The sequence below is a fragment of the Streptosporangium sp. NPDC050148 genome (genome assembly GCF_055586505.1).
In genome coordinates this window covers 171,679-229,349 of record NZ_JBVJIA010000010.1, presented here as the reverse complement: position 1 = coordinate 229,349, position 57,671 = coordinate 171,679, and the positions used below count along the sequence as shown (strand labels likewise).

Here is a 57,671-nt window from a genome sequence, read left to right as displayed (position 1 = left end):
TCACCGCGGCCCGCGACCAGGGCGCGTCCGTGGGGACGGTCATCGAGGCCCGCAGCGCACCGCTCAACGAGGCCGGCGAGATCGTCAACCGCAGCTTCAGCGGCCAGGGCCCCGACGGCGAGCCGGTCCACGTCATCTCCCCGGTGGTCATCCCCAAGAGCACCACCGCCAGGGTGATCGTCCCGCTGGTCGTGCTGGCCGGTCTCGGCGTGGTCGGCCTGGTGGCCACCGGGCTGCCGGAGGGCGCCCGGGTGCTGTTCGGCCCGCACTACTGGGTCGTCCTGGTGCTGGCCGCGGCGTTCCTGTGGTGGCGGCGCAGCGTGGTCATGGTGCCCGAGGGCTGCAAGGCCCTGATCACCAAGTTCGGCAAGCTCGTGCAGATCGCCGATCCGGGCCGGGTGACGCTGTTCAACCCGTGGAAGCGGGTCAGCTACATCGTCAACACCACCCGCGAGTACCCCTTCAACGCGCCCATCAGCGAGGCCCCGACCCAGCAGGGCGTCAAGGCCAGCGTCGACCTGTTCCTGCAGTTCCGCATCGAGGACCCGGCCGAGTTCATCTTCGTGCTCGGCTCGGTCGGCGGCTTCCAGGCCAAGCTGCAGAACGCCATCAGCGAGGTCACCCGCTCGCTGATCTACGCCCAGCGCGCCGAGGAGATCTACGACCTGGTCGGCGAGAGCACCATGAGCATGCTGGACAACCTCAACCAGCAGTTCCTGCCCGCGGTACGGCTCACCGACGTCAACATCACGCACGCCGAGCCGACCAGCCAGGAGTACCGGATGGACCTGGCCGCCCCGGAGATGATCAGGGTCGCCAAGGAGGCGTACACCTACGAGTACGAGCTCCAGCTGCGCAAGGAGCAGAACGAGGGTGACCTGATCAAGGAGCTCGCCGGGCTGCAGGAGCAGCTCTCGGCCATCCACGCCGAGATCGCCGGGCACCAGGCCAGGATCGACACCGCGCTGGAGCGCGCCTCCCACCAGGCCAAGGCCCAGGGCGGTCAGCGGCTGGTGGAGGCCGAGTCCACCGCCAAGGCCAACGCCGCGCTGCTGGAGGCCCAGGCGCTGGACATCCGCGCGCTGAGCGCCGCCCAGGCCCCCGAGATCCTCGGGTACCGCTTCCAGCAGGACCTGCTCGACAAGCTCGAGTCCGTCGCCCCGTACCTGCCCCGCCTGGTCCAGGTCGGCGACACCGCCGACGTCGACCTGCTCGCCCTGGCCGGGCAGCTCGTCGGCGGCCACGAGGCACAGCTGTTCTCCGAGGCGGACATGGCCGCGATCAGGGCCCGTACGGGCGAGATCGGCGGGCGCGTCGAGGAGCGCGGGGCGGAGATCGCCGCCCTGCTCAACGCCCCGGCCGACGTCGTCGTCCCCGTCCCGTCCTCGACGACACCCCAGGCCACGACCCCGGCCACGACCCCGGTCACGGCCGCGGGCGCGACCACCGGCGACGACGCGGCGACCGCCGTACAGGAGGAGGTCCGATGAGCGGCAGGGAGTTCTCCAAGATCAAGGAATCGCTGGCCTCCTGGTCGGAGATCCGCCAGCTGCTGCGCGGCGGCGAGTCGGGGCAGCTCGTGCCGGTGGTCATCCCCAAGGACCGCCGGGGCTTCGCCTGGGTGGGGCTGCTGCTGGCCGCCCTCTACCTGGTCGGCACCGCGGTGTTCGCCGACGGCGCCCTGTCCCTGCTGGCCGCGGCCGCGTCCGTGGTCACCCTGGTCGCGGCGGCCGTCTGGCTCTGGCGCCGGGCCATCATCGAGATCGAGGAGGGCACCACGGGCGTGCGCAGCCGCTGGGGCGCCATCGTGGGCACCCTGCCGCCCGGACGGCACTACCTGTGGCTGCCCTGGGACCGGGTGGACGCGGTGGTCGACACCTCCACCGAGATCCCCTACTCCGCGCCGATCGCGGCCTGCCCGACGGCGGAGAACGTCCCGCTCAAGTCGATCGAGTTCTTCCTGAAGTTCCGCATCGTCGACCCGGTCGCCTTCGTCCGGACCATCGGGGCCGGCAACTTCGACCTCGTGCTCAGCAGCGCCGTGCAGGACGCCATCCGCCAGCGCAGCCGCCAGGTGCACACCGAGCGCGCGTACGACCTGCGCGGGTCCGACGTCGGCGACATGCAGGAGCTGCTCACCCGCCAGCTCGGCCGGTACGGGGTGCGCATCACCGGCGCCAACATCCCCGACGTGCAGCTGCCCGACCAGTACCAGCAGCACCTGGCCACCCGTGAGAAGGTCGCCAAGGAGCTGTCGGCGTTCGAGCGCGAGTGGGAGCTGACCCGCAAGCGCCGGATCGACACCCTGCTGATGGAGATCGAACGCTCCAAGAAGACCCGTGACGCGCGCATCGTCGAGGTGCGGGCCGCCGCCAACACGGCCCGCAAGGACGTCGCCCGCATGCTGGAGGAGCACGAGACCGAGGCGCAGCGGGTGCGCTGGGAGATCGAGGCCAAGGGCCGGGCCGAGCTGACCTCCGCCGAGAACGAGGCCAAGGGGCTGCGCAGGCTGGCCGACTCCTACCGTGACAACCGTGCCGTCCTGCAGTACGAGCTGGCCCGCCGCCGCCTGGACGTGGGCGCCAGGCTCGCCGAGAGCGCCCCGCGGCCGGTCGTCGTACGCACCTCAGGAACCTCCGGCGACACCTCCGCGTTGTCCACACTGCTGCTCGCTCAGCTGCTGCCCCGGCTGAACGACGGCACGAACGGCGTCGGCGGCTTGAACGGCGCCGGCGGGCAGGCCGGACCGCAGAACCAGACCCCCTGACAGACCTCCACCGATTCCCCGCCGCAGAAGGCGGCAGTTCCCCTAGGAGAGATCAATGGTGTTCCGCAAGCTGATGGCCGCGTTCGGGGCCGGTGTCGAGGTCGACACGGTCCTGCAGAACTCGCACGTCCGGCCCGGCGAGGTGCTGCGCGGGCAGGTCAACTTCCGCGGCGGCGGCTCCGACTACAAGGTGGAGGGCATCTTCATCGACTTCACCGCCGTCGTCGAGGTCGAGAGCGGCGACAACGAGTACAAGTCGACCTACAGCTTCCTGCGCCAGCAGATCACCGGCTCCTTCCAGCTGGCCGCGGGCGCCCCGCAGTCGGCCCCCTTCGAGATCCAGGTCCCGTGGGAGACCCCGATCAGCGCCGTCGCCGGCCACCCGCTGCGCGGCATGCAGCTGGGCGTCTCCACCGAGCTGGCCCTGGCCGGCGCGCTCGACAAGGGCGACCTCGACGCGCTGTTCGTCAACCCGCTGCCCGCCCAGGACCACGTGCTCGGCGCGCTGGGCAACATGGGCTTCGGCTTCAAGAAGGCCGACCTGGAGCGCGGCACGCTGCAGGGCTCGCGGATGCCGTTCTTCCAGGAGATCGAGTACTACGCGGGCCCCGAGTACCGCCGCCACTTCAACGAGCTGGAGCTCACCTTCATCGCGGGCCCGCAGGCGATGGACATCATCCTGGAGGCCGACAAGCGCGGCAGCTTCGGCTCCAGCCAGGACACCTACAGCCGTTTCACGGTCCACTACAGCGACCACCCCGGCCAGGTCGAGCAGTCGCTGCGCGGCGCCCTGCACTCCATGGCCCAGAAGCGCGGCTGGTTCTAGACTTGCTCCCGTACGGGTGTGCTCCGCTCTCCGGGGCACACCCGTTCCTCGTTCCGTCGCCTGGGGCCGGCCCGTCACTCCGGCGGGCACTGCTACCGGATGCTGGGCTCGTTCGACGAGGCCGAGGACCTGACGCAGGAGACGTTCCTGCGCGCGTGGAGGGGCCTCGGCGGTTTCGAGGGGCGCTCGACGTTCCGGGCCTGGCTGTACCGGATCGCCACGAACGCCTGCCTGGACGCCCTCGACGGCCGCGCGCACCGGGTGCTCCCGCAGCGTCTGGCCGGGCTGCGGATCGAGGACGACCGGATCGCCGAGGTCACCGCCTTCCACGATCCCGGCCTGTTCCCGGCGTTCGGCCTGCCCATGACGCTGTCCGCGGCACCTTCCGTGAGGCTGGCGACGGCGCGCCGATGAGTTCTCGCGGGAACCACCGTCTCAACGCGGGTCACACGAAATCGACCCCGACGGAGACACCTCATGAGCAGGATGCTGTATTCGGTCACCATGTCGCTGGACGGCTTCATCGCCGGGCCGGGCGGCGACATGTCCTGGCTGACCCCGTACCTCGGGCCCGACCCGGTGGTGGACGGGCTCATCGGTGAGATCGGCGCGCTTCTCGTCGGCAACCGCACCTTCCGCGGTGACAACCCCCACCGGGGCACCGACAGGGAGGAGAAGCCGTTCGGCGGCGACTGGACCGGGCCGCAGTTCGTGCTCACCCACCACATCCCGGACACACCGGTGCCGGGCGTCACCTTCGTCGGTGACCTGGACGGCGGTGTCGCCGCGGCCAAGGCCGCCGCGGGTGAGAAGTACGTCAACATCCTCGGCGCCGACGTCGCCCGGCAGTGCCTGGCGGTGGGTGTCCTCGACGAGATCCTCGTGTTCATCGCGCCCGTGATGCTGGGCGACGGCGTCCGGCTGTTCGACCACCCGGGCGGGACCCACGTCAGGCTGGAGCGCGTCGACGTGGCCCGGTCGCCGCACGCCACGAGCCTCTGGTTCCGCGTCATCGGATGAGCCGTCCCGGCGCGGCGGCGGGTCACCCGGTGACCACCGGTCCGGCCCGTCACCGCGCCGCGGGACGTCCCGGAGGCCAGCCCCTCGGTCCCCCGATCGTTCGAAAGGAGGTCAGAGGTCGAGCTGGTACTGGAACGTCCTGTGGGTGGGCCGGTAGCCGAGCGCGTCGTTGACGGCCCGCATGCGGGTGTTGCTCTCGGCCGTGTCCGCCAGCAGCCCGGTCAGGTCCGGGTGCCGCTCGCGGACCTGCCGGATCATCTCGGCCTTCATCCACCGGGCCAGGCCACGTCCCCGGTGTTCCGGCAGGACGCCCGTGCCGTAGTGCTGGCCGTCGCCCTTGCCGTCACCGGGGACGACCAGCTCGGTGAATCCGGCGATCGAGCCGTCGGACTCGTCGACGGCGGCGACCGTGTACAGCCGTTCGCCACGGTCCTCGACGGCCCTGGCCGCCGCCCTGACCCGCTCGACGTCCCAGACCACGAGGCCGTAGTCGGTGTCGTCCATCGGCATGTCGTCCATGGCCCGGCGGGAGGCGGTGAAGGTGGCGGCGAGCTCGTCCGGCACCGTCCCCTCCCAGGACCGCAGCCGATACCCGGCGACCGGCCGTCCGGCGGCCGTGTCCGCGACGGTGTGGGCCAGGACGAGCCTGACGTAGGTCAGGGTGAGCACCCTGCGGAACCCCCGGTCGGCCAGGAAGTGGTCACCCGGCGTACCGGCCACGGCTTGGGCGAGCACGCAGCGCCGCCCCTCCCCCACGACGCCCGCAACCGCCCGCGCCAGCAGCTCGGAGCCGACACCCCTGCGCCGCTCCGCCGGATGCACGCTCAGCTCCAGCTCGGCCAGGTGGTCCTGCCCCTCGGTGTCGAACAGGCGCAGGAACGCCGACCCGAGGGGGACCCCGTCACCGCCGACGGCCAGCCACACCAGGCGGCGGCTGGACGCGCTCGGGTGGGGATCGGTCAGCGGGACGATCTGAATCGACACGGTCTCTCCATCTCGGGGCCTTCTCGGGTGCCCGGCCGCCCTGATATTCGGGACGGAGGCCGGCCCGGACGCCACCGCTCAGGATGCCTTACGGGCGAGTGTGAGCATATGACCGCTGACGCCCAGCAGGGAGGGGACCGACTCCAGGCGGCGCTGGGCATCGAGCACCAAGGCGCGGCGCTCGGGGTCGTCGAGCCAGTCGTCGATGTCGCGGTACAGCCAGAAGGCTCCCTCCAGGCCGTGGCGGGTGGCGCCGGGAAGCCCGGCGTCGGCGAACTCGGCCGGGACGTCGTCCGGGTCGTGCAGGTAGGCGGTGAAGCCTTCGTACGCGGGGCGCAGGTTCCCGTCCGCCAGGGCCGAGAGCGCCACCTTCCGCATCTCCGGCCGCAGGTACAGCTCCAGGTGGATCATGTCGTGCACGGCCGCGGAGCGGTTGATCGTCGCGGCGGCCACCAGGCCTCCCGGCCGTACCACCCGTACCGCCTCGGCCAGGGCGCGGACCCGGTCGGCGCGGTCGTGCAGGTGGTAGAGCGGGCCCATCAGCAGCACCGCGTCCACGCTCTCGTCGGGCACCGGCAGATGCCTGGCGTCCCCCTGTCGCGCGGTGATCCCGGCCAGCCGCGCCGCCCGCTCCACGTGCAGCGGTATCAGGTCGATCAGCTCGACCTCGTACCCGTCGGCGGCCAGCCACTCGGCGTGCACCCCGGTACCACCGCCCACGTCCAGCACCCTGGCGGGAGCGCCGGGCAGCGCCGCGCGCAGCACCTCCTGCGTCCGCCACAACTCCAGCCGGCCACGTCCGGTGCGGAGCCTGTCGTGTTCCTTGTCCAGCCCGTAGTGGGCCAGGAGTTCCTGTGTCATCTCCATGCTCGATGATGTCTTCGCCCTTGGTGAAGGGGCAAACGAATTACTCCGTCGAGTGAATGGAAGGGACCGTCCGGGCGAGAAAAAGGCAGGAAAAACTCGGGTGAGACATGTGATGCTCAACGCTTTACCACAGCGGGCTCGACCACGGCGGAACGGAGACCGAGCGTGCCGGAAAAGAAGCCGGACGACACCGCGGAGCGACGGCCCTATATCGCGCTTCTCGTCCACAGGGTGGTCGTGGAGGGCGGGTACGCGCCTGCTCGTTACACCGAGGACACCGTCCTCATCCATGAGCGCTCGATCGAGGGTGCGAGCAGGCGGGCGGAGGCGATGGGAAAGGCTGACGAGGTCGCTTACCTGAACGAATTCGGTGAGACCGTGACGTGGACGCTCATGGGGGTCGCGGACGTCCGGGAGGCCCTGTACGACGACCTTGACTCGGACACGAGTCTTTATTCACGAAGCTTCGACGATCTCTCGCGATACGGCGACCTCTTCTCTTTCTCGTCACTTGGCGGTCAGGAAGCCTGAGTCCGGCACCACCGGGCCGGAACCATGCCGATCGTGAGCCTTTCCGGTCGCCTCGCAGGTGCGCCGACGCCTGCCGTACAAGGTGAGCAGAGCGGCGGTCGTCCCGTAAGACGGCGATCCTTTTCCCTTTGCTCGCGCACCGATCACGGCCGCGTCACCCGGCACCAGACGCGATCCGGCCCGCATCGTCCTCATGGCGTTCCCAGAACAGGACAGCCCGGTGGACCAGGGCCTCATGGCGCTTGTGGCCCGAGGTCCCGGCCTACCTGGAGAGCCGACCTCGGACGCGCCGTACGGGTTCCCAGCGAAGCCTCCTGGCCTTTGGCTCGGTCACCAGCGGTCGGCAATTTCCTCCTGCTTCGGAAGTGCACCTGAGCACGAAGCCTTCCTCGGCCTCGGCTGCGCCTTGATCTGCTGGCGCCGCCTCAACCCATCGTGTTAACAGCTCTTAAGGAAGCCAGTCCTGAAGTCCGGCGAGATGCCCGAGTTCCGACTCGATGCGCTGCCTGTCGCTGGAGGTGAGCTCCAGAACGCGCAAATCGGCGCCCCATGGATCGATGGGCTCGCCGAGGACCATGGCCAGGTCGATGAGGTGACACAGAGCGATAGCCCGCTCGACCACCGGGGCGTCCGCACCATGCCTGCGCACCGCAGACTTGAGCGCGCGAAAAGCCTGCAGGTCATCATTCTTGAACTCGCGCAGAATCCGGGCGTTGTCGAGCGCCCTGGCCAGGCCTGTCAGCTTCTTCGAGCCGCCATACTCCAGTTCGGACGGCTCGTCACGCTGGATGAACATGATCGAGTTCCCGGACGGATCGATCAGCGTGAACCGGGACGCACCTGGCCGGTAGCGGGTGATCCGCGGCAGGCCGGAACTCAGCACCTTGCCGTGGACCCGGCGCATCGCCGCGACGAACGCCGCGTGATACGACGCCACGGCGTCGACCATGACCAGGCAACCTCCGGACTCCTCCCGGGCCGGATCCAGCCCTTTGGGCGCCGGGCCGAAGTGCAGTTGGAATCCGCTCCATTGCAGCGCCAGATAGACATAGGGCTTGCTCTGCTTGTAGGTCGCCTCGAACCCCAGTGCCTCATAGAACGCCAAGGTCTCCTCCATCGACGCGCACGGCATCAACGGCACCGTCGTCTCGTTCGGCTGAATCGCGATCTCACTCACGTCATTCCACCTTCCGGATCGTCCGACGATGCTTGCACTCTGCAGCGAACCTCGCATATGGATCGTTCCAGTCCCAGTAAGGAGGTGGGTCACTGTCAATGGGCAGCCGCGACGTCTGTTCGAGTTGCAGGATGCCTGAATGCGATGAGATCACTTCACCGACTACCGAAGTGTATACGGACCACTTTCACCAAGGGCCCTTACCCACATAGGCCTTAAATCCGTCAGCCGCCTCGACCAGGAAACCCACGATGGAAGTGTGCCCTTTCACGGGCAATAAGGATCTTGCGGATCCGATCTCACCTTCGCCCACGTGAACAGCGCAGTTTCCTCACGGCCGTAAAGCCGGATCACTTCGCTTTGCCGATGGCACCGCTCTCGGCGACTCGGCCGGAGCGTACGGCCAGAGTCACTCTCGACCGGTGATCACATACCCGGCCGTTTCGGCGGCCGGGCAGAGGTACGGTTTCTTCACCACGGTCTTCACTCACCCGAAGAGCCGTCCGCATGTAGTACATAAGTAGTACCATGACCATATGGAAGCCACAGCCCGGGAGTTCAACCAGCAGTCCGCTCGCATCCTCGCCGCGGCAGAGCAGGGCGAGACGATCGCGGTCACCAAGAACGGCCGCCATATCGCAACCTTGGTGCCAGCCCACCAGGCCGAGCCGCCGCTCCCGTTTCCCACCGATCCCATGGGGGACGACGATCTTCCCCTGTTCGACGGGCCCACCGATCTGTCGGCGCGGACCGATGAGTTCCTGGCCGGAGGTTTTGGTCGGTGAACGTCCCTGTGGCCATCGCTGACACCTCGGCTCTGCTGGCGACCTTCAACCGCCAGGACGCAGAGCATGACGCATGCGTCAAAGCCCGAGCTCAGGTCGGTCACCTGGTCATATCCCCCCTTGTCCTCGCCGAGCTCGACTATCTGATCACGAGCAGGATCGGCCAGCAGGCCGCCTTCGCGGTCCTCGACCACGTCATGGGCAGGATCGACGTCAAACGGTACGAGGTTCCCGAGGTGTCACCGCATCTGCGCACCGCCGGCGCGCTCATGACCCGCTACCGGACGATGAACATCGGCCTGACCGACGCGATGAACGCGGCTCTGGCGGCCGAGTTCCGTACCGACGCCGTCTTCACGCTGGATCGCGAGCACTTCCGCGCGATCCGCCCGCTTACCGGCCACGAGTGCTTTCGGTTGCTGCCCGACGACATCTGACAGGCCCGAGCGATGCGAACCGCGACCGGCGCCGCCAAGCGCCAAGCGCACGCTCATCGTTCAAGCGGTGAGCACCAGTGCCCCCACCGTCGCGGTCACACAGGTCACCACCAGCACCGCCTCCGTCAGCACGAAGATCAGCATCGGGACCCGCACTCCCCTGCGGCGGCACCACTCGAACCACAGCAGGGTCGCGAGGGAGGCCCACGGGGTGATCACCGGGCCGATGTTGGTGCCGATGAGCAGGGCGAGCAGCAGGTCGCGCTCTCCCGTGGGGATGACGTGCTCCACCACCGTGTAGGCGGGCAGGTTGTTGATCAGGTTGGACAGCACAGCTCCGACGGCTGCCACACGGTAGGCCCCGTCGCCTCCCGATCCTCCGGAGGTCCCGGCGAGGGAGCTCATCACCGAGGCCAGGCCGTACCGGCTCAGGGTGGGCACGACCAGGAACAGGCCGACGACGAAGACGAGCAGTTGCCAGGGGAACAGTGCGAGGGTGAGCTTCGAGCGGTCGCGCCAGGCGAAGGCGGCGAGCATCAGGGCCGCCCCGGCCAGGGCGGCGAGCTGGATCGGCACCTCCAGCAGGATCGCGGCGACGAACAGCACGCACGCTCCGGTCGCGGCCCTGAACAGCAGCGGGTCGGCGACCGCCTCGGCAACCGGCGGTCGGTAGCGGCCGGTTCCGCGCCGGCCCCGGCGCCAGAAGAACACCCACAGCAGGACCGCGGTGACCGTGATGGACACGAGCTGGGGGAACCACAGACGTCCGGCGAACTCGCGGGCGGACATACCGAGCCGGTCCATGGCCAGCAGGTTCGTCAGGTTCGAGACCGGCAGGAGCAGGGCGGCGGTGTTGGCCAGCCAGAGGGTGGTCATGGCCGGTGGCAGCGCGGCGATACCGGTCCGGGCCGCGAGGGCGAGCATGACGGGCGTCAGCAGCACCACCGTGGTGTCCAGGTTCAGGAACATGGTGACCAGCGAGGCGAAGGCGACGCACATCAGGAAGAGCGCCATGTGGTTCCCTCGGCCGAGCACCGCCAGCCGGGTCGCGACCACGTCGAAGACCTGGGCCTCCTTGACGAGCTCCGCCATGACGATCACCGCGGCGAGGAAGATCAGGATCGGCGCGATCCGTTCCATCTGGTCCCATGCCTCGCGGGCGGGGAGCAGGCCGGTGGCGACGAACAGCAGGCCGAGACCCAGGAGGGCGAGGCGGATGAGGTCCAGGGCACTCGGTCTGCGCGGCACATCGGCCAGGATGGCATGGCTGACCTGCCGCGACTCCTTCGGGGAGCGGATGGCGAGCGGCTGAACCGGGGATCCGCCGGCGTGAGCGATCCGGGCCGGGGAGCGAACGATGCGAGGTTCAGACCGGAGGGCGAACGGGTCCGGGATTCGACGTTCGGGTCAGGGAGCCGTCGGCGACGCGGGTGGTTCAGATCAGGAGAGAACGGTACGGGCGGTTCGAAGCACGAAGAGGAGAGGCGGACGGCTCAGGCGGTTCGACCGGAGAACGGACGGTTCAGGCGGTGGCGCGGGCGGTGAGGTCGGACCAGAGGTCGTCCATCCGGGCCTCCAGCTCCTCCAGGGTGCCGTCGTTCCGTACGACGATGTCGGCGATCTTCAGACGTTCCTCGCGGGTCGCCTGGGCGGCGATCCTGGCCTTGGCGTCCTGCTCGGTCATGCCGCGCAACTCGATCAGGCGGGCGAGGCGGACGTCGTCGGGGGTGTCCACGACGACCACGAGCTCGTACATGCCCGCGAGGCCGTTCTCGGCCAGCAGCGGCACGTCGTAGACCACGATGCTTCCGGTGGGGGCCTGTTCCTGGAGCTCGGCGATCCGGGCGCCGACGAGCGGGTGGACGATGGCGTTGAGCGAGGCCAGCTTCTCGGAGTCGGTGAAGACGATCGAGCCGAGCCTCTCCCGGTCGAGGGAGCCGTCCTCGCGGAGGATCCCGGTGCCGAAGACGCCGACGACGCGCGCCAGGCCGGGGGTCCCCGGCTCCACCACCTCGCGGGCGATCTTGTCCGCGTCGATGACCATGGCGCCTCGGGCGGCCAGCCGCTTGGAGACCTCGCTCTTGCCGGACCCGATGCCGCCGGTAAGCCCCACCTTGAACATGATCCGCAGCATACGCGGTAAGGGACACCCCACAGAATCTCCGACCCGGATCTTCCGCGGGATGCGGGTCAGGGCGGCCGTGGGCCACCTGTCGTGGCTCGTCAGGTGACGGGACCGGCAGGGGCGGCCCGAGGGCGGGATTTGGCACGCGGCCGAAGGGGAGTGTGTCACGCGGCCTCACCCATGAGGTCTCGCATGTGCCCTGATGGCCGCTCGTGTCATGACCGGAGCACGCAAGGAGGCCATCGGGAGCAGGAGACGCTCACGGTCCGCCTTCGCGGGACATCAGCTCACAGCGGTCGTCTCTGCACGACATCGGCGATGACGGCGTTCACGTCCCTGTCGGCTTTCTCCGGCTCCGGCGGGACCCTCTCCCGGCCGGCGAACGCGCCTTCGCCGGTACTTCGCCCACCGCGAACCGCTGCCCAGGTTGCGAAGTGGGCATCCGCCCACGATGGTGGGCGCACGCTCATTATGGTGCGGGAGCAACCAGCGCCTCCGCGGGACGAGCTTCGTGAAGTCAGGCAGACGGCGGAGTCGTTCGGGGGCCACGCCGACCGCTACGACCGGGCCCGGCCGAGGCGGCGCAGGTGCTGCGTCCCAGCGGCCTGCCGGCGGTGTCCGCTCACGCCTGCGACCCGCCACCCTTCGTCGCGGAGGCGTTGGCCACGGTCTTCCGGAAGGTGGCGCCCGACTCGCCGCTCAGCCGTAGGCCGGGAGCGGCAGCGTCCCAGCGCCGGATGTCCTGGAGCTCGTCCAAGGCCGTCTCACAACCGGCCCCCGGACAGTGAACCGCTGCCGCCGTACAACGAGATCGCCTGGGCAGGGCCGACCCGTGCGACCCGTGCGAGGTCGCGGCCCCAGGGAAGTCCCTCCGCCGTGGAGTCACCGCTTCACCCCACGGGAAACGTCACCCCGGTGAGCTCCTCGGAGACGGCCCACAGGCGCTGCTGAACGGCCTGGTCGTGGGAGTCAGGGCTGGAGGTGACCAGCTTCGGATATCCCCGGATCTCACCCCGGTTGCCGGGACCGTAGTACTGGCCGCCGATGACGGCCGGATCGGTGGCGGCGCGCAGGGTGGGCAGGGCGCCCATCTCGGCCTTCTGGGTGAGCAGCGGCGCGAGCCAGGTGACGGGCACCCGAAGCGCGGCGGGGGTGTTGCGGGTGAGTTCGGTGTTGGACACGTCGGGATGGGCGGCCACCGCGACCGTGGTGCCGTGCGGCGCTAGCCGGCGCTGCAGTTCGTACGTGAACATCAGGTTGGCGAGTTTGGCCTGGCCGTAGGCGCCGGTGCGGCTGTACGAGCGCTCCCACTGCAGGTCGTCGAAGTGGATGGCGGCCCGGATGCGGTGGCCGGTGCTGCTGACCGTGACGACGCGGGAGCCGGGGACGGGCAGGAGCCGGTCCAGCAGCAGGCCCGTGAGGGCGAAGTGGCCGAGGTGGTTGGTGCCGAACTGCAGCTCGAAGCCGTCGGCGGTGGTCTGCTTCGGGGTGTACATCACACCGGCGTTGTTGATCAGAAGGTCGATGCGCGGGTGGGTGGCGCGCAGATCGGCCGCCGCGGACCGGATCGACTCCAGGGAGGTCAGGTCGAGGGCTTGGACGGTGACGTCGCCGTCGATGCGGGCGGCCGCACGCTTGCCCTTCTCGACGTCGCGGACGGCCAGGACCACCGCCGCCCCGCGCGCGGCGAGCATCCGGGCGGTCTCGAAGCCCAGCCCGGTGTTGGCGCCGGTCACGATCGCCACCCGGCCGTGCTGATCGGGGATGTGCTGCTCGGTCCAGTTGCCACTCATGGCGCACTCCTAAAAAACCATCGGTCTGTTACGAGAGCGAGCTTAAGAGACTGGCGGTCTGATGTCAAAAGACCGACGGTCTTTAAGATACGATGAGGACGTGACATTCCAGCGGGCGCGAAGCGAGGAGCAGCGGGAGATCCGCCGCCGGGCGATCCTGGACACGGCGGCGGCGATGCTCGATGAGATGCCCGTGGCCGAGGTGAGCCTCAACGAGCTCAGCCGGCGGGTGGGCCTGGCCAAGTCGAACGTCCTGCGATATTTCGAGTCGCGCGAAGCGGTGCTGCTCGAACTGCTGGACGACTTTCTGGGAAGCTGGCTCGCCGAGCTGGCGGACGAGCTGGCCGTGGGCATCGAGGGGCACGCGGCGCCGGAAGTGCGAGCGGGCCGGCTGGCCGAGATCCTCAGCCGGTCGCTGGCGGGCCGGGTGGCGCTGTGCGACCTCTTCGGCGCGCAGGGCGGCGTCCTCGAGCACAACGTCTCGGTCGAGGTGGTCAAGCGGCACAAGCGTTCCTCCCTCACCAGGCTCGCGGCCATGACCGAGCTCGTGCGCCGCCACGTGCCCGAGCTCGGCGACGGCGCACAACTGTTCTGCCTGATGAGCCTCGTCTCGGCGGGCGCCCTGTCCTCCTACGTCCCGCCGCCGCCCAGCCTCCTCGCCGCCTATGCGGACGAGCCCGCCCTCGGCGTGCTCCACCTGGAGCTGCGTGACGCTCTGCGGATCTCCTTCACCTCGGCGCTCCTGGGTGTGCTGCCACGCTCCTGAACCTTTCGCCGACGCCTTCGGTGGGGTCCAGTCATCCGGGAGCATGCCCCACGATCCCGGACGACCTCGACCCGGGGAGCACTTGCTCAAAGCCTTTCGGCCACGCGGCGTGACAGCAGGCCTTCTCACGGCTCCCTGCGCATGTGCACCAGCGTCAGGTGATCGCTCATCCGTTCCCTGCCGGTCTCCCGGTAGCCCTGACGGCGGTACAGGCGCAGGTTGGCCTCGGACAGGTGGCCGGTGAACAGGTCGAAGGCGAGGGCCGTGGCGGCCTCGGTGTGCAGGGAGGTCAGCAGGGAGCCCCCGATGCCTGCACCCTGCCGGTCCGGGGCTACCACCAGGCGGCCGACGAGGCAGGTCGTGCCGGACATCCGGCCGCGTACCGCGCCCACGATCCTGCTCCCGTCCCTGGCGACGAGCACGGTGGCCGTCTCGACGGCCTGGCGGATCTGGTCGGCCGACTCCACCAGGGGCGGGATGAACGGGTCACCGTAGAGCTGGGCCTCACCCACGTAGGCGGCGCGCTGCACCGTCAGGATCTCGCCGGCGTCCTCGGGCTTCGCATACTCGATCACGGTCACGGCGTCACCTTAGCCGGGCCGTGGGAGGGAGGGGTGAGCCAGGGCACGGGAACGGCCAGGGGCGGAGAAGCCCACGGGGTTCGGGCCCGGGGTGCAAGCGCGGTGGGACCGGGCCGAGCCGGACCAGGGCCGGGACGCGGAAAGGGCCCCGCCGGAGCGGGGCCCTTCCGTGGAACGTCTACCGCGTGATCAGTTCTGACCGCCCGCGAGCTTCTCGCGCAGAGCCGCGAGAGCCTCGTCGGAGGCCAGGGCGCCACCCGCCGGAGCGGAGGAGCCGCTGCTGGCGGCACCGGTGGAGCCACCACCGGCCGGCGGGGTCTCGCCGGAGTAGGACGTGGGGGCAGCCTCGCCCGCCTCGGCCTCGGCCTTGCGGGCCTCCTCGACCTGCTTCTTGTGCGCCTCGAAGCGGGTCTGGGCCTCGGCGTACTGCCGCTCCCACTCCTCGCGCTGCTTGTCGAAGCCCTCGAGCCACTCGCCGGTCTCGGAGTCGAAACCCTCGGGGTAGATGTAGTTGCCCGAGTCGTCGTAGGTCGCCGCCATGCCGTACAGCGTGGGGTCGAACTCGACGTCGGCGCCCATCGCACCCTCGTTCGCCTGCTTGAGCGACAGCGAGATCCGGCGGCGCTCCAGGTCGATGTCGATGATCTTCACGAAGATCTCGTCACCCACCTGGACGACCTGCTCGGGGATCTCGACGTGGCGCTCGGCCAGCTCGGAGATGTGCACCAGGCCCTCGATGCCCTCCTCGACGCGGACGAACGCACCGAACGGCACCAGCTTGGTGACGCGACCCGGGACGACCTGACCGATCTGGTGGGTACGGGCGAACTGCTGCCAGGGGTCTTCCTGCGTCGCCTTGAGCGACAGGGAGACGCGCTCGCGCTCCATGTCGACGTCGAGCACCTCGACGGTGACCTCCTGGCCGACCTCGACGACCTCGGAGGGGTGGTCGATGTGCTTCCAGGAGAGCTCGGAGACGTGGACCAGACCGTCGACGCCGCCGAGGTCGACGAACGCACCGAAGTTGACGATCGAGGAGACGACGCCCTTGCGGACCTGACCCTTCTGAAGGGTGTTGAGGAACGTCTGGCGAACCTCGGACTGCGTCTGCTCGAGCCAGGCACGGCGGGACAGGACCACGTTGTTGCGGTTCTTGTCCAGCTCGATGATCTTGGCTTCGAGCTCGCGGCCCACGTACGGCTGGAGGTCGCGGACGCGCCGCATCTCGACCAGGGACGCCGGCAGGAAGCCTCGCAGGCCGATGTCGAGGATGAGACCACCCTTGACGACCTCGATGACGGTGCCGGTGACGATGCCGTCCTCGTCCTTGATCTTCTCGATCGTGCCCCAGGCCCGCTCGTACTGAGCGCGCTTCTTGGACAGGATCAGGCGGCCTTCCTTGTCCTCCTTCTGGAGGACCAGGGCCTCGACGTGCTCGCCAACCTCGACGACATCCGCCGGGTCGACATCGTGCTTGATCGAGAGCTCGCGCGAGGGGATGACACCCTCGGTCTTGTAGCCGATGTCGAGCAAAACTTCGTCTCGATCGACCTTGACGACGGTGCCCTCGACGATGTCGCCGTCGTTGAAGTACTTGATGGTCAGGTCGATCGCTGCGAGGAACTCTTCCTCAGAGCCGATGTCGTTGACCGCTACCTGCGGGGTGCTCGAGGTGGCCTCAGTGCTGCTCGTCATGTGTGGAGTTGCTCCGAACGCGGACAGATGTCGATGTGGCGAACGCGCGGCAGGCCTCTTACCGTCAGCCGAAGAATTGACGTCGACATGATCGAGCGCGAGCCCACTCCGTCCGAGACACGCGCGAGCCCACAGCGCAGCGATCAGCATATGAGACCAGACGGGTATGGTCAATCCGACGACACTACGCGACCACCGGTCACGAGGTCGACGATCTCGCTCAGTATGCGTTGATCAATTGCTTCCGATCGCTCCTGATCTTACCCCGAAGCCCGCGTGGGACGGAGATGCGGTCCGGGTCGCCGTCCGCGGTGTAGCGCTCGCGCGGATGCCTGTCCAGCCACTCCAGCCAGTACTGCGAACACCATTTCCGGCATTCGCCCTTTTTACCGTTGCTTTGGATGCGCTGGATGGAGCGGTGATCGTAGCGCCTGACGAACGGCGAGACCGACGGCTCGGCCCCGGCCAGGAAGACCCCCTTGAAGCGGTACGGGACGCCCTGCCACTTCCCGGACTGCACGGTGGCGCGCTTGCGCGGCATCGCCCCGAACGGCAGCGCCATGGTCTCCGACGGGGGCACGCCGAGCCTCTTCAGCATCCGCTCGACCCGGGCGAGCTGCCCGGCGATCTCCTTCTTCCCCAGGCCGGGCAGGTAGGGGTGGCTCCAGGTGTGGTTGGCCACCTCGAAGCCCCGCTCGACGAGCCAGCGCACGGCCCGTTCCTGGTCGCGCCGCTCCTGCAGCCCGAACGGGTACCGGTTGACCCAGAAGGTGGCCACCGGCCGGAAGCCGGGATACTTCCTGGCGACCTGGTAGATGATGCCGACCGCACTGTTCCTCGCGGGCGTGCCGTCCGCCTGGAGCGCGAAGTGGCTGTGGTGGCCGTCGTCGAAGGTGAGCACGACCGGGTGCTTGCCCGCGGGGACGTCCATCCGGCCGGTGGCGAACTCGCGCGCGGTGACCGGCACGTAGCCGTCCCGGGCGAGCCTCTCCAGCTCCTTGCGGACCTGGTCCGGCGTACGGTCGATCGAGGCCAGCCGCCTGTGGGTGATCCGGTGGTACATCAGGATCGGGACCATGCCCGCCTCGTTGGCCTTGACCTGCCGGGCGAACTCCGGCGAGGCGGTGATCGGCGGTGGCAGCTCGGCCGAGGGCAGGCTCGGGTCCGGCGTGGGCGAGGCGGACGGCTGCGGCGGCTGGGACGGCCCGCGGGTGGGGCCGCCGGAGGCGGACGCCCCGGGCCGGGCGGGCGGGGTGGGGAGCGTGAGGAGCACCACCACCGCCATCGTGACGACCAGCACGTTGGCCAGCATGATGATCCGCGTCAGGGGGATTGAACTCAGCACAAAACTCCCGTGCCCGTCGAGCTTATCGGCTGGGCCACCACCCTAGAACAGACTCGGACAGGCCTGGCCAATCACCAGGGGACGGGCCCCCTCGGACGCCGCCGCGGGCACCCTGTGGACGATCACGCGGAGAGCCCGGAAACGGCCCGTGAGCGGACACGCGAACGGCCTCGCGCCACCCGGTGGTCACCCCGTCCAGGAGGCCCTGGAGACCGTCTGAGGGCCGCGGAGACGGCCTCCGGGGACTTGGAAAGACAGCGGTCAGTGCCCCGCGTCCTCCCAGGTGCGCCCGACGCCCACCGAGACGGCCAGCGGGACCCGCAGGGAGTAGGCGGCGTTCATCCGGTCGGTGACCAGCTCGCGCAGGGTCTCCAGCTCGCCGGGGGCCACCTCGAACACGAGCTCGTCGTGGACCTGGAGCAGCATCCGGGAGCCGAGGGCGGCCTCCTTGAGCGCGCCCTGCACACCCAGCATGGCGATCTTGATGATGTCGGCCGCCGACCCCTGGATGGGCGCGTTGAGCGCCATCCGCTCGGCGATCTCGCGGCGCTGGCGGTTGTCGCTGTTGAGGTCGGGCAGGTAGCGGCGCCGGCCCATGATGGTCTCGGTGTAGCCGTCGTTCCTGGCCTGGGCGACGATCGCGTTGAGGAAGTCGCGGACGCCGCCGAACTCCTCGAAGTACTCCTCCTTGAGCGCCCTGGCCTCGGAGACCGGGATGCCGAGCTGTTCCGAGAGCCCGAAGTCGGACAGGCCGTAGGCGAGGCCGTAGTTCATCGCCTTGATCTTGGCCCGCATCTCCCCGGTGACCTTCTCGGGGTCGGTGTCGAAGACCCGGGCCGCGGTGGCCTTGTGGAAGTCGTGGCCGGACTCGAAGGAGGCGATCAGCGCCTCGTCGCCGGACAGGTGGGCCATGATGCGCAGCTCGATCTGGCTGTAGTCGGCGGTCAGCAGGGTCTCGAAGCCCTTGCCGACCGTGAAGCCCTGCCGGATCCTGCGGCCCTCGGCGGTGCGGATCGGGATGTTCTGCAGGTTGGGCTTCTCCGAGCTGAGCCGGCCGGTGACCGCCACGATCTGGTTGAACGTGGTGTGGATGCGGCCGTCGTCGGCGATCTCCTTGATCAGGCCCTCGACCGTGACCTTGAGCTTGGCCTGGTCGCGGTGGCGCAGCATGATCGTCGGCAGCTCGTGCTCGGTCTGGGTGGCCAGCCAGGCCAGCGCGGAGGCGTCGGTGGTGTAGCCGGTCTTGGTCTTCTTGGTCTTGGGCAGGTTGAGCCGCACGAACAGGATGTCCTGGAGCTGCTTGGGCGAGCCCAGGTTGAACTGCTCGCCGCCCATGGAGGCGTGCGCGGCCTCGACGGCCTGCTTGACCGCGGCGCCGAACTCGGCCTCCAGCGCCTCGAGGTGGTCGCGGTCGGCGGCGATGCCGGCCCGCTCCAGCTCGGCCAGGACGGTGACGAGCGGGAGCTCCACGTCGCGCAGCAGGTGGATGGCGCCCAGCGGCTCCAGGAACGCCTCCAGCGCGTCGGCCAGCTCGCCGACCGCCAGCGCCCGCAGGGCCAGCTCCCGGGCGCCGTCGGCGTCGGTGTCGTCGAAGAGGCTGGCCTGGCCGCCGTTGTCGGTCTCGCTGCGCAGCTCGCGCCGAAGGTAGACGCGGACCAGGTCCTCCAGCGGGAACGAGCGCTGCCCCGGCGTGGCCAGGTAGGCCGCCAGGGCGGTGTCGCAGTTGAGGCCGCACAGCTCCATGCCCTGGGCCCACAGGGCGAGCATCGGCCCCTTGGCGTCGTGCACGGCCTTGGGGATCGAGGGGTCGGCCAGCCACTCGCGCAGGGCCGCCTCGTCCGCCTCGGTCAGCGTGGCCGGGTCGACGAACGCCGCCCGCCCGCCGGACGCCTTCTCCGCCCCGTCGCCGGCCGCGTCCCCGGCACGCGTCCCGGCCGCCGCGATGGCGATTCCGTCGACGCGGCCGGTGCCGCTGCCGTAGGCGCCCCTGAAGGCCAGGCCGGCGCGGCCTGCGGGCAGGGCACGCAGCCAGGGGCCGACCTCGTCGGGGCCCAGGGTGACGGCCTCGACCGCGAAGCCGTCCTCGGCCTCGGCCCCGGCGCCGCCCTGGGGCGAGGCGATCGTCTTGAGCACCCGGTCGCGGATCTCGCCGCGGAACTCCAGCGTGTCGAGGATCTTGTCGATCTCCTCGCGGTGCGGCCTGCCGAGCGCCAGGTCGGTGACGTCGCGGTCCACCGGGACGTCGCGGATGAGCTGGGTCAGGCGCCGGTTCATCAGGACCTGGTCGAGGTGGTCGCGGAGCTTGTCGCCGACCTTGCCCTTGACCTCGTCGATCCGGTCGACCAGGGCCTCCAGCGAGCCGAACTCGCGGATCCACTTGGCCGCGGTCTTCTCGCCCACGCCGGGGATGTTCTTGAGGTTGTCGCTGGAGTCGCCACGGATGGCGGCGAAGTCGGGATACTGCGCGGGGGTCAGCTCGTACTTCTCCAGGACCGCCTCGGGGGTGAAGCGGGTCATGTTGCTGATGCCGACGCGGGTCATCAGCACGGTGACGTGCTCGTCCACGAGCTGCAGCGCGTCGCGGTCGCCGGTGACGATCAGCACGCTCATGCCCTGCGCGGAGGCGCGGGTGGCCAGGGTCGCGATCAGGTCGTCGGCCTCGTACCCGGCCAGCGACAGGTGCGGCACGGCCAGCGCGTCGAGCATCTCGTGGATCAGGCTCATCTGGCTGCGGAAGCTGTCGGGGGTCGCGCTCCGGCCGGCCTTGTAGTCGGCGTACTCCTCGTGGCGGAACGTGGGCTCGGAGCGGTCGAAGCAGACCGCCACGTGGGTGGGCCGCTCGTCCCTGAGCACGTTGACCAGCATCGAGGTGAACCCGTAGACGGCGTTGGTCGTCTGGCCCGTGGAGGTGGAGAAGTTCTCCTCGGGGAGGGCGTAGAAAGCCCTGTAGGCCAGTGAATGACCGTCCAGCAGCAGGAGACACGGACGAGTGGGGGTCGCTTCGCTCTTCGGCACAGCGAAAGCCTAGTCTCCTCCTACGACAGAACGCCTGGCCTCGCTCGACAGGAGACGCCCCCTTGACCATGACAGACCCCGACGAGTCCGCGCGGTCCCTCCAGGAACAGGTGGGCGTCATGCACCGGAACACGCTCGTGGACCGGATGGGCATCGAGATCACCGAGGCCTCCCCCGAGCGGGTGGTCGGCACGATGCCCGTCGAGGGCAACATCCAGCCCTACGGCCTGCTGCACGGCGGCGCCTCCTGCGTGCTGGCCGAGACCCTGGGCTCGACCGGCGCGGCGCTGCACGCCGGGCCCGGCCGCATCGCGGTGGGCGTCGAGATCAGCGCCACCCACCACCGTTCGGCCACCTCGGGCCTGGTCACCGGGGTCGCCACCCGGGTGCACGGCGGCCGGACGCTGGCCACGTACGAGATCGAGATCACCGACGACCGGGGCCGCAGGGTGTGCAGCTCGCGCCTGACGTGCATGCTCCGCGACACCTGAGGCGGCCGGCTCCGTCCCGGGCCCCTCTCGAGCCCCGTCCCGGGTCCCGGCCGACGCCTTCCGGTCATGACCCGCAGGTGCCCGGCGGACGTCTGATCACATCTCGTACTCGATCATATTCGGACCGCCTTTTTGCCCTCGTGGAGCAACCGGTCCGCTACGGTGGGTGACGGTGATGTCCGTGGGGGACCGAGTAGAAAACGTACGGGGTCGGGGAAGCTCCGTATGGCGCCAAAGGTCTCCCCCGGGCTCGCCGGGTCCGTGGGGCGGCCGGGATCCATCCGGCCCCTTCCGTCCACCGGTCCGCGCCGGACGGGCGCGGACCGGTGGACGGGCCGGGTCGGACCATGGCCCGGGTGGCCCCTGACGGCCCTCAGGGGCCGGGGGACCGAGATTCCCGGACGGTGCGGCCCGGAGGCTCAGACGTCGGTGTGCGTCGGGTCGAGCACGCGGCGCAGGAAGGTCTGCGTGCGCTCGTTGCGCGGGGCGCCGATCACCTGCTCGGGGGTGCCGTCCTCCACGATCACGCCACCGTCCATGAACACGACCCGGTCGGCCACGTCGCGGGCGAACGCCATCTCGTGGGTGACCACCAGCATGGTCATCCCCTCCTCGGCGAGCTTGCGCATGACCGTGAGCACGTCGCCGACCAGCTCGGGGTCGAGCGCCGAGGTGGGCTCGTCGAAGAGCATCAGCGCCGGGCTCATCGCCAGGGCCCTGGCGATGGCCACCCGCTGCTGCTGCCCGCCGGAGAGCTGGGCCGGGTAGGAGCTCCACTTCTCGCCGATGCCGACCTTCTCCAGGTTCTCCCTGGCGATCCGCTCGGCCTCGGCCGCGCTCCGCTTCAGGACCCGGCGCTGCGCGATCATCACGTTCTGCAGCGCGGTCATGTGCGGGAACAGGTTGAACTGCTGGAAGACCATCCCGACACCGCGCCGGGCCGCGTCGATGTCGACGTCGCGGTGGGTCAGCTCCACGCCGTTGACGACCACCCTGCCCGCGGTGGGCTCCTCCAGCAGGTTCACGCACCGCAGCAGGGTGGACTTGCCCGAGCCCGAGGGGCCGATGACGCAGACCACCTGGCCGGGGTCGACCGCGAAGTCGATGCCCTTGAGGACCTCCAGCTTCCCGAAGCTCTTGTGCAGGTCGCGGATCTCGACCGCGTGGTTCGCCGAGATCGCCGGAGTCACCGGAGTCACTGGAGTCACCGTCCCCTCGCCTGGCGCTTCTCCAGCCGGGACGCGAGGTACCCGAGCGGGATGGTGACCAGGAGATACGTCACTCCCACGACCAGGATGGGCGTGGCGTTGGCAAAGGTGGAGGCCGTGTCGTTGCCGAACTTCGTCAGCTCGACGTACTCGCCGGAGACCCCCAGGAACAGCACCAGCGAGGAGTCCTTGAGCAGGGACACGAACTGGTTGGTCGTCGGCGGGATGACGATGCGCACGGCCTGCGGGATGACGATGCTGATCATGGCCCGGCTGTAGGACATGCCCAGCGAGCGGGCCGCCTCCATCTGCCCCTTGGGCACCGCCTGGAGCCCGGCGCGCAGCGTCTCGGCCATGTAGGCGGAGCCGACGATGGTCAGGCCCAGGATGCCCTGGCCGTAGGTACCGCCGGGCACCTCGAAGCCGGACAGCGCCAGCGGCAGGAACAGGATGAGCAGGAAGATCAGCAGGGCGGGCAGCCCTCGGAAGATCTCGATGTAGGTGACCGCGATCCACCGGTAGGGCCGCACCGACGACATCCGCATCAGCGCGAACAGCAGGCCGAGCAGGAAGGCGAAGAAGAAGCCACCGACCGAGTAGATGATCGTGTTCTTCAGCGCGACCGTGAACAGGTCCGGCAGCGTCTCGGCGGCGACGTCGAGCTTGGTGAAGTTCTCACCGAGCTTGGCCCACTCGATGCGCAGGACGAGAAAGACGGCCACCGCCACCAGCACCACGTACTGGAAGGCCCGGCTGATCTGCTGCCTCTTGCGAGGGCTGAGCCCGCTCCGGGTGGGGGCGCCACCGCCGGGAGCGGGCTCCGTCGTCGTTGACTGGTCGGTCATCGATTAACCGAGCTCGCCGGGCTTCTTACCGAACCACTTGACGAAGATCTGCTCGTAGGTGCCGTCGGACTTGGCGGCGGCGATGGAGTCGTTGATCGCCTTGAGCAGGACCGGGTCGGCGCCCTTCTTGAGGCCGATGCCGTACTGCTCACCGGTGTCAAGGCTGGCGATCAGCTCGAACTTCTCGGCGATCTCGGGCTTCTTCAGCCAGGTCAGGACGACCGGGAGGTCCTGGACGATCACGTCGACCTGGCCGGACTGCAGGCCGAGCAGCTCCTTGGGAGAGTCGGCGAACTCCTTGGGGTTGAGGCCCTTCTCCTTGACGTAGTCCAGGCCGGTGGTGGAGGCCTGGGCGCCGAGCTTGAGGCCCTTGGCCTTGACCTCGTCCAGGGTCTTCACGCCGGCGCCCTTCTTGGCCAGCAGGGCCTGCGTGGCGTCGAAGTAGGGCTCGGAGAAATCGATGTTGGCCTTGCGCTCGTCGGTGATCGTCATACCGGCGGCGGCCACGTCGCACTTGCCGGCGGCCATCGCCGCGCCGCTCTTGATGATGGCGAAGTCGATGTCGACGATCTCCTGCGTCAGGCCGAGCTTCTTGGCCGCCAGGTCGACGATGTCGACGTCGAAACCGACGACCTTGTTCCCCTCCTTGAACTGGAAGGGCTCGTAGGGCAGGTTGGTGCAGGTGGTCAGCTTGCCGGGAGTGATCACCTTCGCGCCGGAGGCGGCCGCCGGGGCGCTGGCCGAGGCACCGCCGCCCGGGCTCGCGGTGGTGGTCTCGCCACTCCCGCAGGCCGACAGGCCGAGCGCACCGGCGACGACCATGGCGCCTACCGAGAGTGCGCGTCGGGATACAAAACTCAGGCCCACGAAGGCCTCCTTACGGTCAATGTCACGTCTTGTATGGATACCTCAGTGCAGGTGATGCTGCATCACCTGCATAACCATGCAGATCACCACTACGACACAATTCGGACAACAACTGCAGTCGGAGCCCCCGGATTCAATACCCTGCCCCCTCGGCACCCCGACGGCGGGGCATCTGCCGGATCGTCGATGCCACGCGGGCGAGCCGTTGAACTTCGGGACTCATCTCGGTTACGTTGCCCGGTGTGCGCAACCCCCTAATCGCGTTGACCGGTGCGGTTCTCGCCGCCGCCGTGGTGGCCGGCTGCACCGGGACGGATCCGGGGAAATCCGCGGTCCCCAGGGCCGTCCCCTCCCCCACCCCGACCTACGAGCTCCCGCCCCGGCCGGTACGGCCCGGTGAGATCCCGGTCAGGGCCGCCCCGGTGACCGACGGCGAGACCCGGTTCCAGGTGATCGGCCTGCAGAAGGGCCTCGACGGCTTCTTCGGCAGCCACGCCGAGTGGCGGGCCAAGGGCCAGTACGTGGTCGTACGGGTCGTGGTGGAGAACCTCGCCCGCACCACCGCGCACTTCGACGCCAGGCTGCAGAGGCTCGTCGCCGCCGACGGCACCTCCCACGCGCCGAACAAGTTCGCGCAGGCCATCAAGCGCCAGCCCGAAACGCTCTCGCTCGGCGCCCAGGTCAGGGTGGAGATGGATCTCTGGTACGACATCCCCGAGGAGGCGAAGGTCTCGGCGATCCGGCTGTTCGGCGACCCGCCGCTGGGGGTGACCGGCGGCACCGACGGGGCGCAGGTGGCGTTGCCCTGAGCCCCCGTCCCGCCGGGCCGATCTCCGCCCCCGCCCGGAAACCGGACCCGGGCCCGGGCCCGCCGTGGGACGGGCCCGGCAGGGCGGGCCGCCGGACGGCGGGCCCGCCCCCGTCACACCGAGGGGGCCGTGGCGCGGATCAGCTCCGCTCCCCCGGGACGTCCCGCTCACCCGGAGCGGGCGCGGGAGCCGGGGCGGGAGCCGGTGTGGCACCCGTCCCGCCGGTGGGAGCGGCCGTGGGAGCGGCCGTCTCCCCGGCGGGGTCGGCCGACACGCCGCCGCCCAGGTAGGCGGCCTGCACGGCGGGGTCGTTGAGCAGCACGTCCGCGTCCGCGCTCTTGACCACCGAGCCCGTCTCCAGGACGTAGGCGCGGTGGGCCAGCTTCAGCGCCTGCTGGGCGTTCTGCTCCACCAGCAGCACCGTGGTGCCACGGCGGTTGATCTCCTCGATGATCGAGAAGATCTGCTGGACCATCAGCGGGGCCAGGCCCATCGACGGCTCGTCCAGCAGCAGCACCTTGGGCTTGGCCATCAGCGCGCGGCCGATGGCGAGCATCTGCTGCTCGCCTCCGGACATCGTGCCGCCCATCTGCGTCCTGCGCTCCGCCAGGCGGGGGAAGAGCTCGAACACCTCGGCCAGGTCCGCCGACAGGTCGCCCGAGCGCGTGTAGGCGCCCATGAGCAGGTTGTCGTACACCGTCATGCCGGGGAACACGCCCCGGCCCTCGGGCGCCTGCCCCAGACCCGCGATGACCCGCTTGTGGCCGGGCATCTTGCTGATGTCCTTGCCGTCGAAGATGACGCTTCCCGAGGTGAGACCGCGCAGGCCCGAGATCGTCTTCAGGGTCGTGGTCTTGCCGGCCCCGTTCGCCCCGATGAGCGTGACGATCTCGCCCTCGTTCACCTCGACCGAGATGCCCTTGAGCGCCTCGATCTTGCCGTAGTGGACATGGATGTCCTTGACCTCAAGAAGCATCGGCGGGAGCTCCCAAATACGCCTCGACGACCCGGGGGTCGGTCCGCACCTCGTCCGGCAGGCCATCGGCGATCTTCTGGCCGAAGTCCAGCACCGCGATGCGGTCGCTGATGCCCATGATGAGGCTCATGTCGTGCTCGATGATCAGAATCGTCCGGCCGGCGTCGCGGATGTCCCGGATCAGCTGCTGCAGGGCCACCTTCTCCGCCGGGTTCATACCGGCGGCGGGCTCGTCCAGCAGCAGCAGCTTCGGGTTCGTCGCCAGCGCCCTGGCGATCTCCAGACGGCGCTGGTCACCGTAGGGCAGGTTCTTGGCGTGCTCGTCCGCGCGGTGCGAGATGCCCACGAAGTCGAGCAGTTCCATCGCCAGCCTGTGCCCGTCCCGCTCGGCCTTGCGGTGCCAGGGAAGCCCCAGCGCCACGCTGACCATGCCGGCCCTGTGGTGCGCGTCCGCGCCCACCATGACGTTCTCGATGGCCGTCATGTTGTGGAACAGCCGGATGTTCTGGAACGTCCGGGCGATGCCGCGCTTTGTGATCTTGAAGCGCTTGACGCCGCTGATCCGCTCACCCAGGAAGCGGACCTCGCCCTCGGTCGGCTGGTAGACGCCGGTCACCACGTTGAAGACCGTGGTCTTGCCCGCGCCGTTCGGGCCGATCAGGGCGAAGATCTCGCCTTCCTTGATGGTCAGGTTCACGTCGCGCAGCGCCGTGACGCCGCCGAACCGCATGACGAGGCTCTTCAGCTCCAGCATGTCGCGGCCGGGACGCACCGGCGACGGGGACGATTCCGTCCCGGTCGGCTCTGCGGTCGTACCGCCGGGGTTGACGTCGGCGCTCATTTGGAAGCCACCTCCTCACCGTGCGACTCGGGCCCGGGAACCTCGGCTCCGAGCGTACCCATCCCGCCCGTCCCCTCTTTCAGCTCCGCCTTGCGCTGGCGCGACGGGAGCAGACCCTCCGGACGGAAGATCATCAGGGCCACCAGCACCGCACCGAAGATCAGCATGCGGTACTCCTGCAGACCTCGGAAGCGCTCGGGCAGCCAGGCCACCACGAACGCGCCCAGCATGACACCGGGCAGGTTCCCGGCGCCGCCCATGACCACCGCGGCCAGGATCGTCGCCGAGAGCAGGAACTGGAAGTCGTTCGGGTTGATCGAGATGGCCTTGGCCGCCCAGAGCACGCCCATCGCGCCGCCGATGGAGGCGCCGATGGCGAAGGCGAGCATCTTGAAGCGGAACGTCGGCACGCCCATGACCTCGGCCGCGTCCTCGTCCTCGCGGATCGCCGCCCAGGCGCGCCCGACCCGGCTCTTCTCCCACCGCTTCACCAGGATGATCACGATGACTGCCAGCGCGACCAGCAGGTAGTAGTAGGGCCGAGGGTCCAGCACCCCGTACTTGAAGGGATCGACCCCGAACACCTCGGAGAAGTTGATCCCGAACAGCTGGAAGTCCTCGACGCTCGGCGGGTGCGGGATGCCGCGGACGCCGTTCGGGCCGCCGATCTCGTCGGTGTTGCGGGCCGTGATGCGGATGATCTCACCGAAGCCCAGCGTGACGATGGCCAGGTAGTCACCGCGCAGCCGCAGCGTCGGGGCGCCCAGCGTGATGCCCGACAGGGCACAGATGCCGATGCCGACCAGCAGGATGATCCAGAAGTTCCATCCCAGCCGGGTGCCGATCAGCGCCATGGCGTAGCCGCCGACCGCGTAGAACGCGACGAAGCCCAGGTCGAGCAGGCCGGCCTGGCCGACCACCACGTTCAGGCCGATCGCCAGGACGACGTACGTCCCGATCGGGAAGAACAGGATGCTCGCCCAGTCGGTGTAGGGCGACATGACGGGTGCGAGGCTCTCCGAGGGCAGCAGCAGCGCCCCGATGATCAGAGCCACGTACAGGATCCAACGTTGCCAGCCGGGCGTCTTCAGCCAGCGTTCGTGCATGGTGTCACCGAAGGTGCCGAGACCGCTGCGGAGGCCCGTCGGGAGTTTCTTCTGGTTCATGCGCGCGCCTGCTGGAGTGATTCACCGAGGATTCCGGTGGGGCGGAACATCAGGACCAAGACGAGGATGCTGAAGGAGATCACATGCTTCCAGTCGGAGCCGAAGAAGATCGCCCCGTAGTTCTCCACCAGCCCGAGGGTGATTCCACCGACCAGGGCTCCCCGCAGGTTGCCGATGCCACCCAGGACCGCCGCGGTGAACGCCTTGATACCGAAGAGGAATCCGATGTAGTAGTTCGTGTTCTCGTACGAGATCAGGTAGAGCGCGCCCGCCACACCGGCCATGGCGCCACCCACGAGGAAGGTCATCCGGACGATCCTGTTGATGTCCACGCCCATCAGGACGGCGGCCTCGGGGTTCTGCGCGGTGGCGCGGATGCCTCGGCCGATCTTCGTCCGGTTCACCAGGGCGTCCAGCGCGATCATCATGCCGATCGCGGCCACGATGACGAACACCTGGTCCACCCGGACCGGGTAGCCGAAGACCGAGAACAGCTCGCTCCGCTCCATGATGCGGGGCAGGCCCATCTGGATCCGGCCCTGCTCGGGACGGTTGAACACGCTGGGGATCACCAGGAGCGCGAAGAGCTCCTGGAGGAAGATCGAGGCACCGATCGCGGAGATCAGCGCCGCCAGCCGGGACGCGCCGCGCTTGCGCAGCGGCCGGTAGGCGATGCGCTCCAGGGCGATCGCGGTGCCCGCCGAGGCGAGCATGCCGGCCAGGATCATCGCCACGATCAGGCCGACCAGCGCGATGCCGGTCAGTGGCGAGTTGATGCCGAACACGAACGGCACGAACATCGCGCCGAAGGTGCCGATCATGAAAACTTCGGAGTGCGCGAAGTTGATCAACCTGAGCACGCCGTACACCATGGTGTAGCCGAGCGCGATCAGGGCATAGATCGAGCCGAAGGCCAGGCCGTCGATCGTCGCCGGCCAGAACTGATTGATGAAGTCATTGAGCACTAGGGTTACCACTTCTAGCGGGGGTCGCCTGCACTGTCCGGGTAGGACGACACCTCCTGCAGGACCTCGTGGATCCTGCCGAAAGTACGACGGGAGCGGGAACGCACGCGGCGTTCCCGCTCCCGGCGCGTCGACTACCTACTCTTCTTAGCGCGTCGGACTACCCCACCTTGGCCTCGGCGGACTTGCCCAGAAGGCCGATGACGCCGTCCTTGACCTGGTAGATGTAGATGTCCTTGGCCGAGACCTCACCGTTGGCCTCGAACTTGACCTGCTTGGAAACCCCGCTGAAGTCCACCGTGGCGATGAACTCGTTGATCTTCTCGGGGGTGACCGCACCGGCCTTGACCGCGTTGACGTAGACCGTGCCCGCGTCGTAGCCCTCGGCCGCGTAGATCGCCGGGTCGGCGCTGTAGGCGGCCTTGTAGGCCTCGGCGAAGGACTTGACCTTCTCGTCGGTCACGTCGGGGGTGGCGATGTAGCACGGGCAGCCGACCAGGGCGCCCTCGGCGTTCGCGGCACCGGCGCCGTCGATCAGGCCCTTGTCCAGCGAGCCGTCGCCGGAGAGGAACCTGGTGTCCTTGACGCCCTTGTCGCGGAGCTGCTTGAGCAGGTTGCCGCCCGCGGCGTAGTAGCCGCCGAAGAAGACCGCGTCGGGCTTGGCCGCCGCGACCTTGTTGACGACCGAGGAGAAGTCGCTCTCGGCCGGGTCGAGCGAGTCGTTGGTGACCTTCACGCCCTTCTCGCCGAGGGTCTTGCGGACCGCGTCGGCCAGGGGCTTGCCGTACTCGGACTTGTCGTCGATGACGAAGACGTTCTTCGCGGCGACGCCGGCGGCGATGAACTCGCCGATGCCGGGGCCCTGGATGCTGTCGCTCGGCAGCACCCGGTGCCAGAACTTCCAGCCGTTCGTCGACAGAGCGGCGTTGGTGGCCGAGGGCGAGATGCTCGGCAGCTTCGCCTCTTCCAGCACCGGCGCCACCTGGGCGGACTCACCGGAGAAGGCGGGGCCGACCATCGCGACGATCTTGTCGGTCTTGATGGCCTGCTGGGCCAGGGCGACGGCCTTGGAGGGGTCTCCCTGGCTGTCGTACTCGACCAGCTCGATCTTCGTGGCCGGGTTGGTCTTGTTGTACTCGTCAATGGCGAGCTTCGCGCCGTTCCGCGGGGGAATGACGATACCGGCGTTGGCACCGGTCAGGTCACCCATGAAGCCGATCTTGACGGTACCAGGGGCGGCAGCACTGGAGCCGCCCTCGGCCGGCGTGGTCCCCGCACCACTGTCACTCCCACCGCAGGCAGCGAGACCGAGGGTGAGCGCCACACTGGCGGCAAGCACTCCACCGAGGCGTGCAGTCTTAGGCCGCAAGGTTGCCTTCCTTTCGCCCGGCCCTTCGTCGGGCCCGGGTTCACAGATGCCCTCCCTGGCGGGTGGCCAGGGGTTGTGTCGGTTAGTACAACCAGCGGATGTCACGGGTCGATACAGTACGGCCCGCCGTTACCGCTTCGTTACAGCACCGATCCTTTTCGGCTATCAGATGCAAAAGCCGTGGTCACTGGCAACCTTACGGCCACCTGGAGATCACCTTGAGCACCGGGAACCCCATGTCACACCCCCGGTACCGCGTCACGCGCGTCCCCCGACGGCCTCTCCGGGCACGTCACGGCCGCTCTCGCCCACCCCAACCGAAAAGGGCCGGAAAGACCGAAAAGCTCGGTCAGGCGTCCGGGGACCCCGCACCGGGCCCCGCGCCCCCCGGCACGGCCGCGCCCGGCCCGCCCGCCGCCGTCCCCGGTCCGGCCGCCGTGCCGGACCCTCCTCCCGCCGTGCCGGCCCCTCCCGCCGGGGCCGGTCCGGCCCCCGCCGCGCCGGATCCGCTCCCCGCGTCCTGCCCGGTCTCCCCCGCGGGCGCTGCGCCCGTGCCGGCGTCCGATACCACGATCTGCGCCACCTGCTTCATGCTCAGCCGGCGGTCCATCGAGGCCTTCTGGATCCACCGGAAGGCCTGCGGCTCGCTCCAGCCGTGCCGCTCCATCAGCAGGCCCTTGGCCCGCTCGACCAGCTTGCGCGTCTCCAGGCGCTCGGAGAGGGTCCCCACCTCGCGCTCCAGCGCGGCCATCTCCTGGTGCCTGCTGACCGCCATCTCGATCGCCGGCACCAGGTCGGACTTGGTGAACGGCTTCACCAGGTACGCCATCGCGCCGGCGTCCCTGGCCCGCTCGACCAGGTCGCGCTGCGAGAAGGCGGTGAGGATCAGGCAGGGGGCGACCCGCTGCGACACGATCCGCTCGGCCGCGGAGATCCCGTCCAGGATGGGCATCTTCACATCCAGGATCACCAGATCCGGCCGGTGCTCCAGCGCCAGCGTGACCGCCGACTCCCCGTCACCGGCCTCCGCGACGACCGCATACCCCTCCTCCTCCAGCATCTCCTTGAGGTCGAGGCGGATCAGAGCCTCGTCTTCCGCGATCACCACTCGCCGCTGCGTACTCACGAGCAAGAGAGTACCGACGTCCGCTAGATTGGGACCACGCCGGTACCGGTCAAGGGATCGTCATCGGCTAGGCTGCACGGCAAGCGTTTTGGATAAATTCGGACACGTTCGAATTCCTGCCCCGGTACCCCAATTGGCATGAGGGAGCGGATTCAAAACCCGTACAGTGTGGGTTCGAGTCCCACCCGGGGCACATGTCGACCGCCCGGCTTCCCAGCCGGGCGGTTTTGTCGTTCCCGGAGATGAACGGCACCGGCCCTCGCGCGGGCGGGGACGGCGGCGACGGCCCCGCGGCGAGTAGGTTGCCAGCAGGGCCGGGGGTCCCCGGAAGGCGCCGTAACGGGAGGTGGCTGCGTGGAGGTCGTCGAGGACGGCCGGGAGGAGCGGGACGGACGCACGCCGGAGGACGGGCAGGACCCGTACCGGAGCCGGACGCGCCTTCCGGAGCGGGTGAGGCTGAGCGGGCACGGGGTGGTGCTGCGCGAGTGGGACGACGACGACCTCGACGCGATGGTGAGGCTGTTCGACGATCCCGAGGTGGCCTACTGGACGCCGCTGGTCTCGCCGTTCGACCCGCAGGCGGCACGGACCTACCTGGAGCGGTCCCGGCAGCGGCGGGCGGCCGGGGAACGCGTGCAGCTGGCGATCACCGTCGACGGGGGCGAGCCCGCCGGCGAGGTGCTGCTGATGCTGAGCGGGCTGGGCCTGGACGTGGCCGAGATCGGCTACAGCCTGGGGGCCGCCTGGCGCGGGCGCGGGCTGGCGTCGGCGGCGGTCCGGCTGATGACGGAGTTCGCCCGCGAGACGGTCGGGGTGGCGCGGCTGCTGCTGGAGATCGAGGACGGCAACACCGCGAGCGTGGCGGTGGCCCGCGCGGCCGGGTACCGCCTGACGGACGCCCCGCCGGTGCCCACCGAGGAGAAGGGACGGCCGGTGGCATTACGGACATGGGAGTACGAGGGATCCGGTCCGCGCCCATAGGGGACACGCATGGGGCGGGCGGGAGTTACGGAACGTCCCGGGAACGCGCGATGAACGAACCCTGTCTTTAATCTTGATTACGGTTGATCTCGACTCGGTTCGACGGATATGCATGAATGTCATTGTTTCCACGGAAAGGGAAGCGTTCGTGTAGTGATCCGGCGCCCCATGTCCGCGGAGCATGCCCGTTTCCTGCGGAAAGTGAGATCCGTGTGACGTCCTCGCCTGGCCCGTCCCCGAGCACCGCCCAGCTTTCCGAGGCCAAGCGAGCACTACTGGAGAAACGGTTGCGCCGCCGCGCGCCCGATCCGGCGTTCACGATTCCCCGCCGGGAACCGGGCCGGGCGGCACCGCTCTCGTTCGGGCAGGAGCGGCTGTGGTTCATGGACCGGTTCGCCCCGGGCACCGCCGCGTACACGATCCCGATGACGCTGCGGCTGAGGGGCCGGCTGGACGTCGCGGCGCTGGAGCGGGCGGTCGCGAGGGTGGTCGCCCGGCACGAGAGCCTGCGGACCCTCTTCCCTTCCGACGAGGACGGGCGCCCGTCGGCGGTGGTCCAGGAGCGGGTGGAGGTCCCGCTGGAGCGGGCCCGGGCGGCCGACGTGACGACGGCGCTGCGCCTGGTGAGCGACGCGGCGGCGATACCGTTCGACCTGGCGCGGGGGCCGCTGCTGCGGGTGCTGCTGGTACGGGTGGGCGAGGGCGGCACCGGGGACATCGGGGACGCAGACGGCGCGGCGGACGCCGGGGACGCCGGGGACGCCGGGGACGCCGGGGACGCAGACGGTGCCGAGGGGGGTGCCGAGGAGCACGTGCTGCTGGTGGCCCTGCACCACATCTGCGGTGACGGCTGGTCCGCCGACATCCTGGCCGAGGAGCTGGGAGCCTGCTACGCGGGGGCGGAACCGGACGGGCCCGCCCTGCAGTACGGCGACTACGCGCTCTGGCAGCGGGAGCGGCCGGCCTCGGAGGCGAGCCTGTCGTACTGGCGGTCGCGGCTGGCCGGGGTGGCGCCGCTGGAGCTTCCGCTGGACGGGCGGCGGCGTGGCGAGCAGACGTTCGCGGGCGCCTCGAAGGGTTTCTCGCTGAGCGCCGGGCTGACGGAACGGCTGGCGCGGCTGGCACGGGAGTCCGACGCGACGCTGTACATGGTGCTGCTCGCGGCCTACCAGGTGCTGCTGGGCCGCTACGCGCGCCAGGAGGACTTCGCGGTCGGCTCCCCGGTGGGCGGGCGGCCCCGCAAGGAGCTGGAGAGCGTGATCGGCATGTTCGTGAACGTGCTGGCCATGCGGGCCGACCTGTCGGGGGACCCGACGTTCTCACAGCTGCTGGCGCGGGTCAGGCGGACCACCCTGGAGGCGTACGAGCACCAGGAGCTGCCGTTCGAGCAGCTGGTCGGGGAGCTGGGCGTGGAGCGGGACGTGAGCCGCTCGCCGGTGTTCCAGACGGTCTTCGCGCTGCAGAGCTACGGCAGCAGGAAGGGGACGCGCTGGCCGGGGCTGGAGGTGGAGCCGTTCGAGTTCGAGGCCAGGGCGACGCGCTTCGACCTGGAGCTGTTCCTGACCGAGCAGCCGGGCGGGATGGGCGGTCTGTTCGTCTACAACCGCGACCTGTTCGACGCGGCCACGGTGGAGGGGATGGTCGCGCAGCTGGGGACGCTGCTGGAGGCGGCGGTGGCCGCCCCCGGGGCGCGGATCTCGGAGCTGGAGCTGCTGTCGGCCACCGAGCGCGAGCGGGTGCTGGCGTGCGCGGCAGGCCCGGGTGAGCCGTACCGGGACGGGGCGACGCTGGGCGGGATGTTCGAGGCGCAGGTGGCGCGGACGCCCGGGGCGGTGGCGGTGGAGTTCGAGGGCGAGCGCCTGACGTACGCGGGGCTGGAGACGCGGGCCAACCGGCTGGCGCACCGGCTGCGGGAGCTGGGGGTGCGGCGCGGCTCGCTGGTGGCGGTGTGCGCCGAGCGGTCGGTCGAGCTGGTGGTGGCGCTGCTGGGCGTGGTCAAGGCGGGCGGGGCGTACGTGCCGCTGGACCCGGACTACCCGCCGGAGCGGCTGGCGTTCATGCTGGCCGACGCGGACGTTCCGGTGCTGCTGGCGCAGCGGGCGGTGCTGGAGACGCTTCCCGGACTGCGGGACGGCACGGCGGCCGGCACGGGCCCGCAGAACGGCACGAGCACGGGCGGCGCGGGGAACGGCACGGACAGCGGCACGAGCACGGGGAACGGCGCGGGGGCCGGCCGGGTGGTGACGGTGGTGCTGGACGATCCGCTGGACGGGCCCGGCACGCCGGTGGAGCCCTCGGCGACCTCGGCGGACGCGGCGTACATGATCTACACCTCGGGGTCGACGGGACGGCCCAAGGGGGTGCCCAACTCGCACGCGGGCATCCGCAACCGGCTGGGCTGGATGCAGGAGGTCTACCGGCTGACCGGTGACGACGTGGTGCTGCAGAAGACCCCGGCGGGGTTCGACGTGTCGGTGTGGGAGTTCTTCTGGCCGCTGGTGACCGGCGCGCGGCTGGTGCTGGCCCGTCCCGGCGGGCACCGGGACGCGGCGTACCTGCGTGACCTGATCGTGCACCGGGGGGTGACGACGACGCACTTCGTGCCCTCGATGCTGGCGGCGTTCCTGGAGGAGGAGGGCGTCGAGGCGTGCGGGTCGTCGCTGCGGCGGGTGGTGTGCAGCGGCGAGGAGCTGGCCCCGCACGTGGCCGCGCGGTTCTTCGACCGATTACCGGGCGCGGAACTGCACAACCTGTACGGGCCGACGGAGGCGGCGATCGACGTGAGCCTGTGGCGGTGCCGCCCGGGTGAGGACAGGATCCCGATCGGGCATCCGGTGCGGAACACGTCCCTGTACGTGCTGGACGGGCACCTGCGCCCGGTGCCGTTCGGGGTGCCCGGGGAGCTGCACATCGGCGGGGTGCAGGTGGCGATGGGCTACCACGCCCGGCCCGGCCTGACCGCGGAACGGTTCGTGCCCGACCCGTTCGGCGAGGCCGGGGCGCGGCTGTACCGGACCGGCGACCTGGCGCGGCTGCGCCGTGACGGTGCCGTCGAGTTCCTGGGACGGATCGACCACCAGGTGAAGATCCGGGGGCAGCGGATCGAGCCGGGCGAGATCGAGGCGGCGCTGCGCGGGCTGCCCGGGGTGCGCGAGGCGGTGGTCACGGTACGCCAGGACGGCGCGCCGGACGACCGGCGGCTGGTGGCGTACGTGGTCCCGGAGGGCGGCGCGGCGGGCACGGGGAACGGGACGTCGGACGGCGCGGAGGGCGGGGCGGGCGCGGCGACGGACGGGGCGGAGCTGCGGCGGGCGCTGAAACTGACGCTGCCCGAGCACATGGTGCCCTCGGCGTTCGTGGTGCTGGACGCGCTGCCGCTGAGCCCGAACGGCAAGCTGGACCGCGGCGCGCTGCCCGCGCCTGGCCGTCCCGTCGAGCCGGCCGGGGCCGGGGCCGAGCCGCGGACGCCGGTGGAGCGGGCGATCGCCGACATCTGGCGGGAGCTGCTGGGGGTGGAGTCGGTCGGCGCCGACGGTGACTTCTTCGAGCTGGGGGGTCACTCGCTGGTCGCGATCCAGGCGGTGGCGCGGATGCGCAAGGCGCTGCCGGTGACCGGGGGCCGGGCGGTCGGGGTGATGGACCTGTTCAAGCACCCGACGGTGCGCGAACTGGCCGCGCTGGTGGAGCGGCCCGCGGGCCCGTCGGGGCCGCGGAGCCTGCTGTACGAGCTGACCGCGCCGGGGCCGCGCCTGATGACGTACGTGTGCGTGCCCTACGGCGGCGGCAGCCCGCTGATCTTCCAGCCGCTGGCCGACGCGCTGCCGGACGGGTGCGCGCTGCACGCGCTGGCCTTCCCCGGGCACGACCCGGGGCTGCCGGACGAGGAGACGCGGCCGTTCGAGGAGGTCGCGGACCTGTGCGTGGAGGAGATCCTGTCGCAGGTGGAGGGCCCGCTGGCGCTGTACGGGCACTGCGGCATCGGCGGGGCGCTGGTGGTGGAGGTGGCGCGCCGGCTGGAGGCGCGGGGCCGCGCGCTGGAGGCGGTGTACATCGGGGCGATCTTCCCGTTCGCCCGGCCCCGGGGACGGATCGCGGGGCCGCTGGCGCGGCTGACCCGCTACGACCGGCTGCGCGGCGACCGGGTGTACGAGAACCGGATGAAGTCCATGGGGACCGACATCTCCGGGCTGGACGACGAGCAGATCCGGTTCATGGTGCGCAACCAGCGGCGGGACACGCTGATCGCGGAGGAGATCTTCACCAAGGCGCTGGCGGAGCAGGTGGAGCGGCTGCGGGCACCGGTGATCTCGGTGGTGGGCGAGCAGGACCCGACGACCGACTACTACATGGAGCGTTACCGCGAGTGGCACTTCCTGAGCGACACCGCGGCGCTGGTGATCCTGGATGAAGCAGGACACTATTTCCTGAAATATCGGGCGGCTGAGCTGTCGGAGATCCTCACCAACACGCACATCGCCATCGGGTACGAGGCCGCGCACACCCTGGACCGGGCCTCCCGGGGCCCGGGGGCGGGATGGTGGGTCGAGGAGGTCTCGGTCCGCTCCCCGGAGACGGAGTCCCCGGAGACGGGGTCCCCGGGGACGGAACCCGGACGGGCCGATCCGGCACCCCCACCGCCGACACCGGCGACCGGCACGGCCGTACCCGTGAAACCGTCGCCGGTGACGACGACGGCGCCCGCGCGGACGGCGAGGAGCGCCCCCGCGCGCACGGCTCCCGCGCGCACGGCCGGGAAGGCGCCTCCGCCCAGCCTGCGGCGGTTCCTGATCGTGGCGGCGTTCCAGCTCGTGTCGATGGTGGGCACCGCGATCACCGACTTCGCGATCCCGGTGTGGATCTACCTGACCACCGGCTCGCTGGTGGACTTCGCCCTGTTCGTGGCCCTGTCCATCATGCCGGGCGTGCTGATCGCGCCGCTGGCCGGAGCCGTGGTGGACCGGTCGAGCCGGCGCGCCATGATGATCCTCGGCAACTGCATGGCCGGGGGCACCCAGCTGGTCCTGGGCGCGCTGTTCTGGACGGGCGCGCTGGAGATCTGGCACATCTACCCGCTGACGGCGTGCCTGTCGATCGCCCTGATCTTCCAGCGGCTGGGCTTCACCACGGCGCTCCCCCAGCTGGTCCCCAAGGAGTACATGGGGCACGCGGCCGGGGTGGTCCAGATGGTGATCGGAACCGCACAGTTCGCGGCGCCGCTGCTGGCGGTGGCGCTGCTCTCCTCGATCGGCCTGGGCGGCATCCTCGTGATCGACGTGGCGAGCTTCGCACTGGTGCTGGGCGCCCTGCTGCTGATCCGCTTCCCGGACACGATGGCGCACTCCCCCAGGGAGCCGCTCTCCAAGGAGATCGCGCAGGGCCTGCGGATGTCGATCGGCAACCGCCACCTGCGGGCGGCGATGATCTACTTCGCCACGCTCAACGTGATGCTCGCCGCGCTGCTGCTGTCGATCACGCCGCTGGTGCTGTCGTTCTCCACGCTGACGGTCGCCGGTCAGATCTCCTTCGTCGGCGGCCTGGGCGGGGCGCTGGGCGGCCTGGTGATCGCGCTGTGGGGCGGGCCGCGACGACGGCGGATGCGCGGGGTGCTGCTGGCGACGCTGGCGCTCTCGGTGTTCGCGGTGATCACCGGGTTGCACCCGTCCCCCCTGGTGGTGGGGATCGGCGCGTTCGGCCTGTGGGGCTGTCTGTCGATCGTCAACGGGACCTTCCTGACGATCATCCACACCAAGGTGCCGCAGCGCTTCCACGGCCGGGTGCAGTCGCTCAACCAGATGGTGTCGTGGTCGACGCTGCCGATCGGCATGGCGGTGGTGGCGCCGATGGGCGAGCGGCTGCTCAACCCGCTGCTGATGCCCGAGGGGGCGCTGGCGCCGACGGTGGGCTCGGTGATCGGGGTCGGCCCCGGCCGCGGGGTCGCGCTGATGTACATCCTGCTGGGCCTGGGCATCGCGGTGCACGTGCTGATCTCGATGCGCACCCGGGTGCTGTCCACGTTCGACGACGAGATGCCCGACGCCCAGCCGGACGACCTGGTGGGCGCGCAGATCCTGCGCGAGCGGGCGGGCAACCGGGTGAGCGTGTCGTGGACCGCGCCGGCGTTCGCCAAGGCGATCACCATGCCGCTGCCGCCCGAGCGGGCGCGGGCGCTGCTGCGCGTGCCGTTCCCGGACGTGGAGGTGCGCCGGGTGACGCTGCGGACCGGCGGCGAGATCAGCGCGGTGTACGAGGTCGGGTGCGCCGACCGGGACCTGATCGTGAAGATCTACCCGAACGTGCTGGCGGCCCGGCTGCACAAGGAGGTGCGCGTCTACGAGCTGCTGCGCGGCAGCGGCGCCCGGTGCCCCGAGGTGGTGCACTGGGACGACTCGCGGCGCGAGCTGCCGCACCCGTACTCGGTGATGACGAAGGTGGCGGGACGGCCGCTGTCGGAGGTCTCCGCCGGGCTGTCGGGCGAGGAGATCGCGCCGCTGTACCGGGAGATGGGGCGGACACTGCGGGCGATCCACGGGGTGCGCGTGGAGGGCTTCGGTCCGATGGAGGGGCCCCAGGAGCCCTCCAACGACGCCTACCTGGGCGCGCGGCTGGAGACGCTGCTGGCGCAGTTCGTCGACTTCGGCGGGGACCCCGCGCTGCACGCGGAGCTGACCGGCCGGATCGCCCGCGACCGCCACCTGCTGGCGCGCTGCACCGTCCCGGTGCTGTGCCACAACGACTTCCACGAGCGCAACGTGATGGTCGAGACGCGGGACGGCGCGCTGCGGATGACCGGTGTGATCGACATGGAGAACGCGCTGGGCGGCGACCCGCTGATGGACCTGGCGCGCACCGAGTACTTCGCGGTCAGGGGCGACGCGGAGCGGCGGCGGCACCTGCTGGAGGGCTACGGCGACCTGCCGGACGACCAGGCCGAGCGCCTGGCCTTCTACCTGCTCTGCCACGCCCTGGAGCAGTGGCACTGGCTGGCCACCCTGGGCGAGACGGCCGCCCTGCCCGCGATCGCCGACCAGCTCCGCGAATGCCTGAAGGAGAAAGTTTGATGGACGTCTTCCCCGCCTCGTTCGCCCAGGAGCGGATCTGGTTCCTGCACGAGCTCATGCCGGAGCTGGCGGTCTACAACATCGCCTGGTCCTCGCAGCTGGCCGCCCTGTGGCCGGTGGATCCGGAGCTGCTGGAGCGGGCGCTGGCGAGGCTGGCCGGCCGGCACGAGTCGCTGCGGACCGCGTTCGAGCTGCGCGACGAGCAGGTCGTGCAGACGATCGCGGACCGGGTGCCGGTCACGCTGGAAAGGACCGACCTGTCGCACCTGGCGCCCGAGGCGGCCAGGGCGGAGTTCGAGCGGATCGCGGCCGAGGACGCGCGGCGGCCCTTCCGGCTGGAGACCGCGCCGCTCTGGCGGGCACGGCTGGTGACGCTGGGCGGCGGCGAGTGGCGGCTGGTGGCGATCATGCATCACACGGTCTTCGACGCCTGGTCGTCCGGCGTGTTCTCGCGGGAGCTGAGCGAGACCTACCTCGCGCTGCGCGAGGGCCGCGAGCCCGTGCTGCCCGAGCTGCCGATCCAGTACGCCGACTACGCGGCCTGGCAGCGCGACCGGCTGGGCGGCGGCGAGCTCGACGCCGACCTGGCCTACTGGAAGGAGCGGCTGCGCGGCAGCGTCCCGCTGGAGCTGCCGGGTGACCGGCCGCGCCCGGCGCAGCTGAGCTACCTGGGCGACGTGCTGGACTTCACGGTGCCCGAGGAGCTGTCGGAGCGGGTGGGCGCGCTGGCCAGGGCGCGGGGCACGACCCCGTTCATGGTGCTGCTGACGGCGTTCTCGGCGCTGCTGGCGCGCTGGAGCGGGCGGACGGACGTCGTGGTGGGCTGCCCGGTCGCCGGTCGAGAGCTGCCCGAGCTGGACGGCCTGATCGGCATGTTCGTCAACACGCTGCCGCTCCGGACCGACCTGGGGGGCGACCCCTCGTTCGCCGAGGCGCTGGACCGGGTCCGCACGACCGTGCTGGAGGCGTTCGACCACCAGAACGTGCCGTTCGCCAAGCTGGTGGAGGCCGTGGACCCGCCGCGCGACCCCGGCAGGACGCCGCTGTTCCAGGCGGGGTTCAACCAGGTCGCGGTGGACGGGCGCGGCCGGTTCGGCAACGGCACCTCCCAGACCGACCTCACGATGGAGCTGCACAACCCCGAGGGCTCCCTGGAGGGCTGGGTCGAGTACAGCACGGACCTGTACGACGAGGCGACCGTCCGCCGCCTGGTGTCGGGGTTCCTGACGCTGCTCGGCGCGGCCGTGGCCGACCCGGAGACGCCGCTGTCCCGGCTGCCGCTGATGGACGGCGCGGAGCGGGCCCGGGTGCTGTCGTCCTGGCACGGCCCCGCGGCCTCCTACCCCGAGCGCTGCCTGCACGAGCTGATCGCCGAGCGGGCCGGGCGGGCGCCGGACGCGACGGCGGTGGTCTGGGACGAGGGCGAGCTGACCTACGGGGAGCTGGAACGGCGGGCGGGTGTGCTGGCCCGGAGGCTGCGCGAGCGCGGCGTGCGGGCCGAGACCCCGGTCGCGGTCTGCCTGCCGCGCGGCGTGGAGCTGATCGTGGCGCTGCTCGCGGTGCTCAAGGCGGGCGGCGCGTACGTGCCGCTGGACCCGGACTACCCGGCGGACCGGCTCTCGTTCATGCTCTCCGACTCGGGTACCCCGCTGCTGCTGACCCGCTCGACGACGGTGGAGCGGCTGCCGCCGGACCATCCCCCGGCGATCCTGCTGGACACGCTGCCGGTGAACGGCGGGCCCGTCCTGGAGCCGGAGCCGCTCTCCCCGGACGCGCCCGCGTACGTGATCTACACGTCGGGGTCGACGGGACGGCCCAAGGGCGTGGTGGTGCCGCACCGGGGGGTGGTGAACCTGGTCACCGGGTTCGGTTTCACCGAGCGGGAGCGGATGCTGCTGCTGACCTCGCTCTCGTTCGACATCGCGGCGCTGGAGATCTTCGGGCCGCTGACGGCGGGGGGCGCGGTGGTGCTCGCTCCCCCGTACGGCAACGGCGCCCTGGGCGAGCTGGTGGCGCGGGCGGGGGTGACGACGGTGCAGGCGCCGCCGTCGGTGCTGGAGGAGATCACCGAGCGGCTGCCGGCCGGGCTGCCGCGGGTGTTCAGCGGCGGGGAACCGCTTTCGGTGGCGCTCGCCACGCGGATCCACCGGGTCGCCGGTGAGCTGTGGAACCTCTACGGGCCCACCGAGACGACGATCTGGTCGCTGGCGCACCGGGTGCCGCGGGACGCGGGATCGATGTCGATCGGCGTGCCGGTCGCGGGCACCACGGCGTACGTGCTGGACGGGCACATGGAGCCGGTGCCGGTCGGGGTGGCCGGGGAGCTGTTCCTGGGGGGCGACGGGGTGACCCGCGGCTACCGGGGACGGCCGGAGCTGACCGCGGAGCGCTTCGTCCCCGACCCCTTCTCGGGCACGCCCGGGGGGCGGCTGTACCGGACCGGCGACCTGGTGCGGCGGTCGGCCGGCGGCACCCTGGAGTTCCTGGGACGCGCCGACGACCAGGTGAAGGTGCGGGGCGTGCGGATCGAGCTGGGCGAGGTGGAGGCGGCGCTGGCGGCCTGCCCGGGGGTGCGCCGGGTGGTCGCCGCGGTCCGCGACGACGCCCCCGGCGGCCGGGCGCTGGTGGCGTACGTGGACATGGACCCCGGCACCGACGCGACCGGCGCGGACGGCGCGGACGGCGACGGCGGGGAAGGGGTGCCTTCCGGGCGGCTGCGGGCGTTCCTGGCGTCGCGACTGCCCGCCACGATGGTGCCGAGCGTCTTCGTGCCGCTGGGGCGGGTGCCCCGGCTGCCCAACGGCAAGCTCGACCGCTCCGCGCTGCCCTCCCCGGCCGCGGGCGGCGCGCCGGACGCGACGGCGCCGCCCGCCGCCCCGGGCACGGCGAGCGAGGAGCTGGTGCACGAGATCTGGTGCGAGGTGCTGGGCAGGAACGGCTTCGGCGTCGACGACGACTTCTTCGAGGTGGGCGGTCACTCGCTGCTCGGCACCAAGGTGATCGCCAGGATCTGCTCGGCGGTGGGCGTGGACCTGCCGCTCAACGCCCTGTTCGACACGCGCACGGTCCGCCGTCTCGCCCTGGTGGTGGAGGAGGTGCTGGCCGCGGAGATCGACCGGTTGACCGACGAGGAGGCCGAGCGGATCGCCGGTGACTACGACCGGGATGACAGCGTGATGAACTGACGACCGAAATAAGGATTTAGGACATTTGCTGTTGGTCAGCGCGCCATTACGTCACGTGATGCCGGGTCACCGTGGTTCGCGACAGAGGGAAGTGGACGGTCACCTTCCGTCTAACCGATCACGGTGACCTGCGGTGATTCCGGGCGGTCAACCCCCTTTGCGATCTTGGGGGACAGCCGAAACCGGCATTCCGACACAGGTTTAACTTTCAACCCTTGACTGCCCAGTGACGTAAACATTAGGAATGATCTGGCTTGAGACTTGTGAATACTTGACAGGGCAAAAACCCTGTTTGGGGCAATGGGGGGTGGATGCTCGAAGCGACGCGGGAGGACTCGTCGTCCGCATCGGTGACCGGGGGGCCGTTCACCATGCCTGAGGCGCCGGCGGCTCCCGCTCCCGCCTCCTGGACGACCGGCCCGGCGCACACCGCTCCGGAGGCGCTCCTGTGCGACCTCATCGCCGCCCAGGCAGCACGGACACCGTTCGCGCCCGCGGTCCGGCAGTGGGAGACTCGTCTGACCTACCGCGGCCTGATGGACGCGGCCACCGCCCTTGCGCTGCGGTTACGCGCCCTGGGCGTGGGGCCGGAGGACCGGGTGGGGCTCTGCTCCGCGCGCACTTCGACGATGCCCGTCGCCGCCCTCGGCATCATGCTCGCCGGTGGCGCGTACGTCCCGCTGGACCCGGCGCACCCGCGGCGGCGGCTGGACGAGGTGCTCGACGACGCCGGCATCACGGTGGTGGTGACCGACCGGCGCGGCCGTGGGCTGCTCGACGGCTCCGGGCGCGTCCTGGTGGAGCCGGAAATCGATACGGCCTCCCAAACCGTGTCCGAAATTACCGCCGATACCCCCGCCGGGGCCTCGGCCGTCACAACCGTCGCACCCCTGACCGGCACCACCGCCGTCACCGCGTCCGAAAACGGTGATACGACATCCGGAACCGGCGACACGACCGGAATCGGGGCCACCGGTGACGCGATCACCGCGGCCGCGCTCGCCGGCACCGGCGCCGCGCCCCGGCCCGGGAACGCCGCCTACGTGCTGTACACCTCCGGATCGACCGGCCGCCCCAAGGGAGTGGTCGTGAACCACTCCTCGGCGGTCGCCTTCGTCACCGCCTCGGCGGCCCACTTCGACCTGGACGGCACCTGCCGGTCGATCGCCTTCTCCGCGCTCGGCTTCGACGTCTCGGTGCTGGACATGTTCACCCCGCTGGCCTCCGGCGGGTGCGTGCAGCTGGTGCCGGACGAGGACAGGACCGACCCGGCCCGCCTGCAGCGCTTCCTGGAGGCTCACGACGTCACCTGGGGGTTCATCCCCCCGGCGCTGCTGCCGCTGGTCGACCCGGCCGGGCTGCCGCACCTGCGCGACCTGGTCACCGCGGGCGAGCCGCCCGGCCCGGAGCAGGTGGAGCGCTGGTCGGCGCGGACCCGTTTCCACAACTGGTACGGCCCCACCGAGACGACCGTGTGCGTCGTCGGCACCGAGCTGTCGGGCACCTGGGAGCGGTCGCTGCCGATCGGGTTCCCGCTGCGCGGCTGCCGGGCGCACATCCTGGACGAGGACATGCGCGAGTGTCCCGTCGGCGTCCCGGGCGAGCTGTACATCGGCGGCCCGCAGGTCAGCCGCGGCTACCTGGGCCTGCCCGGCATGACGGCCGGGCGGTTCGTGCCCGACCCGTTCTCGGCGACGCCCGGGGCGCGGCTCTACCGCACCGGCGACCACGTGGCCTGGCAGCCCGACGGCCGGATCGCCTTCATGGGGCGGCTGGACCGGCAGGTGAAGATCCAGGGACAGCGGGTCGAGATCGGCGAGGTCGAGTCGGTCGTCCGCGCCCATCCCGGGGTGAAGCAGGCGGTGGTCGACGCCCCCGGCGAGCTGGTGGCCTACGTCGCGCCGCTGGACGCGCCCGGACAGGCCGAGCTGCGCGAGCACTGCGCGCGGCGGCTGCCGGTGTACATGCTGCCCACCCGGGTGGTGCGCGTCCCGGTCCTGCCGCTGAACTCCTCCGGCAAGGTCGACCTCGCCGCCCTGCGGGCCCTGTCCGGGGACACCCCCGGCATCCCCGACGCCCCTGACAGCCCTGACTCCCCCGGCTCCCCCGCCGCGGCCCCCGGCCTGGCGGGCATCTGGGCGCGGGTGCTGGACGCCCCGGCCCCCCGCCCCGACGACGACTTCTTCGAGCGCGGCGGGCACTCGCTGCGGGCGATGCGGCTGGTGTCGGCCGTCCGCGCCGAGCTCGGCCGGGACATCTCGGTCGAGGACGTCTACGCGGCCCGTACCTACGGCGCCCTGTCGTCCGGCCTGGAGCAGGCTCCCCCGTGCGGCACCGGGGACGCCCTCGCCGGCGCGTTCGGCGCGTCCGGCACCCCGGGCGCGGCCGGTGGCGAGGGGCCGTCGCTCTCGCCCGCGCAGCGGCGCATGTGGTTCGTCGAGCGGCTCGCCCCCGAGACGCCCGCGCACAACATCGCGATGGCCGAACGGGTCCGCGGCCCGCTCGACCACGACGCGCTCCGGCGTGCCCTGGAGGCCGTGGTGACCCGGCACGAGGCGTTGCGCTGGCGCATCCCCTCCCGCGACGGCGCGCCGTACGTCACGGTCGCCCCCGCCGGCGAGGTGCCGCTCCCGCTCGACGACCTCTCGGCGGCCCCCGACCCCGAGGCCGCCCTGCGGGCGCTGCTGCAGGACGAGGCCCGGACGCGCTTCGACCTGGAGAACGGTCCGCTGCTGCGGGCCCGGCTGGTGCGGCTGGCCGGCGACGACCACGTGCTCGCGGTGACCGTGCACCACGTCGTCTTCGACGGCTGGTCGCAGGACGTCTTCTACCGCGACCTGAGCGCCGCCTACCGGGGCGACGGGCCGGGACCGGCCGGCGCGTCGCTCGGGGACTACGTGGCCTGGTCCAGGGAGCGCTCGAACGGCGGGGCCGTCGACTGGTGGCGCGAGCACCTGCGGGACGCCCCCATGGTCCTCGACCTGCCCAGGGACGCCCCCCGCCCTCCGGTGCAGACCTTTTTTGGAGCGCTCCTAACAGCGGAGCTTGACGCATCCGTCGGAGGCCGTGTCAGGGAGCTGGCGCTGCGGATGGGGGTCACCCCGTACCCGGTGCTGCTGGCCGCGTTCGCCGAGCTGCTGTCCCGGCTGTCCGGGCAGGACGACCTGGTGGTCGGCGCCCCGTACGCCGACCGGGGGCACGTGGCGTTCGAGTCGCTGGTCGGCATGTGCGTGCGGGTGCTGCCGCTGCGGCTGCGCCAGGACGCCGAGTCCTCCTTCGAGGAGCACGTGGCCCGCTGCCGGGACGAGCTGGCCGAGGTCGTCGCGCACGGCGAGGTGCCGCTGGAGCGCGTCGTGGACGCGCTGCGCGTCCCGCGCGACCTGGGCCGCAACCCGGTGACGCAGGTCATGTTCAACATGTACAACTTCGCCGAGCCCAAGCTCGACCTGCCCGGGTGTGAGACCGAGGCGCTGGCGGCCGGGCTGCCGGGCGCGTTGTTCGACCTGACGATGTACGTCAGCGAGCACGGCGACGGGTACGCGCTGCAGCTCGTCTACAACCCCGACCTGTTCTCTGCCGCCAGGATGGAGTCCCTGCTGGCCTCCTACCGGCGCCTGCTGGCCGGCCTGCTGGAGCGTCCCGGCGAGGCGGCGCGCCGGGTCCGGCTGTCCGAGCCGGAGCCGCCCGCCGCGCTGCCGGTCTGGGACGGGCCCGGGCCGCTGGAGACCCTGCATCCGCGCGTCGTGGTGGAGGGCGCGGGCCGGAGCCTGGGTCACGAGGAGCTGACCGCGCTGCGCCGCCGCACGACCGCTGCGCTGCGCACGGCCGGGGTCGAGCCCGGCCGGGCGGTCGCGGTGCTCGGGGCACGGGTGCCCGAGCTTCCGGGCCTGCTGCTGGGGGTGCTGGCCGCCGGGGCCCGCTGGGTGATCCTCGACCCGGCCCACCCGGAGCCGGTGCTGGCCCGCCAGGCCGCCGCCGCCGGGGCCGTGGCCGTGCTGCGCTGCCCGGGGACGCCTCCCCTGCCCGGACTGCCGGAGATCACCCTGCCGGAGACCGTGCCCGCGGAGGACGCCCCGGCGCAGGCCGTTCCGGCGGAGGCCGCTTCAGAGGACGCCTCGGCGGGGACGGGGCGTGGTTACCTCTCGCTCACCTCCGGGACCACCGGCGACCCGAAGCCGGTGCTGACCGGCGAGGGCCCGCTGGCCCACTTCGTCGCCTGGTACGCCGACACCTTCGAGGTGACCCCCGACGACCGGTTCGCCCTGCTCTCGGGCCTGGCGCACGACCCGGCGCTGCGCGACCTGTTCGTGCCGCTGGCGACCGGCGCCCGGCTGTGCATGCCCGAGCAGGACCTGCTGCGCGACCCCGCCCGGCTGGCCGGATGGCTGCGCGAGCACCGCGTCGGCGTCCTGCACCTGACCCCGCAGCTGGCCAGGATGCTCTGCGGGACCGGCGCGGTGCTGCCCGACGTCCGGCTCGTCGCGACCGGCGGCGACCGCCTCACCCACGCCGACGCCGCGCGGCTGCGCCGGCTGGCCCCGTCCGCCCGGCTGGTCGCCTTCTACGGCACCACCGAGACCCCGCAGGCGCACGCCTGGTACGAGATCCCGCACCGGGTGCGCGAGAGCGCCGAGCCCGTCCCGGCCGGGCGCGGCATCGAGGGCAGCGAGCTGGTCGTCCTCGACTCCCGTGGCGCCCGCGCCGGGGTTGGCGAGCTCGGCGAGGTGGTGGTGCGCAGCGCCAACCTGGCGACCGGCTACCTCGACGCCGAGCTGACCCGGCTCCGCTTCACCGGGGACTCCTTCGCCACCGGCGACCTCGGCCGGCTCAACCCCGACGGGACGGTGACGATCGCCGGACGGCGCGACGACCAGGTCAAGGTCCGCGGCTTCCGGGTGGAGCCGGGCGAGGTCGAGGCCGCGCTGACCGCCCATCCCGAGGTCCGCGCCGCCGTCGCGGTGGCCGACCGGGGCGAGGGGCGCGAGACCGTGCTGCACGCCTACGCGGTGCCCCGCAGGCCCGGCCTGGCCCCGCAGCGGCTGCTGGAGCACCTGCGCTCGGTGCTGCCCGAGCACGCGGTGCCCGCCGAGGTGATCGTGGTGCCCGCGCTGCCGCTGACCCCCAACGGCAAGGTCGACCGCACCGCGCTGCGCCGCCCCGCCCCCCGCCAGGACGACGGGGCGGGCGGGGAGGTGTCGGGCCCGACCGAGCGGGCCGTGGCCGAGGTGTGGCGGGCCGTGCTCGGCGTCCCGCGGGTCGGCGCCGCCGACAACTTCTTCGAGATCGGCGGTCACTCGCTGGCCATCGCCGCGGTCCAGGCCCGCCTGGGCACGGCGCTGGGCAGGGAGATCCCGATCGTCGACCTGTTCCGCCATCCGACCATCCGCGCGCTCGCCGCGCACCTGGACGGTGGAGGCCCCACCCCCGGCCTCGACCGCGCCGCCCGGCGGCTCGCCGTGCGACGAGACCGCCTCAAGGACCGCTCACGGAAACCGAGCTGAAACCCCTGCCGCCTCCGAGACCGGGTCCGGGCCGACGACCGATCGGCCCGGAGTCCCGGACCACGACGTCCACCACGCCACCGACACCGGGAACGTCCCCGGCGTCACCGGCGGACACGACGTCCCGTACAGCCAGACCCCCCGCATCGGCGCCGACCGCGCCCAGCAAGGAAGAAAGGGACCCCCGCATGGCCGAGGAGCCCACCGTCGAACCGATCGCGATCATCGGCCTCTCGTGCAGGGTGCCGGGAGCAGGAGACGCCAGGCAGTTCTGGAGCAACCTGTCCGACGGAGTGGAGTCGCTGACCCACTTCACCCGCGAGGAGCAGAGGGCACTCGGCGTGCCCGACCACATCCTCGACGACCCGGACTTCGTGCCGGCCGCGATGATGCTCGACGACCACCAGGGGTTCGACGCCGCGTTCTTCGGCATGTCGATCAGGGAGGCGGAGATCCGGGACCCGCAGCACCGGCTCTTCCTCGAACTGTCGCACACCGCCCTCGAGGACGCGGGCTACGACTCGTTCAGGTACCCGGGAGAGATCGGCGTCTACGCCGGTTCCGGCTCGGACTTCTACCAGTGGATCAACATCAGGAGCAACGCGCAGGCCCACGCCAACGCGGGCTGGCTGGCCGTCATGGTCGGCAACCACGTCGACTACTGCGCCACCCTGTCGTCGTACAAGCTGGACCTGCGGGGTCCCAGCTACACGCTGCACACGGCGTGCTCGACCTCGCTGGTCGCGATCCACGTCGCCGCCGAGGCGCTGCGCAACGGCGAGTGCGACATGGCCCTGGCCGGCAGCGCCATGCTGGACCTGCCGCAGGGCCAGGGGTACGTCTACGACGAGGACGGCATCGTCTCCCCCGACGGCCACTGCCGCGCCTTCGACGCCAAGGCCGCGGGCACGATCTGGGGCAGCGGCGGCGGCGTGGTCGTGCTGAAGCGGCTGTCGGAGGCGATCGAGGACGGCGACAACGTCCGGGCCGTCATCCTGGGCAACGCGATCAACAACGACGGCGCCAGCAAGGTGGGCTTCTCCGCGCCCAGCATGGACGGGCAGGCCGCGGTCGTCGCCCAGGCGCTCGGGGTCGGCGGGGTCGACCCGCGCACCATCACCTACGTCGAGGCGCACGGCACCGGCACCGCGCTGGGCGACCCGATCGAGGTCGCGGCGCTGAGCAGCGTGTTCCGCCAGGACACCGACGACACCCAGTGGTGCGGCATCGGCTCGGTCAAGAGCAACATCGGCCACCTGGGCCAGTCGGCGGGCATCGCCAGCATCATCAAGGCGGTGCTGGCCCTGGAGAACGGGCTGATCCCGCCCACGCTGCACTACGAGAGCCCCAACCCCAAGATCGACTTCGCGCAGAGCCCGTTCTACGTGACGGCGTCGGCGACCAAGTGGGAGCCGAACGGCTTCCCGCGGCGGGCGGGCGTCAGCTCGTTCGGCATCGGCGGCACCAACGCGCACATCGTGCTGGAGGAGGCGCCCAGGGCGGTCCGCGAGGAGCGCGACCCGCGCCCGGCGCACCTGCTGCGCCTGTCGGCCAGGACCGACTCGGCGCTGGCCGCCGCCGCCGAGCGGCTGGCCGCGCACCTGGAGGCCAACCCCGAGGCCGACCTGGCCGACGTCGCCCACACCCTGCGGGTGGGGCGCAGGGAGCTGTCGCGCAGGACCGCGGTGGTGGCCTCCGGCGTCGCCGACGCCGTCGCCGCGCTGCGCGACCCCAAGCGGCTCATCAGCGGCGCCACCTCGCGCCGCACCCCGCGCCCGGCGTTCCTGTTCTCCGGTCAGGGCTCGCAGTACGCGGGCATGGGCGCCGAGCTGTACCGCACCGAGCCGGTCTTCAGGGACGCGGTCGACGAGTGCGCCGAGATCCTGCGGGCCGAGCTCGGCGAGGACCTGCGCGACCTGATCTTCGCCAGTGGCGAGGAGGCCGACGAGCGGCTGCGGCAGACCTCGCTGACCCAGCCGGCCCTGTTCACCGTGGAGTACGCGTTGGCCACGCTCTGGCGCTCGCTGGGCGTCGAGCCGGCCGGCATGATCGGCCACAGCATCGGCGAGTACGTCGCGGCGACCGTGGCCGGGGTGTTCAGCCTGCCGGACGCGCTGCGGCTGGTGGCGGCCCGGGGCCGCCTGGTGCAGGGCATGCCCCCCGGGGCCATGCTCGCCGTGCAGCTCGCGCCCGACGAGATCGGGCCGCTGCTGCCCGACGGCGTGTCGGTGGCGACCGTCAACGGCCCGGGCACCTGCGTGGTGGCCGGCCCGCCGGACGCGATCGCCGAGCTGTCCGCGATGCTGGAGGAGGAGGGCGTCGGCCGGATGGAGCTGCGCACCTCGCACGCCTTCCACTCGGAGATGATGGACCCGATCCTGGGTGAGTTCCGGGAGCTGGTGGCCGGTGTCGAGCGGTCGGCGCCGAGCCTGCCGTTCCTGTCGAACGTGACCGGCACCTGGATCACCGCTGCCGAGGCGACCGACCCGTCGTACTGGGCCCGGCACATGCGCGAGCCGGTGCTGTTCGGCGACTGCGTGGCGGCCCTGCTCGCCGACGGCGACTGGATCATGATCGAGTGCGGCCCCGGCAAGCAGCTCTCCGGGCTGGCGCGGGCGCAGAACCCGCCCGGCGCGGTCGCGCCGCTGCCGTCGCTGCCCGGCCCCAAGGACGACGGCGGTGACGTGCGGGTGTTGTCGGCCGCGTACGGCACGCTGTGGGCGCACGGCATCGCCCTGGAGGCGTTCGGCCAGGAGGGCCGCCGCGTCTCGCTGCCCACCTACCCGTGGGAGCGCCAGCGCGCCTGGATCGACCCCGACCCGCACGGCGCGTTCGTCGGCGGCGTGGCCAACCCCGCGCCGGTCGAGGAGGACCTGCCGCTGGACCGCTGGTTCAGCGTCCCGGTGTGGCGTCAGACCCCGCCCGGCCCGGCGCCGCTGTCGCCGGTCACCCGGGCGCTGGTCCTGTCCGACGAGGGCTCGGCCGGTCTGGTGGACGCGCTGCGCGCGGGCGGCACCGAGGTGATCGAGGTCAGGCCCGGTACGGAGTTCGCCTCCTCGGGCGAGGGGTACACCGTGCGCCCGGCCGAGCGCGCCGACTACGACGCGCTGCTGGCCGCCGTCGGCGAGGTGCCCGGCCGGGTGGTCCACGCCTGGACCGTCTCCGCCGAGCCCGCCGCCGGTGTCGACGAGACCTGGAAGGCCCAGGACCTGGGCTTCTTCAGCGTGCTGGCGCTGGTGCAGGCGCTGACCGCGGTGCAGCCCGCCGACGGGGTGGAGCTGTCCCTGCTCACCTCCGGCGCGCAGGACGTCGTCGGCGGCGACCTGATCCGCCCCGAGCACGCCACGCTGGCCGGGTTCCCCCGGGTGGTGCCGCTGGAGACCCCGTGGCTGCGGGTGCGGCACATCGACGTGGAGGCCCGCGACTGGGTCAGGCACGCCGCGGCCGAGCTGGGCCGCAGGCCCGAGACGGACGAGGCCGGGCTGCTGACCACGGTCAGTATCCGCGGCGGGCGGCGCTGGTCGCAGCGGTACGAGCAGCTGGAGGTCCCCGCGGTCGAGGCCGTGGCGGGCGCAGGCGCGTCCGCGGACGGGACGGCGCCGGCCGAGGCGGGCCACGCGGGCCCCGGCCAGGACGAGACGGCCCTGGCGGTCGCCGGGCAGGCCGGTCCGGTGGACGGGCAGGTCTACGTGATCACCGGTGGCCTGGGCGGCATCGGCGTCTCCCTCGCCGAGGACCTGGCGGCGCGGGCCCGGGTGCGGCTGGTGCTGCTCTCGCGGAGCGGGCTGCCGGAGCGGTCGGCCTGGGACGCGCACCAGGGCGGCCGCCAGGGACGGGCGATCGCCGCGATCCGCAGGATGGAGCAGGCCGGGGCCGAGGTCCTGGTGCTGGCCGCCGACGTCACCTCCGCCGCCGACATGCGCCGGGTCAGGGAGGAGACGCTGGCCGCCTTCGGCCGGGTGGACGTGATCGTGCACGCCGCCGGACTGCCCGGCGGCGGCATGGCCGAGATCAAGGAGCGGGCCGCGGCCGAGCAGGTGCTCGCACCCAAGGTGGCCGGCACGCTCGCGCTGCGCGACGCCTTCGGCGACCTCGACCTGCAGGCCGTGGTGCTCTGCTCGTCGATCACCGCGGTGGCGGGCGGCTTCGGCCAGGTCGACTACTGCGCGGCCAACAACTTCCTGGACGCGCACGCCAGGGGCGAGCACGGCTGGCGCGCGGCCACCGTCGTCTCCGCCAACTGGGGCAAGTGGCTCGAGGTCGGCATGGCGGCGGAGGTCACCGCCCCGGCCGGGTTCGTGGCGCTGCAGCGCGGCGACCGGATCAGGGCCATCGACCACCCGGTGCTGGCGGCCTGGCACGAGGCCGACGGCGAGGGCCTCGGCTGGGCCGGTGGCGGCCTGTCGCCCGACACGCACTGGGCGCTGGACGGTCACCGGATCTCCGGGGTGCCGGTGCTGCCCGGCACCGGTCACCTGGAGCTGGCGCGCACCGCCGGCGAGGCGGGACTGCCCGGCACCGGCGCGATCGAGCTGCGCGACGTGGTGTTCGTCGAGCCTCTCTCGGTGGCCGACGGCGCCTACGCAGAGGTGCGGGTGATGTTCAGCCCCGAGGCCGACGGCGCGGAGTTCCAGGTGCAGAGCGTCATCGGCGGCCAGCAGCGCACCCACGCGCGCGGCACCGCCGCCAAGGTCGACGCCCCGGCCGGCCGGCAGGCCGACGTGGCGGCGATCATCGAGCGCTGCACCCCCGCCACCGAGGAGCAGGGCGGCGTCCCGCTGTCCGGGCTGCTCACGCTCGGCCCGCACTGGGGCCACATGCGGGAGTGGTACATCGGCCAGAACGAGGCCCTGGGACGGTTCGAACTGCCCGAGGAGCTCTCGCAGGACCTGGCCGGCTGGGGGCTGCACCCGGCCCTGCTGGACAGCGCGACCTCCTTCACCTGGATCGACGTCGTCGGCCACTACCTGCCGCTCGGCTACGGCCGCATCACCGTCGCCGACCGGCTGCCCGGCACGTTCTGGAGCCACATGCGCTTCCGCGACAGCGGCACCGACGAGGTGCTGGCGGTCGACGTGACGCTCATCGACGACGACGGCGCGATCGTGGTCGAGATCTCCGACTACGTGCTGCGGCGCATCAACACCGAGTCGGTGGTGGCCGGGGTGACGGCCAACGCCGGCGCCCAGCCGACCGGCACGGTCGCCACCGGCGACCAGGGCGGCGCGGTCGCGACGGTCGCCGGTGGCCCCGACGCGGTCGGCATCCGCCCGGCCGAGGGGGCCGAGGCGTTCCACCGGCTGCTGGCCACCCCCCTGGGCCCGCAGGTGGTGATCGCCGCGACACCGGTGGCCGACTACCTGTCGGGCGTCGGGTCGGTCACCCAGGAGACGGTGGAGACGGAGCTGGACCCGGCCGCCGTGTCCGACCGTCCGGCCCGTCCCGGCCACGGCGACGACGACTACGTCGCGCCCCGCGGCGACGTCGAGACCGCCATCGCCCGGCTCTGGAGCGAGGTGCTCGGCGGCGAGCGCATCGGCGCCGACGACGACTTCTTCGAGCTCGGCGGCAACTCGCTGATCGCCGTGCAGCTCATCGCCCTCATCCGCAAGGAGCTGGGCGTCCGGCTGCCGATGCGCAGCCTCTTCGAGGAGCCCACGGTGGCCGGGGTCACCTCGCTGATCGAGCAGGCACGCGCCGCCGCGCCCGCGGCGGAGACCACCGCCCCGGCCGCGAACCAGACCGCCATCCCCCGTCTCCCCCGCAGGAGTGAGCAGCAGTGACCGACTCCCTTCCCGACACCAAGGTCGTCCTCAACGACGAGGAGCAGTACTCCGTCTGGCCCGCCGACCGGGAGAACCCGGCCGGCTGGCGCGACGAGGGCTTCACCGGCACGAAGGACGAGTGCCTGGCCCACATCGAGCAGGTCTGGACCGACATGCGCCCGCGCAGCCTTCGCGAGGCGATGCAGGCCGGGGGCGCGGGATGACCACCGGACAGGTGGAGGACGTCTTCCCGTCCTCCTCGGGACAGGAGCGCATGTGGTTCCTGGCCCGCTTCGAGCCCGAGCTCGCCGTCTACAACATCGGCATGGTCATCCCGATGACCGCGCGCCAGCCCGTCGACCCGCGCCGCCTGGAGGCGGCCATCGCCCAGGTGGTGCGCCGTCACGAGGTGCTGCGCACCGTCTTCGAGTTCCGCGACGGCCAGGTGATGCAGATCGTCGACGGCAAGGTCCCGCCGGTGCGGCTGACCGAGACCGACCTGACCCACCTGCCGCCGGACGAGCGTGAGGCCGAGCTCGCCCGGCTGGCCAAGAGCGACGGCGTCGCGCCGTTCGTGCTGGACCAGGCGCCGCTGTGGCGGCTGCGGCACGTGCGGATGGGCGAGAACGACCTGCGGCTGGTCTGCGTGTTCGACCACACGGTGTTCGACGGCGTCTCCAGCCACATCTTCGTCAACGAGCTGGAGGAGTGCTACGACGCGCTCGGCGAGGGCCGCGAGCCCAAGCTGCCCGAGGTGCCGATCCAGTTCGCCGACTTCGCCGTCTGGCAGCGGGGACGGCTGACCGGCGAGTTCGTCGAGCAGGAGCTGGCGCACTGGCGCGAGCAGCTGGCCGGCATCCCGGCCGACCTGGCGCTGCCCGCCGACCGGCCGCGCCCGCGCAGCCGCAGCTTCCGCGGCGAGATGCACCTGGCCGCGTTCTCCCCGGAGACCTCGGCGGGCGTGCAGCGGCTGGCCAAGGACCTGAACACCACGCTGTTCACCGTCATGCTCACCGCGTTCACGACCGTGCTGGCCCGCTGGTCGGGACAGTACGACGTGGTGGTGGGCACCCCCATCGCGGGACGGCTGCTGCCGGAGACCGAGCCGGTCATCGGCATGTTCGTCAACGCGGTGGCGCTGCGCTCGGACCTGTCCGGCGACCCGACGTTCGCCGAGGCCACCGGACGGGTGCGCAACACGGTCGCCGAGGCCCTGGACCACCAGGAGCTGCCGTTCGAGCGGCTGGTGGAGGCGCTCCAGCCGACCAGGGACCTGAGCGTGCCGCCGATCTACCAGGTGATGTTCAACCTGGCCGTCGACACCAACGAGGGCCAGATCGCCAACGGGACCGCCAAGGTCGACGTGCAGCTCGACATCAACATGCGCGACGGTCGGCTGCACCTGCGCCTGGAGTACAGCACGGACCTGTTCGACCGGCCCACCATGGAGCGGTTCGCGTCCTGCCTGGAGACGGTGGTCGAGGCCGCGATCGCCGACCCGAACACGCCGATCTCCGAGCTGCCGCTGCTGAGCCCGGCCGAGACCGAGCGCGTCCTCGCGCTCGGCACGGGCGAGGACCTGGAGGACCTGCGGGACCTGCGCGGCACCGGCGCCGGCGTGGAGACCGGCGGGGTGCCGGACTCGCAGGTCACGCTGACCTCGCTGATCGAGGCGCAGGCGGCCAGGACGCCGGACGCCCCGGCCGTGGTCACGGGCGACGTCACGCTGACGTACGCGGAGCTGGACGAGCGGGCCGGGGCGCTGGCCCACTGGCTGCGCAGGATCGGCGTGCGGCGGGGCAGCCCGGTCGCGGTCTGCGCCGAGCGTTCGGCCGAGCTGGTCGTGGCGCTGCTCGGGGTGCTCAAGGCGGGCGGCGCCTACGTCCCGCTGGACCCGGAGTACCCGCCGTCGCGGCTGGCGTTCATGCTGTCCGACAGCGGCGCCCGGGTCATGCTGACCCAGCGCCACCTGCGCGACCTGCTCCCCGAGGGGGCGATCAAGCCGGTGCTGCTGGACGCGCCCGAGTCCTGGGGGCCGCAGCCCGCGGGTTCGCCGCCGCCGGTCACCGGCCCGGACGACGCCGCCTACACGATCTACACCTCGGGGTCGACCGGCCGTCCCAAGGGCGTCGTCAACACCCACCGGGGCATCGTCAACCGGCTCGCCTGGATGCAGCGCCGGTTCGGCCTGACCTCCGGCGAGACGGTCCTGCAGAAGACCCCGACCAGCTTCGACGTGTCGGTCTGGGAGTTCTTCTGGCCGCTGGTCACCGGCGCCTCCCTGGTGCCGGTCCGGCCGGGCGGGCACCGCGACCCCACCCACCAGCGCGACCTGATCAAGGCGCACTCGGTGAGCACGGTGCACTTCGTGCCCTCGATGCTGGCGCTGTTCCTGGAGGAGACCGGCATCGAGTCGTGCGGGTCGCTCAAGCGGGTGATCTGCAGCGGCGAGGAGCTGCCGCCGCGGGTGGCCGCCCGGTTCATGGAGCGGCTGCCCGGCGTGGAGCTGCACAACCTGTACGGGCCGACCGAGGCCGCGGTCGACGTGACCGCCTGGCAGGTGACCGGCGAGAGCCCGGACGCGGTACGGGAGCTGCACACGCTGCCCATCGGCACGCCCATGCCGGGCAACCGGCTGCACGTGCTGGACGACGCGCTCCGGCCGCTGCCGGTCGGCGTCCCCGGGCACCTGCACATCGGCGGGATCCAGGTGGCGCGCGGCTACGCAGGGCGCCCGGCGCTGACCGCCGAGCGGTTCGTCCCCGACCCGTACGGGCCTCCCGGTTCGCGGCTGTACGCGACCGGCGACCTGGCCCGGGTCCGCGCCGACGGGAACCTGGAGTTCCTCGGGCGGCTGGACGACCAGGTGAAGGTGCACGGCTGGCGGGTCGAGCTCGGCGAGATCGAGTCCGTGATCGCCGAGCACCCGAAGGTGCGGCGGGCGATCGTGGCGCTGCGCGACGACGCGCCGGGCGGGCGCGGCCTGGTCGGCTACGTCGACTGGTCGGGAGACCCGGCGGCGCTCACCGCCGAGATGCGCAGGGCACTGGCCAAGAAGCTGCCGGCCGCGCTCATCCCGCAGGCGTTCGTCGGGATCGACCACGTCCCGCTGGGGCCGAGCGGCAAGCTCGACCGGGGAGCGCTGCCCGCGCCCACCGGTTCGGGCCGCGCCGACCTCGGCACCCCCTACGTCGAGCCGCGCACCCCGCTGGAGAGCGAGCTGTGCGCCCTGTGGGGCGAGCTGCTGGGCCGCGAGCGGATCGGCGTCGACGACGACTTCTTCCAGCTCGGCGGCCACTCGCTGCTGGCGGTGCTGCTGGTCACCCGCTACCGGGAGACCTACGGGGTGGAGATGCCGTTGCGGCGCTGCTTCGAGGCGACCACGGTCGCCGAGCACGCCCTGGTCGTCCTGGAGTCGCAGTTCGACGAGGACGACGGGGAGATGGAGGCGCTGCTGGCGTCGCTGGAGGACCCCGCGAAATGAGTGACCTGAGGGCGAGGCTGGCCCGGCTCAGCCCGGAACAGCGCGCCGCGCTGGAGGAGAGGATGCGGCGGCAGCCGTCGCCGCAGCGTGCCCGGGGAATCCCCCGGCGCACGGGCGACGGACCGCCGCCCCTCTCCTTCGGCCAGGAACGGCTGTGGTTCCTGCAGCAGCTGGACCCGGCCGACGCCTCGTACAACATGTTCATGGTCCAGCGGCTGCGCGGCCGGGTCTCGATCGAGGCCCTGCGGTACGCGCTGGGCCGCCTGGTGGAGCGGCACGCCACGCTGCGCGCCCGCTTCACCGCGCGCGAGGGCAGCCCG

At 71.3% G+C, this 57,671-nt stretch carries 38 protein-coding genes, 1 tRNA gene and 1 pseudogene (2 of these 40 only partly in view); 20 read left to right on the top strand and 20 right to left on the bottom strand.

What is annotated here, in order from left to right:
* The 5 genes from ACZ6RT_RS14260 to ACZ6RT_RS14240 form a co-directional block, all read left to right on the top strand.
* Positions 1 to 1,490 carry the 3' portion of an SPFH domain-containing protein gene (locus ACZ6RT_RS14260; protein ID WP_470153784.1) on the top strand. The gene continues 181 nt to the left of window position 1, outside the view, so only the last 1,490 of its 1,671 coding nucleotides appear in the window; its start codon lies off the left edge, out of view; the stop codon is at positions 1,488 to 1,490.
* Positions 1,487 to 2,767, top strand: a complete 1,281-nt coding sequence (locus ACZ6RT_RS14255; protein WP_470153782.1) for an SPFH domain-containing protein — start codon at positions 1,487 to 1,489, stop codon at positions 2,765 to 2,767. Before ACZ6RT_RS14260 ends, ACZ6RT_RS14255 begins: the two co-directional genes overlap by 4 nt.
* Positions 2,768 to 2,822: 55 nt before the next feature.
* Positions 2,823 to 3,593 (top strand): sporulation protein, encoded by a 771-nt coding sequence (locus tag ACZ6RT_RS14250; protein WP_399191982.1) that lies wholly within the window; start codon positions 2,823 to 2,825, stop codon positions 3,591 to 3,593.
* Positions 3,594 to 3,611: 18 nt separating this feature from the next.
* On the top strand, positions 3,612 to 4,007 hold the full coding sequence (locus ACZ6RT_RS14245; RefSeq protein ID WP_470153779.1) for a sigma-70 family RNA polymerase sigma factor: 396 nt from the start codon (positions 3,612 to 3,614) through the stop codon (positions 4,005 to 4,007).
* A gap of 63 nt (positions 4,008 to 4,070) precedes the next feature.
* Positions 4,071 to 4,613: a dihydrofolate reductase family protein gene (locus tag ACZ6RT_RS14240; RefSeq protein ID WP_470153777.1), complete on the top strand. Its 543-nt coding sequence runs from the start codon at positions 4,071 to 4,073 to the stop codon at positions 4,611 to 4,613.
* Between the two features lie 111 nt (positions 4,614 to 4,724).
* On the opposite strand, the gene ACZ6RT_RS14235 is transcribed toward ACZ6RT_RS14240, so the two are convergent.
* Both ACZ6RT_RS14235 and ACZ6RT_RS14230 read right to left on the bottom strand, forming a co-directional pair.
* Entirely contained in the window at positions 4,725 to 5,597 is an 873-nt protein-coding gene (locus ACZ6RT_RS14235) for a GNAT family N-acetyltransferase (protein WP_470153776.1), read from the bottom strand.
* A gap of 78 nt (positions 5,598 to 5,675) precedes the next feature.
* Positions 5,676 to 6,458 carry a class I SAM-dependent methyltransferase gene (locus ACZ6RT_RS14230; RefSeq protein WP_470153774.1) on the bottom strand — a complete coding sequence of 261 codons (783 nt, stop codon included), beginning with the start codon at positions 6,456 to 6,458 and terminating at the stop codon, positions 5,676 to 5,678.
* A 171-nt stretch (positions 6,459 to 6,629) separates the two neighbouring features.
* On the opposite strand from ACZ6RT_RS14230, the gene ACZ6RT_RS14225 reads away from it, so the two are divergent.
* On the top strand, positions 6,630 to 6,995 hold the full coding sequence (locus ACZ6RT_RS14225; protein ID WP_399191989.1) for a DUF4288 domain-containing protein: 366 nt from the start codon (positions 6,630 to 6,632) through the stop codon (positions 6,993 to 6,995).
* Between the two features lie 448 nt (positions 6,996 to 7,443).
* Here the strand turns inward: ACZ6RT_RS14225 and ACZ6RT_RS14220 are convergent, their stop codons facing one another.
* Positions 7,444 to 8,127 (bottom strand): VOC family protein, encoded by a 684-nt coding sequence (locus ACZ6RT_RS14220; protein ID WP_470153823.1) that lies wholly within the window; start codon positions 8,125 to 8,127, stop codon positions 7,444 to 7,446.
* A gap of 581 nt (positions 8,128 to 8,708) precedes the next feature.
* Here ACZ6RT_RS14220 and ACZ6RT_RS14215 point away from each other — a divergent pair.
* Positions 8,709 to 8,957, top strand: coding sequence for a type II toxin-antitoxin system Phd/YefM family antitoxin (locus ACZ6RT_RS14215; RefSeq protein WP_399191991.1), 249 nt, complete (start codon positions 8,709 to 8,711; stop codon positions 8,955 to 8,957).
* Positions 8,954 to 9,394 carry a PIN domain-containing protein gene (locus ACZ6RT_RS14210; protein WP_399191993.1) on the top strand — a complete coding sequence of 147 codons (441 nt, stop codon included), beginning with the start codon at positions 8,954 to 8,956 and terminating at the stop codon, positions 9,392 to 9,394. The genes ACZ6RT_RS14215 and ACZ6RT_RS14210 overlap by 4 nt, the downstream gene beginning before the upstream one ends.
* A 60-nt stretch (positions 9,395 to 9,454) precedes the next feature.
* On the opposite strand, the gene ACZ6RT_RS14205 is transcribed toward ACZ6RT_RS14210, so the two are convergent.
* From ACZ6RT_RS14205 to ACZ6RT_RS14190, 4 genes are all read right to left on the bottom strand, one after another.
* The gene (locus ACZ6RT_RS14205) at positions 9,455 to 10,642 is read right to left on the bottom strand and encodes an SLC13 family permease (protein WP_470153772.1); all 1,188 of its coding nucleotides are present in this window, start codon (positions 10,640 to 10,642) and stop codon (positions 9,455 to 9,457) included.
* Between the two features lie 274 nt (positions 10,643 to 10,916).
* Entirely contained in the window at positions 10,917 to 11,516 is a 600-nt protein-coding gene (coaE, locus tag ACZ6RT_RS14200; protein WP_470153770.1) for a dephospho-CoA kinase, read from the bottom strand.
* Positions 11,517 to 12,141: 625 nt separating this feature from the next.
* Complete coding sequence (locus ACZ6RT_RS14195) at positions 12,142 to 12,276, bottom strand: hypothetical protein (RefSeq protein ID WP_470153769.1); 135 nt, start codon at positions 12,274 to 12,276, stop codon at positions 12,142 to 12,144.
* Between the two features lie 133 nt (positions 12,277 to 12,409).
* Positions 12,410 to 13,312 carry an SDR family NAD(P)-dependent oxidoreductase gene (locus tag ACZ6RT_RS14190; RefSeq protein WP_470153767.1) on the bottom strand — a complete coding sequence of 301 codons (903 nt, stop codon included), beginning with the start codon at positions 13,310 to 13,312 and terminating at the stop codon, positions 12,410 to 12,412.
* Between the two features lie 100 nt (positions 13,313 to 13,412).
* Here ACZ6RT_RS14190 and ACZ6RT_RS14185 point away from each other — a divergent pair, with 100 nt between their 5' ends.
* The gene (locus tag ACZ6RT_RS14185) at positions 13,413 to 14,078 is read left to right on the top strand and encodes a TetR/AcrR family transcriptional regulator (protein WP_470153765.1); all 666 of its coding nucleotides are present in this window, start codon (positions 13,413 to 13,415) and stop codon (positions 14,076 to 14,078) included.
* 125 nt (positions 14,079 to 14,203) lie between these two features.
* Here the strand turns inward: ACZ6RT_RS14185 and ACZ6RT_RS14180 are convergent, their stop codons facing one another.
* The 4 genes from ACZ6RT_RS14180 to polA all read right to left on the bottom strand — a co-directional run bounded on the left by ACZ6RT_RS14180 (position 14,204) and on the right by polA (position 20,714).
* The gene (locus ACZ6RT_RS14180; RefSeq protein WP_470153763.1) at positions 14,204 to 14,659 is read right to left on the bottom strand and encodes a GNAT family N-acetyltransferase; all 456 of its coding nucleotides are present in this window, start codon (positions 14,657 to 14,659) and stop codon (positions 14,204 to 14,206) included.
* A 189-nt stretch (positions 14,660 to 14,848) separates the two neighbouring features.
* Positions 14,849 to 16,354 (bottom strand): 30S ribosomal protein S1, encoded by a 1,506-nt coding sequence (gene rpsA, locus ACZ6RT_RS14175; protein WP_399192003.1) that lies wholly within the window; start codon positions 16,352 to 16,354, stop codon positions 14,849 to 14,851.
* A 220-nt stretch (positions 16,355 to 16,574) separates the two neighbouring features.
* The gene (locus ACZ6RT_RS14170) at positions 16,575 to 17,699 is read right to left on the bottom strand and encodes a polysaccharide deacetylase family protein (protein WP_399192006.1); all 1,125 of its coding nucleotides are present in this window, start codon (positions 17,697 to 17,699) and stop codon (positions 16,575 to 16,577) included.
* A gap of 261 nt (positions 17,700 to 17,960) precedes the next feature.
* On the bottom strand, positions 17,961 to 20,714 hold the full coding sequence (gene polA / locus ACZ6RT_RS14165; RefSeq protein WP_399192008.1) for a DNA polymerase I: 2,754 nt from the start codon (positions 20,712 to 20,714) through the stop codon (positions 17,961 to 17,963).
* A gap of 119 nt (positions 20,715 to 20,833) precedes the next feature.
* On the opposite strand from polA, the gene ACZ6RT_RS14160 reads away from it, so the two are divergent.
* Positions 20,834 to 21,205 (top strand): PaaI family thioesterase, encoded by a 372-nt coding sequence (locus ACZ6RT_RS14160; protein ID WP_344904486.1) that lies wholly within the window; start codon positions 20,834 to 20,836, stop codon positions 21,203 to 21,205.
* Positions 21,206 to 21,624: 419 nt separating this feature from the next.
* On the opposite strand, the gene ACZ6RT_RS14155 is transcribed toward ACZ6RT_RS14160, so the two are convergent.
* Genes ACZ6RT_RS14155 through ACZ6RT_RS14145 form a run of 3 tightly spaced genes read right to left on the bottom strand, consistent with a single transcriptional unit; the run spans position 21,625 to position 24,080 of the window.
* Positions 21,625 to 22,395, bottom strand: coding sequence for an amino acid ABC transporter ATP-binding protein (locus ACZ6RT_RS14155; RefSeq protein WP_399192010.1), 771 nt, complete (start codon positions 22,393 to 22,395; stop codon positions 21,625 to 21,627).
* Positions 22,396 to 22,409: 14 nt separating this feature from the next.
* On the bottom strand, positions 22,410 to 23,258 hold the full coding sequence (locus ACZ6RT_RS14150; protein ID WP_399192012.1) for an amino acid ABC transporter permease: 849 nt from the start codon (positions 23,256 to 23,258) through the stop codon (positions 22,410 to 22,412).
* A gap of 3 nt (positions 23,259 to 23,261) precedes the next feature.
* Positions 23,262 to 24,080: an ABC transporter substrate-binding protein gene (locus tag ACZ6RT_RS14145; protein WP_399192014.1), complete on the bottom strand. Its 819-nt coding sequence runs from the start codon at positions 24,078 to 24,080 to the stop codon at positions 23,262 to 23,264.
* 287 nt (positions 24,081 to 24,367) lie between these two features.
* Between ACZ6RT_RS14145 and ACZ6RT_RS14140 the strand changes: the two genes are divergently transcribed.
* A complete protein-coding gene (locus ACZ6RT_RS14140) occupies positions 24,368 to 24,934 on the top strand; it encodes a DUF4352 domain-containing protein (RefSeq protein WP_399192016.1) in 567 nt (188 codons plus the stop codon).
* A gap of 139 nt (positions 24,935 to 25,073) precedes the next feature.
* On the opposite strand, the gene ACZ6RT_RS14135 is transcribed toward ACZ6RT_RS14140, so the two are convergent.
* The 6 genes and pseudogenes from ACZ6RT_RS14135 to ACZ6RT_RS14110 form a co-directional block, all read right to left on the bottom strand.
* Entirely contained in the window at positions 25,074 to 25,910 is an 837-nt protein-coding gene (locus ACZ6RT_RS14135; protein WP_470153758.1) for an ABC transporter ATP-binding protein, read from the bottom strand.
* On the bottom strand, positions 25,900 to 26,751 hold the full coding sequence (locus tag ACZ6RT_RS14130) for an ABC transporter ATP-binding protein (protein ID WP_399192018.1): 852 nt from the start codon (positions 26,749 to 26,751) through the stop codon (positions 25,900 to 25,902). Before ACZ6RT_RS14130 ends, ACZ6RT_RS14135 begins: the two co-directional genes overlap by 11 nt.
* Entirely contained in the window at positions 26,748 to 27,917 is a 1,170-nt protein-coding gene (locus ACZ6RT_RS14125) for a branched-chain amino acid ABC transporter permease (protein ID WP_399192020.1), read from the bottom strand. Before ACZ6RT_RS14125 ends, ACZ6RT_RS14130 begins: the two co-directional genes overlap by 4 nt.
* Positions 27,914 to 28,882: a branched-chain amino acid ABC transporter permease gene (locus tag ACZ6RT_RS14120; RefSeq protein ID WP_399192022.1), complete on the bottom strand. Its 969-nt coding sequence runs from the start codon at positions 28,880 to 28,882 to the stop codon at positions 27,914 to 27,916. Before ACZ6RT_RS14120 ends, ACZ6RT_RS14125 begins: the two co-directional genes overlap by 4 nt.
* 160 nt (positions 28,883 to 29,042) lie before the next feature.
* Positions 29,043 to 30,206, bottom strand: a complete 1,164-nt coding sequence (locus ACZ6RT_RS14115; RefSeq protein WP_470153822.1) for a branched-chain amino acid ABC transporter substrate-binding protein — start codon at positions 30,204 to 30,206, stop codon at positions 29,043 to 29,045.
* 598 nt (positions 30,207 to 30,804) lie between these two features.
* Positions 30,805 to 31,359: pseudogene (locus ACZ6RT_RS14110) on the bottom strand (ANTAR domain-containing response regulator); the annotation flags it as partial.
* A gap of 136 nt (positions 31,360 to 31,495) precedes the next feature.
* Between ACZ6RT_RS14110 and ACZ6RT_RS14105 the strand changes: the two are divergent.
* The 9 genes from ACZ6RT_RS14105 to ACZ6RT_RS14065 all read left to right on the top strand — a co-directional run.
* Positions 31,496 to 31,570, top strand: a tRNA-Leu gene (locus ACZ6RT_RS14105).
* A gap of 161 nt (positions 31,571 to 31,731) precedes the next feature.
* Entirely contained in the window at positions 31,732 to 32,358 is a 627-nt protein-coding gene (locus tag ACZ6RT_RS14100; RefSeq protein WP_470153756.1) for a GNAT family N-acetyltransferase, read from the top strand.
* Positions 32,359 to 32,570: 212 nt separating this feature from the next.
* Positions 32,571 to 39,416, top strand: a complete 6,846-nt coding sequence (locus ACZ6RT_RS14095; RefSeq protein WP_470153754.1) for an amino acid adenylation domain-containing protein — start codon at positions 32,571 to 32,573, stop codon at positions 39,414 to 39,416.
* Positions 39,416 to 42,601: a non-ribosomal peptide synthetase gene (locus ACZ6RT_RS14090; protein ID WP_470153752.1), complete on the top strand. Its 3,186-nt coding sequence runs from the start codon at positions 39,416 to 39,418 to the stop codon at positions 42,599 to 42,601. The genes ACZ6RT_RS14095 and ACZ6RT_RS14090 overlap by 1 nt, the downstream gene beginning before the upstream one ends.
* A gap of 311 nt (positions 42,602 to 42,912) precedes the next feature.
* The gene (locus ACZ6RT_RS14085) at positions 42,913 to 48,102 is read left to right on the top strand and encodes an amino acid adenylation domain-containing protein (RefSeq protein ID WP_470153750.1); all 5,190 of its coding nucleotides are present in this window, start codon (positions 42,913 to 42,915) and stop codon (positions 48,100 to 48,102) included.
* 188 nt (positions 48,103 to 48,290) lie between these two features.
* Positions 48,291 to 53,885, top strand: coding sequence for an SDR family NAD(P)-dependent oxidoreductase (locus ACZ6RT_RS14080; RefSeq protein WP_470153748.1), 5,595 nt, complete (start codon positions 48,291 to 48,293; stop codon positions 53,883 to 53,885).
* The gene (locus tag ACZ6RT_RS14075) at positions 53,882 to 54,091 is read left to right on the top strand and encodes an MbtH family protein (protein WP_344904295.1); all 210 of its coding nucleotides are present in this window, start codon (positions 53,882 to 53,884) and stop codon (positions 54,089 to 54,091) included. Before ACZ6RT_RS14080 ends, ACZ6RT_RS14075 begins: the two co-directional genes overlap by 4 nt.
* Positions 54,088 to 57,351, top strand: coding sequence for a non-ribosomal peptide synthetase (locus tag ACZ6RT_RS14070; RefSeq protein WP_470153746.1), 3,264 nt, complete (start codon positions 54,088 to 54,090; stop codon positions 57,349 to 57,351). The genes ACZ6RT_RS14075 and ACZ6RT_RS14070 overlap by 4 nt, the downstream gene beginning before the upstream one ends.
* On the top strand, positions 57,348 to 57,671 hold the 5' end (the start) of the coding sequence (locus tag ACZ6RT_RS14065; protein WP_470153744.1) for an amino acid adenylation domain-containing protein. It continues 6,828 nt past the right edge of the window; the window shows 324 of its 7,152 coding nt (coding positions 1–324); the start codon lies at positions 57,348 to 57,350; its stop codon lies off the right edge, out of view. The genes ACZ6RT_RS14070 and ACZ6RT_RS14065 overlap by 4 nt, the downstream gene beginning before the upstream one ends.

Coding starts and splice junctions, on each gene's coding strand:
- ACZ6RT_RS14070 (WP_470153746.1), top strand. CDS start 54,088: ATGACCACCGGACAGGTGGAGGACGTCTTCCCGTCCTCCTCGGGACAG.
- ACZ6RT_RS14250 (WP_399191982.1), top strand. CDS start 2,823: ATGGTGTTCCGCAAGCTGATGGCCGCGTTCGGGGCCGGTGTCGAGGTC.
- rpsA (WP_399192003.1), bottom strand. CDS start 16,354: ATGACGAGCAGCACTGAGGCCACCTCGAGCACCCCGCAGGTAGCGGTC.
- ACZ6RT_RS14220 (WP_470153823.1), bottom strand. CDS start 8,127: ATGCCGTGCGCGTCGATGGAGGAGACCTTGGCGTTCTATGAGGCACTG.
- ACZ6RT_RS14090 (WP_470153752.1), top strand. CDS start 39,416: ATGGACGTCTTCCCCGCCTCGTTCGCCCAGGAGCGGATCTGGTTCCTG.
- ACZ6RT_RS14160 (WP_344904486.1), top strand. CDS start 20,834: ATGCACCGGAACACGCTCGTGGACCGGATGGGCATCGAGATCACCGAG.
- ACZ6RT_RS14125 (WP_399192020.1), bottom strand. CDS start 27,917: ATGAACCAGAAGAAACTCCCGACGGGCCTCCGCAGCGGTCTCGGCACC.
- ACZ6RT_RS14085 (WP_470153750.1), top strand. CDS start 42,913: ATGCTCGAAGCGACGCGGGAGGACTCGTCGTCCGCATCGGTGACCGGG.
- ACZ6RT_RS14240 (WP_470153777.1), top strand. CDS start 4,071: ATGAGCAGGATGCTGTATTCGGTCACCATGTCGCTGGACGGCTTCATC.
- coaE (WP_470153770.1), bottom strand. CDS start 11,516: ATGTTCAAGGTGGGGCTTACCGGCGGCATCGGGTCCGGCAAGAGCGAG.
- ACZ6RT_RS14255 (WP_470153782.1), top strand. CDS start 1,487: ATGAGCGGCAGGGAGTTCTCCAAGATCAAGGAATCGCTGGCCTCCTGG.
- ACZ6RT_RS14150 (WP_399192012.1), bottom strand. CDS start 23,258: ATGACCGACCAGTCAACGACGACGGAGCCCGCTCCCGGCGGTGGCGCC.
- ACZ6RT_RS14190 (WP_470153767.1), bottom strand. CDS start 13,312: ATGAGTGGCAACTGGACCGAGCAGCACATCCCCGATCAGCACGGCCGG.
- ACZ6RT_RS14130 (WP_399192018.1), bottom strand. CDS start 26,751: ATGAGCGCCGACGTCAACCCCGGCGGTACGACCGCAGAGCCGACCGGG.
- ACZ6RT_RS14145 (WP_399192014.1), bottom strand. CDS start 24,080: ATGGTCGTCGCCGGTGCGCTCGGCCTGTCGGCCTGCGGGAGTGGCGAG.
- ACZ6RT_RS14230 (WP_470153774.1), bottom strand. CDS start 6,458: ATGACACAGGAACTCCTGGCCCACTACGGGCTGGACAAGGAACACGAC.
- ACZ6RT_RS14080 (WP_470153748.1), top strand. CDS start 48,291: ATGGCCGAGGAGCCCACCGTCGAACCGATCGCGATCATCGGCCTCTCG.
- ACZ6RT_RS14135 (WP_470153758.1), bottom strand. CDS start 25,910: ATGCTTCTTGAGGTCAAGGACATCCATGTCCACTACGGCAAGATCGAG.
- ACZ6RT_RS14215 (WP_399191991.1), top strand. CDS start 8,709: ATGGAAGCCACAGCCCGGGAGTTCAACCAGCAGTCCGCTCGCATCCTC.